General features: G+C 69.5%; 49 protein-coding genes and 3 tRNA genes (1 of these 52 running past the window's edge). 19 read left to right on the top strand and 33 right to left on the bottom strand.

Features of this window, described 5'->3' with window-relative positions:
- Positions 1 to 55 precede the first annotated feature (55 nt).
- Both leuS and pabB read right to left on the bottom strand, forming a co-directional pair.
- Positions 56 to 2,584 carry a leucine--tRNA ligase gene (gene leuS / locus ABD705_RS11905; protein WP_344783840.1) on the bottom strand — a complete coding sequence of 843 codons (2,529 nt, stop codon included), beginning with the start codon at positions 2,582 to 2,584 and terminating at the stop codon, positions 56 to 58.
- Between the two features lie 72 nt (positions 2,585 to 2,656).
- The gene (gene pabB, locus ABD705_RS11900; RefSeq protein ID WP_344783838.1) at positions 2,657 to 3,928 is read right to left on the bottom strand and encodes an aminodeoxychorismate synthase component I; all 1,272 of its coding nucleotides are present in this window, start codon (positions 3,926 to 3,928) and stop codon (positions 2,657 to 2,659) included.
- A gap of 41 nt (positions 3,929 to 3,969) precedes the next feature.
- On the opposite strand from pabB, the gene ABD705_RS11895 reads away from it, so the two are divergent.
- The 8 genes from ABD705_RS11895 to ABD705_RS11860 all read left to right on the top strand — a co-directional run bounded on the left by ABD705_RS11895 (position 3,970) and on the right by ABD705_RS11860 (position 11,823).
- Positions 3,970 to 4,665 (top strand): DedA family protein, encoded by a 696-nt coding sequence (locus ABD705_RS11895; RefSeq protein ID WP_344783836.1) that lies wholly within the window; start codon positions 3,970 to 3,972, stop codon positions 4,663 to 4,665.
- Positions 4,666 to 4,670: 5 nt separating this feature from the next.
- The gene (locus ABD705_RS11890; RefSeq protein ID WP_344783834.1) at positions 4,671 to 5,729 is read left to right on the top strand and encodes an App1 family protein phosphatidate phosphatase; all 1,059 of its coding nucleotides are present in this window, start codon (positions 4,671 to 4,673) and stop codon (positions 5,727 to 5,729) included.
- Positions 5,730 to 5,932: 203 nt separating this feature from the next.
- Positions 5,933 to 7,270 (top strand): ABC transporter substrate-binding protein, encoded by a 1,338-nt coding sequence (locus tag ABD705_RS11885; RefSeq protein ID WP_344783831.1) that lies wholly within the window; start codon positions 5,933 to 5,935, stop codon positions 7,268 to 7,270.
- A 21-nt stretch (positions 7,271 to 7,291) separates the two neighbouring features.
- The gene (locus ABD705_RS11880; RefSeq protein ID WP_344783829.1) at positions 7,292 to 8,437 is read left to right on the top strand and encodes a carbohydrate ABC transporter permease; all 1,146 of its coding nucleotides are present in this window, start codon (positions 7,292 to 7,294) and stop codon (positions 8,435 to 8,437) included.
- Positions 8,434 to 9,393, top strand: a complete 960-nt coding sequence (locus ABD705_RS11875; RefSeq protein WP_344783827.1) for a carbohydrate ABC transporter permease — start codon at positions 8,434 to 8,436, stop codon at positions 9,391 to 9,393. The genes ABD705_RS11880 and ABD705_RS11875 overlap by 4 nt, the downstream gene beginning before the upstream one ends.
- Positions 9,394 to 9,437: 44 nt before the next feature.
- A complete protein-coding gene (locus ABD705_RS11870) occupies positions 9,438 to 10,148 on the top strand; it encodes an SOS response-associated peptidase (RefSeq protein WP_344783825.1) in 711 nt (236 codons plus the stop codon).
- Positions 10,145 to 11,101, top strand: coding sequence for a 3-methyladenine DNA glycosylase (locus tag ABD705_RS11865; RefSeq protein WP_344783824.1), 957 nt, complete (start codon positions 10,145 to 10,147; stop codon positions 11,099 to 11,101). Before ABD705_RS11870 ends, ABD705_RS11865 begins: the two co-directional genes overlap by 4 nt.
- Positions 11,098 to 11,823 (top strand): DUF805 domain-containing protein, encoded by a 726-nt coding sequence (locus tag ABD705_RS11860; RefSeq protein WP_344783822.1) that lies wholly within the window; start codon positions 11,098 to 11,100, stop codon positions 11,821 to 11,823. The genes ABD705_RS11865 and ABD705_RS11860 overlap by 4 nt, the downstream gene beginning before the upstream one ends.
- Before the next feature lie 5 nt (positions 11,824 to 11,828).
- Here ABD705_RS11860 and ABD705_RS11855 read toward each other — a convergent pair whose 3' ends face one another.
- Entirely contained in the window at positions 11,829 to 13,502 is a 1,674-nt protein-coding gene (locus ABD705_RS11855; RefSeq protein WP_344783820.1) for an acyl-CoA dehydrogenase family protein, read from the bottom strand.
- Positions 13,503 to 13,670: 168 nt separating this feature from the next.
- Between ABD705_RS11855 and ABD705_RS11850 the strand changes: the two genes are divergently transcribed.
- Together ABD705_RS11850 and ABD705_RS11845 are read left to right on the top strand one after the other, a co-directional pair.
- Positions 13,671 to 15,128: a purine-cytosine permease family protein gene (locus tag ABD705_RS11850; RefSeq protein ID WP_344783819.1), complete on the top strand. Its 1,458-nt coding sequence runs from the start codon at positions 13,671 to 13,673 to the stop codon at positions 15,126 to 15,128.
- Positions 15,125 to 15,676: a cysteine hydrolase family protein gene (locus tag ABD705_RS11845; RefSeq protein ID WP_344783818.1), complete on the top strand. Its 552-nt coding sequence runs from the start codon at positions 15,125 to 15,127 to the stop codon at positions 15,674 to 15,676. The genes ABD705_RS11850 and ABD705_RS11845 overlap by 4 nt, the downstream gene beginning before the upstream one ends.
- 5 nt (positions 15,677 to 15,681) lie before the next feature.
- On the opposite strand, the gene araA is transcribed toward ABD705_RS11845, so the two are convergent.
- From araA to rplU, 13 genes are all read right to left on the bottom strand, one after another.
- Positions 15,682 to 17,196: an L-arabinose isomerase gene (gene araA, locus ABD705_RS11840; RefSeq protein WP_344783816.1), complete on the bottom strand. Its 1,515-nt coding sequence runs from the start codon at positions 17,194 to 17,196 to the stop codon at positions 15,682 to 15,684.
- Complete coding sequence (locus tag ABD705_RS11835) at positions 17,193 to 17,921, bottom strand: L-ribulose-5-phosphate 4-epimerase (protein WP_344783814.1); 729 nt, start codon at positions 17,919 to 17,921, stop codon at positions 17,193 to 17,195. The genes araA and ABD705_RS11835 overlap by 4 nt, the downstream gene beginning before the upstream one ends.
- Positions 17,921 to 19,645, bottom strand: a complete 1,725-nt coding sequence (gene araB, locus ABD705_RS11830; protein WP_344783812.1) for a ribulokinase — start codon at positions 19,643 to 19,645, stop codon at positions 17,921 to 17,923. Before araB ends, ABD705_RS11835 begins: the two co-directional genes overlap by 1 nt.
- A gap of 528 nt (positions 19,646 to 20,173) precedes the next feature.
- A tRNA-Ala gene (locus tag ABD705_RS11825) sits at positions 20,174 to 20,246 on the bottom strand.
- A 41-nt stretch (positions 20,247 to 20,287) separates the two neighbouring features.
- On the bottom strand, positions 20,288 to 20,683 hold the full coding sequence (gene rsfS / locus ABD705_RS11820) for a ribosome silencing factor (RefSeq protein ID WP_344783810.1): 396 nt from the start codon (positions 20,681 to 20,683) through the stop codon (positions 20,288 to 20,290).
- Positions 20,684 to 20,706: 23 nt separating this feature from the next.
- A complete protein-coding gene (locus ABD705_RS11815; protein ID WP_344783808.1) occupies positions 20,707 to 22,044 on the bottom strand; it encodes a hypothetical protein in 1,338 nt (445 codons plus the stop codon).
- Positions 22,041 to 22,637 (bottom strand): nicotinate-nucleotide adenylyltransferase, encoded by a 597-nt coding sequence (gene nadD, locus ABD705_RS11810; protein ID WP_344783806.1) that lies wholly within the window; start codon positions 22,635 to 22,637, stop codon positions 22,041 to 22,043. Before nadD ends, ABD705_RS11815 begins: the two co-directional genes overlap by 4 nt.
- 9 nt (positions 22,638 to 22,646) lie before the next feature.
- Complete coding sequence (locus ABD705_RS11805) at positions 22,647 to 22,871, bottom strand: hypothetical protein (RefSeq protein WP_344783804.1); 225 nt, start codon at positions 22,869 to 22,871, stop codon at positions 22,647 to 22,649.
- Positions 22,872 to 22,934: 63 nt separating this feature from the next.
- Positions 22,935 to 24,197: a glutamate-5-semialdehyde dehydrogenase gene (locus ABD705_RS11800; protein ID WP_344783803.1), complete on the bottom strand. Its 1,263-nt coding sequence runs from the start codon at positions 24,195 to 24,197 to the stop codon at positions 22,935 to 22,937.
- Between the two features lie 9 nt (positions 24,198 to 24,206).
- The gene (gene proB / locus ABD705_RS11795; RefSeq protein ID WP_344783801.1) at positions 24,207 to 25,073 is read right to left on the bottom strand and encodes a glutamate 5-kinase; all 867 of its coding nucleotides are present in this window, start codon (positions 25,071 to 25,073) and stop codon (positions 24,207 to 24,209) included.
- Positions 25,070 to 26,578, bottom strand: coding sequence for a GTPase ObgE (gene obgE, locus ABD705_RS11790; protein WP_344783799.1), 1,509 nt, complete (start codon positions 26,576 to 26,578; stop codon positions 25,070 to 25,072). Before obgE ends, proB begins: the two co-directional genes overlap by 4 nt.
- Positions 26,579 to 26,659: 81 nt before the next feature.
- Positions 26,660 to 26,917, bottom strand: coding sequence for a 50S ribosomal protein L27 (rpmA, locus tag ABD705_RS11785; RefSeq protein ID WP_344783797.1), 258 nt, complete (start codon positions 26,915 to 26,917; stop codon positions 26,660 to 26,662).
- 18 nt (positions 26,918 to 26,935) lie between these two features.
- Entirely contained in the window at positions 26,936 to 27,244 is a 309-nt protein-coding gene (gene rplU / locus ABD705_RS11780) for a 50S ribosomal protein L21 (RefSeq protein ID WP_344783794.1), read from the bottom strand.
- A 230-nt stretch (positions 27,245 to 27,474) separates the two neighbouring features.
- On the opposite strand from rplU, the gene ABD705_RS11775 reads away from it, so the two are divergent.
- The gene (locus tag ABD705_RS11775) at positions 27,475 to 27,741 is read left to right on the top strand and encodes a DUF4031 domain-containing protein (protein ID WP_344783792.1); all 267 of its coding nucleotides are present in this window, start codon (positions 27,475 to 27,477) and stop codon (positions 27,739 to 27,741) included.
- 3 nt (positions 27,742 to 27,744) lie between these two features.
- On the opposite strand, the gene ABD705_RS11770 is transcribed toward ABD705_RS11775, so the two are convergent.
- A complete protein-coding gene (locus ABD705_RS11770; RefSeq protein WP_425562084.1) occupies positions 27,745 to 30,153 on the bottom strand; it encodes an Rne/Rng family ribonuclease in 2,409 nt (802 codons plus the stop codon).
- A 361-nt stretch (positions 30,154 to 30,514) separates the two neighbouring features.
- Between ABD705_RS11770 and ABD705_RS11765 the strand changes: the two genes are divergently transcribed.
- The gene (locus ABD705_RS11765; RefSeq protein WP_344783790.1) at positions 30,515 to 31,147 is read left to right on the top strand and encodes a vitamin K epoxide reductase family protein; all 633 of its coding nucleotides are present in this window, start codon (positions 30,515 to 30,517) and stop codon (positions 31,145 to 31,147) included.
- A 24-nt stretch (positions 31,148 to 31,171) separates the two neighbouring features.
- Here ABD705_RS11765 and ndk read toward each other — a convergent pair whose 3' ends face one another.
- The 5 genes from ndk to ABD705_RS11740 all read right to left on the bottom strand — a co-directional run bounded on the left by ndk (position 31,172) and on the right by ABD705_RS11740 (position 38,138).
- The gene (ndk, locus tag ABD705_RS11760) at positions 31,172 to 31,588 is read right to left on the bottom strand and encodes a nucleoside-diphosphate kinase (RefSeq protein WP_344784271.1); all 417 of its coding nucleotides are present in this window, start codon (positions 31,586 to 31,588) and stop codon (positions 31,172 to 31,174) included.
- Position 31,589: 1 nt separating this feature from the next.
- Positions 31,590 to 32,030 carry a DUF4233 domain-containing protein gene (locus tag ABD705_RS11755; protein ID WP_344783788.1) on the bottom strand — a complete coding sequence of 147 codons (441 nt, stop codon included), beginning with the start codon at positions 32,028 to 32,030 and terminating at the stop codon, positions 31,590 to 31,592.
- Complete coding sequence (locus ABD705_RS11750; protein ID WP_344783786.1) at positions 32,018 to 33,370, bottom strand: bifunctional folylpolyglutamate synthase/dihydrofolate synthase; 1,353 nt, start codon at positions 33,368 to 33,370, stop codon at positions 32,018 to 32,020. The genes ABD705_RS11755 and ABD705_RS11750 overlap by 13 nt, the downstream gene beginning before the upstream one ends.
- On the bottom strand, positions 33,367 to 36,777 hold the full coding sequence (gene ileS, locus ABD705_RS11745; RefSeq protein WP_344783784.1) for an isoleucine--tRNA ligase: 3,411 nt from the start codon (positions 36,775 to 36,777) through the stop codon (positions 33,367 to 33,369). Before ileS ends, ABD705_RS11750 begins: the two co-directional genes overlap by 4 nt.
- A 506-nt stretch (positions 36,778 to 37,283) precedes the next feature.
- Positions 37,284 to 38,138, bottom strand: a complete 855-nt coding sequence (locus tag ABD705_RS11740; protein WP_344783782.1) for an endonuclease domain-containing protein — start codon at positions 38,136 to 38,138, stop codon at positions 37,284 to 37,286.
- Positions 38,139 to 38,456: 318 nt separating this feature from the next.
- On the opposite strand from ABD705_RS11740, the gene valS reads away from it, so the two are divergent.
- Together valS and ABD705_RS11730 are read left to right on the top strand one after the other, a co-directional pair.
- Positions 38,457 to 41,036 carry a valine--tRNA ligase gene (gene valS, locus ABD705_RS11735; RefSeq protein WP_344783780.1) on the top strand — a complete coding sequence of 860 codons (2,580 nt, stop codon included), beginning with the start codon at positions 38,457 to 38,459 and terminating at the stop codon, positions 41,034 to 41,036.
- A gap of 1 nt (position 41,037) precedes the next feature.
- Entirely contained in the window at positions 41,038 to 41,280 is a 243-nt protein-coding gene (locus ABD705_RS11730) for a hypothetical protein (RefSeq protein ID WP_344783778.1), read from the top strand.
- A gap of 10 nt (positions 41,281 to 41,290) precedes the next feature.
- Here the strand turns inward: ABD705_RS11730 and ABD705_RS11725 are convergent, their stop codons facing one another.
- Both ABD705_RS11725 and ABD705_RS11720 read right to left on the bottom strand, forming a co-directional pair.
- Positions 41,291 to 41,518, bottom strand: a complete 228-nt coding sequence (locus ABD705_RS11725; protein WP_344783776.1) for a hypothetical protein — start codon at positions 41,516 to 41,518, stop codon at positions 41,291 to 41,293.
- A gap of 1 nt (position 41,519) precedes the next feature.
- Positions 41,520 to 42,122: a helix-turn-helix domain-containing protein gene (locus ABD705_RS11720; protein ID WP_344783774.1), complete on the bottom strand. Its 603-nt coding sequence runs from the start codon at positions 42,120 to 42,122 to the stop codon at positions 41,520 to 41,522.
- Positions 42,123 to 42,206: 84 nt separating this feature from the next.
- Here ABD705_RS11720 and ABD705_RS11715 point away from each other — a divergent pair, with 84 nt between their 5' ends.
- A complete protein-coding gene (locus ABD705_RS11715; RefSeq protein ID WP_344783772.1) occupies positions 42,207 to 44,252 on the top strand; it encodes a M3 family metallopeptidase in 2,046 nt (681 codons plus the stop codon).
- On the opposite strand, the gene clpX is transcribed toward ABD705_RS11715, so the two are convergent.
- From clpX to ABD705_RS11690, 5 genes are all read right to left on the bottom strand, one after another.
- Complete coding sequence (clpX, locus tag ABD705_RS11710) at positions 44,249 to 45,517, bottom strand: ATP-dependent Clp protease ATP-binding subunit ClpX (protein ID WP_344783770.1); 1,269 nt, start codon at positions 45,515 to 45,517, stop codon at positions 44,249 to 44,251. The two genes, ABD705_RS11715 and clpX, sit on opposite strands and share 4 nt — an antisense overlap.
- 149 nt (positions 45,518 to 45,666) lie before the next feature.
- Positions 45,667 to 46,344 carry an ATP-dependent Clp protease proteolytic subunit gene (locus tag ABD705_RS11705; protein ID WP_344783768.1) on the bottom strand — a complete coding sequence of 226 codons (678 nt, stop codon included), beginning with the start codon at positions 46,342 to 46,344 and terminating at the stop codon, positions 45,667 to 45,669.
- Positions 46,341 to 46,949, bottom strand: a complete 609-nt coding sequence (locus ABD705_RS11700; RefSeq protein WP_344783766.1) for an ATP-dependent Clp protease proteolytic subunit — start codon at positions 46,947 to 46,949, stop codon at positions 46,341 to 46,343. Before ABD705_RS11700 ends, ABD705_RS11705 begins: the two co-directional genes overlap by 4 nt.
- Positions 46,950 to 47,079: 130 nt before the next feature.
- Entirely contained in the window at positions 47,080 to 48,588 is a 1,509-nt protein-coding gene (gene tig / locus ABD705_RS11695; RefSeq protein ID WP_344783764.1) for a trigger factor, read from the bottom strand.
- 73 nt (positions 48,589 to 48,661) lie between these two features.
- Positions 48,662 to 48,735, bottom strand: a tRNA-Pro gene (locus ABD705_RS11690).
- Positions 48,736 to 48,846: 111 nt separating this feature from the next.
- Here ABD705_RS11690 and ABD705_RS11685 point away from each other — a divergent pair.
- A tRNA-Gly gene (locus ABD705_RS11685) sits at positions 48,847 to 48,920 on the top strand.
- A gap of 6 nt (positions 48,921 to 48,926) precedes the next feature.
- On the opposite strand, the gene ABD705_RS11680 is transcribed toward ABD705_RS11685, so the two are convergent.
- Both ABD705_RS11680 and ABD705_RS11675 read right to left on the bottom strand, forming a co-directional pair.
- Positions 48,927 to 49,457, bottom strand: coding sequence for a gamma carbonic anhydrase family protein (locus ABD705_RS11680; protein ID WP_344783762.1), 531 nt, complete (start codon positions 49,455 to 49,457; stop codon positions 48,927 to 48,929).
- 76 nt (positions 49,458 to 49,533) lie between these two features.
- Entirely contained in the window at positions 49,534 to 51,672 is a 2,139-nt protein-coding gene (locus tag ABD705_RS11675) for an acyltransferase family protein (RefSeq protein WP_344783760.1), read from the bottom strand.
- Positions 51,673 to 51,825: 153 nt separating this feature from the next.
- Between ABD705_RS11675 and ABD705_RS11670 the strand changes: the two genes are divergently transcribed.
- Complete coding sequence (locus ABD705_RS11670; protein WP_344783758.1) at positions 51,826 to 52,314, top strand: Dps family protein; 489 nt, start codon at positions 51,826 to 51,828, stop codon at positions 52,312 to 52,314.
- Positions 52,315 to 52,406: 92 nt separating this feature from the next.
- Here the strand turns inward: ABD705_RS11670 and ABD705_RS11665 are convergent, their stop codons facing one another.
- Both ABD705_RS11665 and ABD705_RS11660 read right to left on the bottom strand, forming a co-directional pair.
- Positions 52,407 to 53,408, bottom strand: a complete 1,002-nt coding sequence (locus ABD705_RS11665; protein WP_344783756.1) for an Fpg/Nei family DNA glycosylase — start codon at positions 53,406 to 53,408, stop codon at positions 52,407 to 52,409.
- Positions 53,408 to 53,905: a ribose-5-phosphate isomerase gene (locus ABD705_RS11660; protein ID WP_344783754.1), complete on the bottom strand. Its 498-nt coding sequence runs from the start codon at positions 53,903 to 53,905 to the stop codon at positions 53,408 to 53,410. Before ABD705_RS11660 ends, ABD705_RS11665 begins: the two co-directional genes overlap by 1 nt.
- Positions 53,906 to 54,044: 139 nt before the next feature.
- Here ABD705_RS11660 and pepN point away from each other — a divergent pair, with 139 nt between their 5' ends.
- Entirely contained in the window at positions 54,045 to 56,591 is a 2,547-nt protein-coding gene (gene pepN / locus ABD705_RS11655; RefSeq protein WP_344783752.1) for an aminopeptidase N, read from the top strand.
- 69 nt (positions 56,592 to 56,660) lie between these two features.
- Positions 56,661 to 56,856, top strand: the start of a protein-coding gene (locus tag ABD705_RS11650; protein ID WP_344783750.1) for a mechanosensitive ion channel family protein. 920 nt of this gene lie beyond the right edge of the window; the window shows 196 of its 1,116 coding nt (coding positions 1-196); its start codon is at positions 56,661 to 56,663; the stop codon falls past the right edge of the window.

The following is a 56,856-nucleotide window of genomic DNA, read 5'->3' as shown; positions in this document are numbered from 1 at the left end:
TCCATGATCCCATTGTCGCGCCGTCCCGCGCCCGACGGCCGCGGGTAGGGACCGGCTACTTCGTGCTGAAGCTGACCACCTTCGGTGCGCGCACCACGGCGCGCCGGATGTCACGGCCGGCCAGCGACCGCTGCACCCGCTCGTCGTCCCGGGCCAGCGCCTCGAGCTCGTCGGCGTCGATCGCCGTGGGCACCTCGAGCGTCGCACGCACCTTGCCGTCGATCTGCACGATCGCCGTCACGGTCTCCTCGACCAGCAGCGCCTCGTCGGCGGCGGGCCAGACGGCCAGGCCCACGAACGGCTCGTGCCCGAGGATCGACCACATCTCCTCCGCGGTGTGCGGCGCCACCATGTCGAGCACCAGGGCGGTGACCTCGGCCGCCTCGCGCACGGCCGGGTCGGCCGGACCCACACCGCTGTCGATGGCCTTGCGCGTGGCGTTGACCAGCTCCATGAGCCGCGCCACGACGACATTGAACTTCGTGTGCTCGACCAGTGCGGGCACGTCGGCCAGCACGCGGTGGGCGATCCGCCGCAGCCCGGCATCGCCGGTTGCGGCATCCGCCCCTGCAGGCGTGGCCACGTCCTGGGCGACCCGCAGCGCACGCGCCAGGAACTTCGTGGCGCCGGTGGCCGACACATCCGCCCAGTCCTTGTCGTCTTCCACGGGGCCGGCGAAGGCCAGCGCCGTGCGCAGCGCGTCGGCGCCGTGGGCATCGAGCTCGTCCTGGAAGACGACCAGGTTGCCCTTCGACTTCGACATCTTCGCGCCGTCCAGGATCACCATGCCCTGGTTGATCAGGCTCGAGAAGGGCTCGTCGAAGTCGACCAGACCCATGTCGTGCAGCACCTTCGTGATGAACCGCGCGTACAGCAGGTGCAGGATCGCGTGCTCGACACCGCCGATGTAGAAGTCCACCGGCGCCCAGCGTGCGGCCTCGTCCGACGGGAACGCATGCGCGTCCGAGGCCGGCGACATGAAGCGCAGGAAGTACCACGAGCTGTCGACGAAAGTGTCCATCGTATCGGGGTCGCGGCGAGCCGGTGCGCCCGTGGCCGGGTCGGTCGTGGTGACCCACTCGGTGGCCGCGCCCAGCGGCGACTGGCCCTTGGGCTTGAGGTCGAGGTCCTTCGCCTGCGGCAGCAGCACCGGCAGCTGATCGGCCGGCACGGGCACGATCCGACCGTCGTCGGTGTGGATCATCGGGATCGGCGTGCCCCAGAACCGCTGTCGCGAGATCAGCCAGTCGCGCAGGCGGAACGTCGTAGCGGCGCGACCGGACCCGCGCTGCTCGAGCTCGGCGATCATTCCGGCGATGGCGTCCTTCTTGCCCCGTCCGTCCAGCGCCCCGGAGTTGACCATGCGGCCCTCGCCGACCAGCGCCTGACCCGTGACGGTCGGGTCGAGTTCGGCCAGGGATGCCTCACCCTCGGCGCCCGTCGTCGTGTCGACGACGACCTTCACCGGCAGGTCGAAGGCGCGGGCGAAGTCGAGGTCGCGCTGATCGTGTGCGGGCACGGCCATGACGGCGCCGTGACCGTAGTCGGCCAGCACGTAGTCGGCGGCCCAGATCGGCAGCCGCTGCCCGTTGACCGGATTGATCGCATAACGGCCCAGGAAGACACCCGTCTTCGGCCGCTCGGTGCTCTGTCGCTCGATGTCGGTCTGCTTCTGCACGCGTCCGAGGTATTCCTGGAACTGCAGACGAACGTGTGCGGGCGCGTCGCCGACCAGCTCGGCAGCCAGATCGGAGTCCGGTGCCACGACGAAGAACGTCGCACCGTAGAGCGTGTCGGGGCGCGTCGAGAACACCGTGACCTTGTCGGCGCGCCCTTCGATCTCGAAATCGATGTCGGCACCGACCGATCGGCCGATCCAATTGCGCTGCATCTGCACGACCTTCGACGGCCAGTGGCCTTCGAGTGCGTCCAGGTCGTCCAGGAGCCGGTCCGCATAGTCGGTGATGCGGAAATACCATTGCGTCAGCTTCTTCTTGACGACCTCGGCGCCGCAGCGCTCGCAGTGCCCGTCGACGACCTGCTCATTGGCCAGCACCGTCTGATCGTTCGGGCACCAGTTGACCGGGCTGGACTTGCGATACGCCAGCCCCCGCTCGAACAGGCGCTGGAACAGCCACTGGTTCCACCGGTAGTACTCCGGGTCGCTCGTGTGCAGCTCGCGGCTCCAGTCGAACGAGACGCCGTACTGGTGAAAGCTCTCCTTCTGCTGGGCGATGTTCGCGTAGGTCCACTCGCGCGGATCAGCACCCCGCAGGATCGCGGCGTTCTCGGCGGGCAGACCGAACGAGTCCCAGCCGATCGGGTTGAGCACGTTGTAGCCGCGATGCCGCCAGTAGCGAGCGACGACGTCGGAGTACAGATAGTTCTCGGCGTGCCCCATGTGCAGGTCGCCCGACGGGTACGGGAACATCGCCAGGATGTACTTGCGCGGGCGGTCGTCATCGGCTCCCCCGGCGCGGAACGGATCCTGCTGGGCCCACCGCTGCTGCCACTTCGCCTGGATCGCATGCGGGTCGAAGACGCCGTCGGCGGCGGCGATGCCAGAAGCAGTGGTCTGAGACACGGAGGAAAGCCAATCGCAGGGTAGAGATGAGGCGCGAAATGCGTACCCTTCAGGATACCCGACCGGCCGTTTTCACCATCCGTCGGGCACGGCGGCGCCCAGCGCCGCCAGCGGGGCGCGTGCCTTCAGCCCCACCTCGGCGACCTCTGCGGCGGCATCCGACCGCCAGGTGATGCCGCCGCCGGCGCCGACATACGCGCCACCGGAGTGCACGACGATCGAGCGGATCACCATCGCGAGGTCGAGCCCGCCGGCGGCGCCGATCCAGCCGAAGCAGCCGGCGTACACGCCGCGCGGTCCGGTCTCGATCCCGTGCAGCAGCGTCATCGCCGACAGCTTCGGCGCGCCGGTCATGCTGCCGGCGGGGAACACGCCGTCCAGCACCTGCCCGACGGTCGCGTCCTGCGGCAGCCGGCCCGACACGGTGCTGACCAGCTGGTGCACCGCCGGGTAGCTCTCCACCTCGAGCAGCCGCTCGACGCGCACTGTGCCCGGCTCGCACACGCGGGCGAGGTCGTTGCGCATCAGGTCGACGATCATGATGTTCTCGGCGCGCTCCTTCACGCTGGCCAGCAGCTCGGCGGCCTGCGCGGCGTCGGCGGCGGCATCGCCCCCGCGAGGCCGGGTGCCCTTGATCGGCCGGGTGCGCAGCGTGCGGCCTTCCACCTGCACGAACCGCTCGGGGCTGGCGCTGAGCAGCGCGACGCCGCCGCTGCGGATCACACCGCCGTGGTGGGCGGGACTGTCGGCGCGCAGGCGCAGGTAGGCGTCGATCGGGTCGACGTCGCCGGTGACGGCGAATCGAGTCGTCAGACACAGCTGATAGGCGTCGCCGGCCCGGATGGCATCTCGGCAGCGGGCGATCATCTCGGCGTAGGCGGCGGGCTCGTCGCGGGAGCGGGCGATGAGTGCGCGCGCGGGTGCCTCGCCCCGCGCGGGCGCGGCGCAGTCGACGTCGATATCACCGCCGCGCCAGGCGCGTCCGGCCTCATGGTCGAAGGCGACCAGGCCGTGCACGCGCAGCCACCGCTCGGCGAGAGCATCTGCGTCACCGGCGGCCACCGGGGCCCCGGCGCGCGCCGCGCCCGGCTCGTAGCCGATCCAGCCCACCCAGCCGCCGGTGAACCGGTCCACACCGCGGGCCTGATCATCGCCTGGGCAGCGCGCGGCGTGCACGACCTGGGGCGCCGCCACCTCGCCCCAGCCGACCCAGCTGCAGCCCGAGTCGGCGTCAGGTCCGGCATCCAGCCAGAACACATCGGCGTGCTCGGCGGCGACAGCGCAGAAGAGCTCAGCGGGGTCTGGCCACGTCGGCAGGGGCCGCAGTGCGAAGGGAGGTGTCACCCTCTCAGGCTAGAGGGAGCAAACCCTTCTATGCTCAGCAGATGAACGAGGTGCTCACCGTGCTCCTCGACGCGGTGCAGGGCGTCGAGCCGGCACTGCGCGTTCTGATCGCGGCGGTCGCGATGCTGCTCGAGACCAGCGTGCTGATCGGGCTGCTCGTGCCCGGCGACACCATGGTCATCGTGGCCGGCACCGCGGTGGTCACCCCGTGGGAGGGCGTCTGGCTGGTCGGGGCCATCGTCGCCGGGTCGCTGACCGGCGAGAGCATCGGTTTCTGGCTGGGCCGGATGCTGGGACCGAGCATCCGCGCGTCTGGATTGGGGCGCCGGCTGGGCGAGGCGAACTGGCAGCGCGCCGAGAACTATCTCGCGCGGCGCGGTGGCCTGGCCATCTTCGTCTCTCGATTTCTGCCGATTCTGCATTCGCTGGTGCCGCTGACGGTGGGCATGAGCACGTACAGCTACCGGCGCTTCCTGGCCTGGACCGCCCCGGCATGCCTGCTCTGGGCGAGCGCCTACGTGTCGGTGGCCAGCGTCGCCGCCGGCACCTATCGCGACATGGCCGCACGGCTGCACTTCGCCGGCTACATCTTCGTCGGCGTGATCGTGGGGTTCCTGATCCTGGTGCTGGTCGTGAAGAAGGTCATCGAGCGCGTCGAGCGCCGCCACCTGGCCGCCACCCCGGGTGCCGACCACGCCGAGTCGGCTGACACGATCTCGCCCGGCGTGGGAGACTGAAGTGGATGCCCAAGAACAGCGCCGCGGCGCGCCGCGCCAAAGTGCTGTGGCTGGCCCGCCTCGAATACCGCTTCCACGCCTGGCGTGAGCGGCGTGCGCGGCGCAGCGGTCTGACGCCGACCGTCGCCGCGTTCCCCGGCTACGGCGGCGAGGATTGGGTGCGCGTGCTGGGCCGGGTGCTGATCACCCCTCCTGCCCGCGATCGCGGCGACGGTGAATACGCGCGGCTGCGCGGCTGGCGCAGCTTCGTCGCGGTACCCATCGGCTTCGCGCAGGTCACCGTGCGCATCGACGGGCAGGCGCACGACGTGGTGGCCGACCGCGGCGGCGTCGTCGACACGGTGCTGCCGGCCCGGCTCGTGCCGGGATGGCACCGCGTCACGATGTCGGTAGAAGACGGCGAACCCGTCGAGACGCGCGTGTTCATCGTCGGAGCCGACGTCGCCTTCGGGGTCGTCTGCGACGTCGACGACACGGTCATGGTCACCGCGCTGCCGCGCCCGCTGCTGGCAGCGTGGAACTCGTTCGTCGCCGACGAGCGCGCCCGGCAGCCGGTGCCGGGGATGTCGGTGCTGCTGGAGCGACTGGTGCGCGAGAACACCGGCGCGCCGGTCGTCTACCTGTCCACCGGCGCATGGAACGTGGGGCCGACCCTGCTGCGTTTTCTGGGGCGCCACCTCTTTCCGGCCGGAGCGCTGCTGCTGACCGACTGGGGCCCGACCCACGACCGCTGGTTCCGCAGCGGCATCGATCACAAGCAGTCGAACCTGACGCGCCTGGCCGCCGAGTTCCCGCATGTGCGCTGGCTGCTGGTCGGTGACGACGGTCAGCACGACGACGCGATCTACACGGCGTTCACCGGCGCGCACCCGCAGAACGTGGCCGCAGTCGCGATCCGACGGCTCTCGTCGACCGAGGCGATGCTGGCCGGCGGCCGCACCGCCGTCAACGACCATTCCGCGGCACAGGTGCCCTGGGTCGCCGGTGACGACGGCGCCGAGCTGCTCGACCGACTGGAAGAAGTCGGCGTGCTGCGCGCCGACGACGCGACCGACCGCAGCTGAGCGCCGCCGCGTCCGACGGCCGACCCGCCGAGCGGCGGCTGTGACCTTCCGATGCGTTCGGCAATCGTTCACTGTGCGCAACGGTCGTCACTGTGGCCCGGTTCTAGCGTGGACACCGTGTTTCGCGAAGCGCATCTGGCCGGCGAACTGCACGTGTGAGGTCGCGACCGGTGCGACGCGGACACCTGGGCAAGGAGGCAATGATGCGCAGAGCACTGCGTCGCACGGCAATCATCCCGCTTTCCCTCGCAGCAGTGGCCGGCATGGCGCTGGCCGGCTGCTCGGCGGGGGCCGGCAGCAATCCGAAATCGACCACGGTGAAGGGGTCGACGGTGACGATCTACACCCCCGACACCGGCACCGAGGCCACCGAGCTCGAGGCGTCCTGGTCGACGTGGGCGACACAGCAGGGCATCACGATCCAGTACACCGGCGACAAGGACTTCACCGCGAACATCGCGACCAAGATCCAGGCGAACGACCTGCCCGACATCGCGATGTTCCCGCAGCCCGGGCTGCTGGCCAGCGCCATCCAGACCGGCAAGGTCAAGCAGGTCGACGCCGCGACGGCCGCCAGCGTCAGGCAGAACTTCTCAGCCGACTGGGTCGGCTACGTCAGCAGCAAGGGCAAGATCTACGCGACCCCGATGGATGCCTCGGTCAAGGGATACATCTGGTACTCGCCGGCGCAGTTCCGGAAGTGGGGGGTGTCGGTGCCGAAGACCTATGCCGACCTGCTCAGCCTGACCCAGACCATCCAGCAGAAGACCGGCAAAGCACCATGGTGCGCAGGGTTCAACTCGGGCACGTCGTCCGGCTGGCCCGGCGCCGACCAGCTCGCCGAGATGGTGCTCGCCGACTCGGGTCCCAGCGCCTATGACAAGTGGGTGGCCGGCACCACGAAGTTCACCGACCCCGCGATCGACGATGCCTTCACGCAGCTGGGCAAGATCCTGCTGAACCCGAAGTATGTCAACGCCGGTTTCGGCAACGTGCCGTCGATCAACTCCACCGCCTTCGGTGACGTCGCCACGCCGCTGGCCAACGGCACCTGCGCCCTGACGAACCAGGCCACGTTCCTCGAGGCCAGCTTCGCCACCGCCAAGACGGCGGCCGGCAAGACGCCGACAGTCGGACCGAACGGCGACATCTGGGCGTTCCCGCTGCCGGGCCCCACCGCCGGGCAGACGTCGGTGATCGGCGGCGGCGACTTCGCGGCGGCGTTCGATTCCAACGCGGCGACGCAGAAGGTGATGCAGTACCTCTCCAGCGCCGATTGGGCCAACAGCCTGATCACCGTTCCGAACGCGTCGTTCCTCAGCGCCAACAAGGGCCTGCAGGCGTCCGGCGAGAAGGACCCGCTGCTGCAGAGCGCCATCAAGATCCTGCAGGACCCGAACACGACGTTCCGCTTCGGCGCCGATGACGCGATGCCCAATGTCGTCGAGACGGAGTTCTGGACCGGCATGGTCGACTGGATCAACGGCAAGTCCCAGGCCGACGTCGAGAAGGAGATCCAGGCGTCCTGGCCGACGAGCTGACGCCGATCGAGAGGCGCGGGGATGTCTGCGTTCTTCACTGCGCTGGCGGGGCTGCCCCCGCTGGCGCAGATCCCGATCGTGATCGCGGTGTTCCTGGTCGTGATCGGCCTGATCCTGTTCTTCGTCGAGATCGCGCCCCGGTCGGGCCGCGGGTACTCGATCCTGCGGCTGATCGTGGCCGTCGGCGTGCCGGTGGCGGCCCTGCTGATCCTGGGCATCGAGCGCGGCGCCTTCTGGGTGCTGATCCTCGGCGCGGTCCTGGGCGGCGGGCTGTTCTGGCTGGATTACCGGGCCCGCAGCGGCAGAGGATATCTGCTGCAGCTGATCGCGTTCCTCTCCCCCGCCGTGCTGCTGCTGGTGATCGGACTGGTCTATCCGGCGATCCAGACGTTCGTCAATTCGTTCCTGAGCAATGACGGCAGCAAGTTCGTCGGGCTGCAGAACTTCATCTGGGTCTTCACCGGCGGCAGCACCGGCCTGTTCGCCTTCATCAACACGATCGTCTGGGTGCTCATCGCCCCGGCCGTGGCCACCGCGATCGGTCTGGCCTATGCCGTGTTCGTCGACCGCAGCCGCGGCGAGAAGGTGCTGAAGGTGTTCATCTTCATGCCCGTGGCGATCTCACTGGTGGGGGCATCCATCATCTTCAAGTTCTTCTTCGACTACACCCAGGGCAAGCAGATCGGGCTGCTCAATCAGATCGTGGTGTGGTTCGGCGGCGAGCCGGTGTCTTGGCTGCAGCACTACCCGGCGAACATGTTCTTCCTGATCATCATCCTGATCTGGACCCAGACCGGGTTCGCGATGGTGCTGATCTCGTCGGCCATCAAGGGGGTTTCCTCCGACCAGATCGAGGCCGCCGAACTGGACGGCGCGAACGGCTGGCAGCGGTTCTGGAACGTCACCGTGCCCGGCATCCGGCCCACCATCATCGTGGTCTGGATCACGATCTCGATCATCTCGCTGAAGGTGTATGACATCATCGCCACCACCACCGGCGGGCAGAACGACACCACCGTGCTCGGCTACGAGATGGTCAAGCAGATCCGCATCCTGCCGCCGCAGTCCGGGCACTCGGCCGCGCTGGCGCTGCTGATCTTCGTGCTGGTCACGCCGTTCATCGTCTACAACGCGCGCAACCTCCGCAAGCAGAGGGAGATCGGATGACCGTCACCGCTGCACAGACCCGCACCCGCCGCCGCGGCCGGCAGACCGTCGACGGGTCGCCGCTGCACCACACCCACCGGCGCCTGACCAGCGTGTGGGCGACCGTCGCCGCGCTGGTGATCGCGGTGGTGTGGACGATCCCCACCTTCGGCCTGTTCGTCTCGTCGTTCCGCCCGCCCGCCGACATCACGACGAGCGGCTGGTGGACGGCGTTCACGAACCCGCAGTTCACGCTCGAGAACTACATCAACACGCTGAACTTCAACGACACCATCACCGTCGGCGAGTCGTTCATCAACTCGCTGACCATCTCGATCCCGGCGACGGTGTTTCCGATCACGATCGCGCTGATGGCCGCCTATGCGTTCGCGTGGGTCGACTTCAGAGGCAAGGACGCGCTGTTCATCGCCGTGTTCGCGCTGCAGGTGGTGCCGCTGCAGATGGCACTGGTGCCGCTGTTGAGCATGTACTCCAACGGCCTGACGATCTTCGGACTGCAGATCTTCCCGGGGCTGCAGCTGAACGGGCTGGCCTCGAGCTTCGCGCAGGTGTGGATGTCGCACACCATGTTCGCGCTGCCGCTGGCCATCTTCATTCTGCACAACTCGGTCGCCGCCATCCCGTCCGACGTGATCGAGGCGGCGAAGATGGACGGCGCCGGGCACGGCCAGATGTTCTTCCGCATCGTGCTGCCGCTGTCGATGCCGGCCGTGGCGGCCTTCGCGATCTTCCAGTTCCTCTGGGTGTGGAACGACCTGCTGGTCGCGACGATCTTCGCCCCCGGTGCGAATGCGCCGATCACGAAGCTGCTGACCGACCTGTCGGGCACGTTCGGCCAGCAGTGGTATCTGCTGTCGGCGGGCACGTTCCTGGGCATCATCGTGCCGCTGATCGTGTTCTTCACCCTGCAGCGGTTCTTCGTGCGCGGACTGCTCGCCGGTGCCACCAAGGGCTGATGTCCGGGGCCGGGTGTGTCGGACCCGCCGCGTAGGCTGGCGGCATGTGCGGGCGGTTCGTGGTGGCCAATGTCGGGTCGGAGCTGGTGGGGGTGCTGCGCGTGGACGTGACCGGAGCGGATCTACCCGCGCCCTCGTACAACGTCGCGCCCACCGACCAGGCCGCCATCGTGCTGGATTCGAGCAAGACCGAGCCGCCCACCCGCCGCCTGGAGTCGGCTCGCTGGGGGCTGGTGCCGAGCTGGGCGAAGGACCTCTCGACCGGCGCCCGGGCGATAAACGCACGCGCCGAAGAGGTCGAAGACAAGCCCATGTTCCGCCAGGCCCTGATCAGACGGCGGGCGGTGGTCCCGGCGTCCGGCTACTACGAGTGGAAGCGCGTCGGCGACGCGAAGGTGCCGCACTACATCCACCCGGCAGACGACGCGCCGCTGTTCTTGGCCGGCCTGTACGAGTGGTGGAAGAACCCGGCCCTGCCCGACGACGATCCCGCGCGCTGGGTGCTCAGCTTCACGATCCTCACCCGGGACTCCATCGGGCAGCTCGGCTCGGTCCACGACCGGATGCCGCTGTTCCTGGACCCGGACTTCGCCGACGCCTGGCTGGATCCGTCCGCCGACAACGTCGGCGACATCCTCGACGCCGCCATCGACGCCGCCCCCGACGTCGCCGCCGGTCTCGACGACCACGTCGTCTCGAAAGCCGTCGGCAATGTGCGCAACAACACGCCCGAGCTGATCGAGCCGCTTCCGTGAGCACGACCGTTTTCGCGCGTGCCACGGTGCTGACGCGCGAGCAGTGGCAGGCGCAGGAGGCCGTGCACGTCGCCCGTGCCGAAGCGCTCACGGCCGGCCATCGGGCGCGTGCGGCGCGGAGCGTGCAGCACCCGGTCGAGGACTTCCTGTTCACCTACTACTCGTACAAGCCGAAGGTGCTGCGCCGCTGGCACCCCGGCGTCGGCGTCGAACTGGCCGATGCCCACGCCCGTGCCTGCTGGCGCTGGTACACCTCCGGCGATGCGCCCGGTACGGCGCGGGTGGATGCCGCGGCCTACCGCGCCGAGAAAGCCACGCTGATCGATGCCGTGCACCGCATCCTGCACTCGACCGCCGGCCGTACGGGGCGGTTCGGCTGCTTCGGCCTGCACGAATGGGCGATGGTGTACCGGGATGGTGCGCACCGGCATCCGCTGCCCCTGCGGCTCGGGCAGCAGGCCACGGACGCCGTGGTCGAGTCGCACGAGCTGCGCTGCACGCATTTCGACGCGTTCCGTTTCTTCACGCCCGCGGCGGTGCCCCGCAACGCACAGCCGCTGCGCCGCGACACGGCACCGGACGCCGAGCAGCCCGGGTGCCTGCACGCCAATATGGACCTCTACAAGTGGGCAATCAAACTCGGTCCGCTCGTGCCGGGCGCGCTGCTGCTGGATGCCTTCGAGCTGGCCCGCGACATCCGCACCCTCGACATGGCCGCCTCGCCGTACGACCTGACCGAGTGGGGTCTGGCTCCGGTGCCGATCGAGACGGCCGCGGGCAAGGCCGAGTACGTGCACCGGCAGCGCGGCTTCGCCCAGCGCGCCGACCTGCTGCGGCGCCGCCTGCTGGACGTGCTGGATGACGGCCCGCTCTGGTGCCGGCCGTCGCGGCCCGATGCGGCCTGCGGGTACGGTGGGATGACCGCAGCAGCAGAAGGAGTCGATGACCCGTGAGCACGAGCAGCCCGCAGCCGCCCGCCGGCTGGTACCCCGACCCGCAGGGCGACGGGAATCAGCGCTGGTGGAACGGGGTCGCCTGGGCCGATCAGACCAGGCCCGCACCGGTGCCGCCGCCCCCCGCGAGCCCGTTCGCAGCACCCGGCGCCCACCCCGGCGCGCCATACTCGGGCGCGCAGTACCCCGGCGCGCCGTACTCGGGCGCCCGGTACCCGGCCTCGCAGCCGCCTTATGCGGGTGCCGCACGACCCGGCTACGACGTGCCGAGCGGCTACCAGGCCCAGTCGGGGTACGGATATGCGCCCGTCCCTCCGATCGGCGCGTGGCGCTCCGCGATCGACGACCGGCCGACGGTGACCGGCATGGGCGGCGCGATCCGCACGGTGTTCGCCAAGTACGCAGTGTTCGAGGGTCGGGCCTCCCGCGCCGAGTACTGGTGGTGGATCCTGTTCTACTCGATCATCGTCGCCGGCGGCTATCTGCTGGCCGCCATTGCGGGCGTCGGGCTCGGCTACGGCCGCGGACCCGGCACCCTGTTCGGGCTGATCTATCTGCTGTTCGTGGTCTGGATGCTCGTGACGGTGGTGCCGTATCTCGCACTCAGCGTGCGGAGGCTGCGCGATGCCGGCTACCACTGGGGATTCCTCTTCCTGTCACTGATCCCGTTCGGCGGCATCGCCGTGCTCGTGATGAGCGCCCAGCCCAGCCGCCACCCCTGACGCGCTCAGTGCCGCGCGATGATGGCCGCCGCATCCGTCCCCGGCGGCAGCACGCCGTACTGCCAGCCGCGGCTTTGTCCCAGCCGTGCCCCGATGAACGCCTCGGCGTCGATCCGGGGCGCGTAGCGCACCATCGTCGACGCCTGCAGCGCCAGTGCGAGCGCCTCGGTGAGGCGACGCGCCTGGGCCTGCGCGCCGTCGGGCTCGGCCAGCGACATCTCGCGCAGCAGCGTGAGCGTGCCGGCGGTGTGCGCATCCAGCAGCGGGTGCGCGCCCCGGGTGGTCTGCAGCTCGGCGCGCACGGCGTCCGCTGAATCCGGGTCGCGCGCCAGCGCCCGCAGCACGTCGAGGGCGATCACATTGCCCGACCCCTCCCAGATCGCCATCACCGGCTGCTCGCGGTAGCGGCGGCCGAGCGGGAACGATTCGATGTAGCCGTTGCCGCCCAGGCACTCCATCGCTTCGTAGGCGTGCTGGGGGCCGCGCTTGCACACCCAGTACTTCGAGACGGGGGTCGCCAGCCGCCGCAGGGCGACATCCTGATCCGAGGCATCCGCCTCGAACGCCTGCGCCAGTCGCATGCCGGTCAGCATCGCCGCCTCGGCCTCCAGCGCCAGATCGGCCAGCACCGCGGTCATCGCGGGCTGCTCCACCAGCATCCGCCCGAACGCGCGGCGCCCGCGCGCATGCCAGAGCGCCTCGGCGACGCTCTGGCGCATGCCCGCCGCGGTGCCCAGCACGCAGTCCAACCGGGTGCGCTGGACCATCTCGATGATCGTGCGCACGCCACGGCCGGGCTCGCCGACCAGCACGCCGACGGTGCCGTCGAACTCGATCTCGGCGGATGCGTTCGACCGATTGCCGACCTTGTCTTTCAGCCGCTGCACGCGGAAGACGTTGCGGTCGCCGTGCGGCAGCACCCGCGGCACGAACAGGCACGACAGGCCTTCCTGGGTGCTCGCGCGATGCGACTGCGCGAGCACCAGAAAACCGTCCGACATCGGCGCCGAGCAGAACCACTTGTGCCCGGTGAGCTGATAGCTGTGCCCGCTGACGTGCACCGCGGTGGTCGTGTTCGCGCGCACATCCGAGCCGCCCTGCTTCTCGGTCATCGCCATGCCGACCAGGGCACTGGGCTTCTGATCGGCCGGCAGCAGATGCCGGTCGTAGCTGCGTGAGTACAGTCGCGGCAGCCAGTCGTCGGCGATCCATGGCGAGTCGCGCAGGGACGCGACGGCGGAGTGCGTCATCGAGATCGGACAGGCGTGCCCGGGTTCGACCTGCGCGAAGAGCATGAAGGTCGCCGCCCGTGCCACGGCCGCGCCGGGCTTCGGGTCGGCCCAGGCGGCGGTGTGCGCTCCGTGCGCCACGGCGGCGGCGATGATCCGGTGGTACGACTCGTCGTATTCGACCTCGTCGAGCCGGAACCCCCACCGGTCGAAGGTGTGCGCGACGGGCGGATGCTGGTGCGCCAGCTGCGCATCGCGCTGGAACGACCGCTCGCCGACCAGAGTGCCGACCTCGTGCAGCTGCGCATCCGCCCACCCGGCGCCGAACGCCGCGACCGCGTCGCGCAGCGGATGGTTCAGGTCGTATTCGTCGATGTCGACGCGCCAGTCCGGCTGGTTCTCGACGATGTGGGTGCCGCCGGGCTGGCGGCCTCGACCGAGAGTGCTCATGTGCTCACGCTACTGGCTGACCCGCCGCCGCGGGCAGTGCGCGGTCACGGCGCGCGGGTTGCGGGGTGCGAGCGCTGCGACGCGCGCGTCGTCACTTCTGGCCCCGGATGCCGGCGCAGTGCCAGGATGAGACCTGAACGTCGCCCGACGAACTGCCAGGAGGCCCGAGTGTCTGCACCCACCGACGATTCCCCCCGCACATCGACCCTGATCGAGCGGACCGGCATCGAGATCATCCCCGAGTCCGAGCGCACCGCGAAACCCCGTGACCTGTTCTGGCCGTGGTTCGCGGCGAACGTGTCGGTGTTCGGCATGTCCTACGGTTCGTTCGTGCTGGGCTTCGGCATCTCGTTCTGGCAGGCCACCATCGTCGCGATCATCGGCATCGTGGTGTCGTTCTTCCTGTGCGGACTGATCGCGATCGCCGGCAAGCGCGGTTCGGCGCCGACCATGGTCCTCTCGCGGTCGGCGTTCGGGGTGCACGGGCAGAAGGTGCCCGGCATCGTGTCGTGGCTGACCTCGATCGGCTGGGAGACGTTCCTGGCGATCACGGCGGTGCTGGCCACGGCGACGATCATCACGCAGCTCGGCGGCGACGGCGGCACGGCCGTGAAGATCATCGCCATCGTGGTGGTCGCGGCCCTGATCGTGACGGCATCGGTGCTCGGCTACCACACGATCATGAAGCTGCAGTCGGTGCTCACCTGGATCACCGGCGTCGTCACGATCCTCTACATCATCCTGGCCATCCCGCACATCGACCTGACCGCGGTGCTGGCGATACCCGACGGCAACATCGGGCACCTGGTCGGCGCCCTGGTGATGGTGATGACCGGATTCGGCCTGGGATGGATCAACATCGCCGCCGACTGGTCGCGGTATCAGAAGCGCACCGCCTCGGACGGCGCGATCATCGGCTGGAACACGTTCGGCGGCGCGGTGGCCCCGGTGATCCTGGTGATCTTCGGCCTGCTGCTGGCGGGCTCGGACAAGAAGCTGTTCACCGCCGTGCAGAACGACCCGGTGGGCGCGCTCGCGCAGATCCTCCCGGTGTGGGTGCTCGTGCCGTTCCTGGTCACGGCGATCCTCGCGCTGATCTCGGGTGCCGTCCTGGGCATCTACTCCTCCGGACTGACGCTGCTGAGCCTGGGCATCCGCATCCCCCGCCCCTCGGCCGCCGCCGTCGACGGCGTGATCCTCACGCTCGGGACCATCTGGGTGGTGTTCTTCGCGCAGAACTTCCTCGGCCCGTTCCAGAGCTTTCTGATCACCCTCGGCGTCCCGCTGGCGTCGTGGGCCGGCATCCTGATCGCCGACATCCTGCTGCGCCACAAGGACTACGACGAAGACGCCCTGTTCGATTCGAAGGGCCGTTACGGCTCGTGGAACTGGGCGGCGATCCTCACCATGGTCGTGACCTCGGTGATCGGCTGGGGCTTCGTGATCAACAACTTCGCCGAAGACGCCGCCTGGAACAACTGGCAGGGCTACTTCCTGTTCCTGATCGGCGGCAAGGGCGGCGACTGGGCGTACGCGAACCTGGGCGTGTTCTTCGCCCTGGTGCTCTCGTTCCTGTTCACCTGGTTCGCCTCGACCCGGCGCATCCGCGCGCAAGAGGCGGCATGACCGACGACTCCTGGCTCGTCGTCATCGACCCGCAGACCATCTTCGCCTCACCACACTCGCCATGGGGATCGCCGTCCTTCCCCGCTGCGATGGCGAACATCCGCCGGCTCGCCGAGGCGTTCGGCGACCGGGTGGTCGTGACACGGTGGCTGCCCACCGCCGACCGGTCGACGTCGTGGGGCGACTACTTCGCCGCGTGGCCGTTCGCGGACGTGCCGGCCGACGATGCGCTGTACGCGCTGGTTCCGGATGCCGCGGCCCTGTCGCCGCGGCCCACCCTGGATCTGCCGACCTTCGGCAAGTGGGGACCGCAGCTGCAGGCGATCGTCGGCGCGGCGCCGCGCGTCGTGCTGTGCGGCGTGTCGACGGACTGCTGTGTGGTCTCCACGGCGCTGCCGGCCGCCGACGCCGGCGCGCGGCTGACGATCGCGGCCGACGCGTGCGCCGGATCCACGGCCGAGAACCAGGCGGCGGCGCTGCACGTGATGGGGCTCTACCCGCCGCAGCTGACGATCAGCGACACCGCGACGGTGCTCGCCGGGCGCTGACCGGGTCAGAATCCCTGCGCCAGGCGGTACCACGCCTGGTTCCAGCGCACTTGGTCGGCGAAGCCCCGCAGCGTGGTGTGCTCGTCGATCGTGAGCAGCTCGGTGCGGGCGATGTCGGCGAAGTCCTGGAACACCTCGATGCCCACCTGCGTGCTCATCACGGTGTGGTGGGCGCCGCCGGCGGTCAGCCAGCAGGCGGCCGAGGTCTTGAAGTCCGGCGCCGGCCGCCATACCGCACGCCCCACCGGCAGCTTCGGCAGCGGCTGAGGGGGCGCGATCACCTCGACGACGTTCGCGACCAGTCGGAAGCGCTCGCGCATGTCGCCGAGTGAGACGACCACGCCGGCTGAGGCATCCGCGCTGAAGACCAGGCGCACCGGGTCTTCGCGCCCGCCGATGCCCAGCGGGTGGATCTGCAGCTGCGGTGTCGCGGTGGTCAGGCTCGGGCAGACCTCGAGCATGTGCGCGCCGAGGATCAGCTCGCGGCCGGGGGTGAGGTCGTAGGTGTAGTCCTCCATCAGCGATGCCCCGCCGGGCAGCCCGGCGCCCATCACCTTGGCGGCACGCACCAGGAGGGCCGTCTTCCAGTCGCCCTCGGCGCCGAACCCATAGCCGTCTGCCATCAGCCGCTGCACGGCCAGGCCCGGCAGCTGGCGCAGTCCGCCGAGGTCTTCGAAGCTCGTCGTGAACGCGCCGAAGTCGCCGGCCTCGAGGAACGACCGCAGGCCCAGCTCGATGGCGGCTCCGTCGCGCAGTGACGCATGCCGCTCTCCCCCGCGGCGCAGCTCGGGCGCGACGTCGTAGCTCTGCTCGTAGTCGGCCACGAGCGCATCGATGTCGGCGGTGGATGCCTGTGCCACGGCATCGACCAGATCGTTGACACCCCAGGTGTTCACCTGCACCCCGAACCGCAGCTCGGCTTCGGTCTTGTCGCCCTCGGTCACCGCGACGTAGCGCATGTTGTCGCCGAATCGGGCGAGCTTCAGCGCGTGCATGGCCGCCCAGCCGGCGGCGGCGCGCTGCCAGGCGGCGATCTGCGCCTGCACCTGAGGATCGGTGGCATGGCCCACGACGGTCTTGCGGGCCACGCCCAGGCGCGACTGGATGTAGCCGAACTCGCGGTCGCCGTGCGCGGCCTGGTTCAGATTCATGAAGTCGAAGTCGATGTCGGCCCACGGCAGCTCGACGTTCGCCTGGGTGTGCAGGTGCAGCAGCGGGGTGCGCAGGGCGTCCAGACCTGCGATCCACATCTTGGCGGGACTGAAGGTGTGCATCCATGCGATCACCCCGATCACATCGTCACGCGCGTTGGCCTCCAGTGCGACGCGGCGGATGGCATCGGGCTCGGTCAGCACCGGCTGGAACACGACCCGCACGGGCAGACCGCACTCGTCGAGCGTGCGCGCGATCTCGCGCGCCTGCGCCTGCACTTGGCGCAGCGTCTCTTCACCGTAGAGCGACTGGCTGCCGGTGAGGAACCAGACCTGGTAGCCCTCGAGCGAGGTGGTGAGTGCGGTCATTCGGGCGTCTCCCCTGATCCGAGGGCGCCTGCCGGCGCCTGTCCGTACACGTTCTGATACCGGTCGTACAGCGCGTCGATGGCCGCCGGCTCCAGCGGAATGAGCTGTCCGCCCTGGCGGGCCAGGTGCACGGTGCGGGCGACGTCTTCGACCATCACGGCGGCCTTGACCGCGTCGCGGGCGTCCTTGCCGATCGTGAACGGCCCGTGGCCGCGCATCAGCACGGCTCGGCTGCGGTGGCCGCGCAGGGTGTCGACGATGCCCCGGCCGATCGAGTCGTCGCCGATGATGGCGAACGGGCCGATCGGCACCGGGCCGCCGAACTCGTCGGCCATCGCTGTCAGCACGCACGGGATCGACTCGCCACGGGCGGCCCAGGCGGTGGCGTACGGCGAGTGGGTGTGCACCACACCGCCGACCTCGCTCATCGTGCGGTACACATAGGCGTGTGCGGCCGTGTCACTCGAGGGCGAGCGGTCCGAACCCGGGGTGCCCGGGACGACCGCGCCGTCCAGCGTGCACAGGATCATGTTCTCGGGCGCGAGGTCGGCGTAGTCGACGCCACTGGGTTTGATCACGAACAGGTCGGTGCCGGGCACCCGGCCCGACACGTTGCCGCCGGTCCACACCACCAGGCCGTAGCGCACCAGCTCGGCGTGCAGCCGTGCGACATCGGCGCGCACCCGGGCGATCGCTGCTTCGATATCGGGCTCGAACGTGGTCATCATGCCTCCGTCATCGTGCCGGCCGCGTCGGCGGCGGCATCCCTGGTCAGCGCCTCGCGCCGGATGGCGCGCAGCCGGTGCATGACGTCGTTGCCGCCACGGCCGAAGTGGTCGTGCAACAGCAGGTATTCGGCGTACAGCCGGTCGTAGGCGGCCGCGTCGGCGGGGTCGGGCGTGTAGACGGCACGGTCGACGCGCCCCATCGCCGCGGCTGCCGCGCGCACGTCGGCATAGGCGCCGGCGGCGACGGCGGCGTGGATGGCCGAGCCCAGCGCCGGACCCTGTTCGCTGCCGATCGTCGAGATCGGCATGTTCAGCACATCCGAATACACCTGCATCAGGAAGCGGTTCTTGATCAGTCCCCCGGCGGCGATGAACTCGGTCACCGGCACGCCCGAAGCGGTGAACGCCTCGACGATGCGCCGCGTGCCGAACGCGGTGGCCTCGACCAGGGCGCGATAGACGTCTTCGGCGCGGGTGCCCAGGGTGAGGCCGACGACAAGGCCCGACAGCTCGTGGTCGACCAGCACCGAACGGTTGCCGGAGTGCCAGTCCAGGGCGAGCAGTCCGTGCGCACCGACCGGGCGCGCGGCAACGAGGTCGGTCAGGTATTGATGCACGCTGGTGCCGGCCGCCTGGGCGGCCTGCAGGTAGCGGGCGGGCACCTGGTTGTCGACGTACCAGGCGAAGATGTCGCCCACCCCGGACTGGCCCGCCTCGTAGCCGTACAGGCCGTCGACGATGCCGCCGTCGACGACGCCGCACATGCCGGGCACGTCGGCACGCACCTCGCTCGGCATGATGTGACACGTCGAGGTGCCCATGATCGCGACCATCTGGCCCGGGTGCACCGCGCCCGCCGCCGGTGCCGTGACGTGCGCATCGACGTTGCCGGCCGAGACCGCGATGCCCTCCGGCAGCCCGGTCCACGCGGATGCCTGAGCCGACAGGGTGCCCGCCGACGCGCCGAGCGGGATGATCTGCCCGGCGAGCTTGGTCTGCGCGAAGTCGGTGAAGCCGGGGTTCAGCGCCGCGAGGAACTCACTGCTCGGATACTGCCCGTCCTGGTAGATGCCCTTGTAACCGGCGGTGCAGGCGTTGCGGGTGTACCGGCCGGTCAGCTGCCAGACGATCCAGTCGGCCGCTTCGACCCAGCGATCCATGCGGGCGTAGATCTCGGGGTCCTCCTCGAGCAGCTGCAGACCCTTGGCGAATTCCCACTCGCTCGAGATCAGTCCGCCATAGCGCGGCAGCCACGTCTCGCCGCGCTCGGCGGCAAGGGCGTTGATGCGGTCGGCATGCGGCTGGGCGGCATGATGTCGCCACAGCTTGACGTATGCGTGCGGCCGGTCGGCGAACTCGGGCAGCTCGTGCAGCGGAGTGCCGTCGGAAAGCACCGGCACCATGGTGCACGCCGTGAAGTCGGTGCCGATGCCGATCACCGCGGTCGGATCGATCCCGGCGGCGGCCACGGCCTGCGGCACGGCCGTCTTCAGCACGTCGACGTAGTCGGCGGCGACCTGCAGCGCCCAGTCGGGCGGCAGCGCGGCACCGGTGGCGGCCAGCGTGACATCCATCACCGCGTGCGGGTACTGGTGCACGGCCGTGCCGAGCTCGGCGCCATCGCTGACCCGCACCACGACGGCACGACCTGACAGGGTGCCGAAATCGATTCCCACCGTGTAGGCCGCTTCGCCCGGCGATCCGCTTGGCTGCGCGCTCACTTCGGACTCCTTCGTCTGTCGTCGTCACCCAGAATGTTACCGTTCACATTATGTCCATGGTACCTGACGCCCGGCGTGGCGTGTCAACCGATGACCGGTTCGGGCGGTGTCCGGGTCTCCGCTTCGCATCGCCGGCCGCGGTCGCGATGGCGGCACACCACGCGGGACCCACCGGCGGTATGTTCGTCGGGGGAACACGATGTCGAGCACCGGATGCCAGCTGCTGCGGGGCTGCGGCCTGGAGTCGTGGTGGAACAACGCGCGATGATCCGATTCGGCCGCTCTGCCCGCCCAGGAGCCGTCGAGAAGGCGCAAACTGCGCGCTACCAGCCGCGTTCGCGCAGTTTGCGCGTTCTCGACCACGAACGGGACAAGGATGCCGCACCCGAGCACACTTTCCGCACGCTGCAGCCGCGCACCGGCGGCGAGGAAGTCGCGGCGCCGATCCCGCTCAGCAGAGAGCCGACGCTCCCACGCTCCCCGACCCGCGCGGCTCAACCTACGCTTCCCGTCGTATCAGCGATTCGGTGGACCTGAGGGGACTCGAACCCCTGACCCCCTGCATGCCATGCAGGTGCGCTACCAGCTGCGCCACAGGCCCAAAACTCTGCCCCAGCAAGCCGGGGCAACCCGTTCAGATTACTACATCCTCGCCGCGATCTTGAAATCGGCGCGGCTCAGATCAGTCGACCGCCACCCCACCGGCTCGGCCGCTTCGATCGGGACGGCCGGGCAATCCTTCCAAAGCCGCTCCAGCCCGTAGTACGTCCGCTCCTCATCGTGGAACACGTGCACGACCAGGTCACCGAAGTCCAGCAGCACCCAACGCGCCTGCTGGCGGCCTTCGCGGCGCAGCCGCTTGTGCCCGGCGGCGAGCAGCTGCTCTTCGATCTCGTCTGCGATCGCGGCGACGTTGCGCTCGCTGCGCGCTGAGACCAGCAAAAAGATATCCACCAGCGGCAACGGCTCTGAGACATCCAGCGCGACCAGATCGTCGCCGCCCTTGGACCCAGCCGCACGTGCCGCCACCTGCAGCATCTGCACCGCCTGCGCGGTCGCCGTCACGAAATCACTCCCGATACCAATGCGTACACAAGGACTCCTACCAGTGCCAGCGCCAGGACGCCGGCGGTGATCGCGAGCGACAACATCAGTCGGCCGCCCTTTTCGGGTGTCGGCGGCTGAATGATGTCTTCGCTCGATTTGATGGTGCTGACTGCGGCGCTGGCCGCGATCGGGGTCGGCGACGAGTGCGCGGGCAGCTCGCCGTCGATGAGCACGGCATCCACTTCACGGCCATCGGCGGTGCCCCGGGCATGCCCGGTCGAGCCGAGCCCCTCGGGCAGCACGAACGTGCCGGTGACCAGGATCTCGCCGGTGCCGCCGATCGGCCCCACCAGTGGAGCCGCCGACACATGCGACATGATCAGGGTGCTGGATGCCGTGGCCGTGCCGGCGGTCGAGCTGTCGCGTTCGAGCAGCTGCTCGAAGGACGCCGCCGGTTCGGCGGCGACCGGGTCGCCGCCGAGCAGCTTGGACCCGAACATCGGGTTGACGACGGGGCGGGGAGCACCCGTCGACTCGGGCTGCGGTGCCTCATCGACCTGGGCGGACGAGATCAGCTCAGACAGTTCGTCATCGGAGCGCTCATCGGGCTCGTCGATGGCCGCGAAATCTGCCGCCGGTGCCGTGTATTCGGCGGGCGCCGGCTCGTCAGCGGGCGCCGCGTCCTCGACGGGTACGGGCTCCGCAACGGCTACGGGCTCCGCAACGGCTACGGGCTCTTCGAATGCCGCCGTGGCCAGATCCGGCTCTGGGGCGGTCGGTTCGGCGACGGGCTGCGGCTGCTCGGCCTCGGCGGGCGGGGCCCACGGGGACGGGTCGATCACCGCGGTCGTCACCGCCGGCGCGCTCGGCGAGGTGGTCGCCGCGACAGCCGGCTGCCCGGCGGCGGGCCGAGAGATCTCGAAGTCGGGGCCGATCACCGGCACCGACGCGGTGCGGATGCGCTCCTGCTGGCGTGCCTGCCGACGGGTCAGCGGAGTCGCGCCCAGGTCGACACTCGAGTCCGCGACGGGCACCGGATGCACCTCAGGGGCGGCAGTCGCGCGCGGCAGCGGCGCGACCGGAGGTGCCGGCTCAGGGTCGGTCGCGGCCGGCTCGGACTCCGCAGCTTCCGCGGGCTCGCCCTCGGCAACCGGCGCAGCGACACCGCCGGTCTCGACAGCGGATTCGGTGTCGCTGCCGTCCGCGGGCGCCGCCGACGCGTCACCGACGGCTGCCTCGGGGCGCGTCACGTCGGTGGCCGCGGTGATCACGGGTATCGCGCCCGTGCTGCGCAGCTCACGCAGCTGCTTGCGGGTCAGCGGCGGAGTCTCTGGGTGATCAGACGTGCTCATGCCTTGCTCCGGTAAAGATGATGCTTCGCGATGTATTGGACGACCCCGTCGGGCACGAGGTACCACACCGGGTGGCCTGCACGCACGCGCTGGCGGCAGTCGGTCGATGAGATCGACAATGCGGGGATCTCAAGCTGACTAACATACTCGCTCGGGAGGCCGGCCGTGCTCAGGACATGCCCGGGCCGGGAGACCGCGACGAAGTGCGCAAGACTCCACAGTTCATCATGGTCCCTCCAGCTGAGAATTTGCGCCACGGCATCCGCACCGGTGATGAAGAAGAACTCCGCATCGGGGCGCTCGCGCTTCAGGTCACGCAGCGTGTCGATCGTGTACGTCGGTCCGCTGCGGTCCAGGTCCACTCGACTGGTGGTGAACTGCGGGTTGGATGCCGTGGCGATGACGGTCATCAGGTAGCGGTGCTCGCTCAGACTGACGTTGCTCTTCTGCCACGGTTCGCCGGTGGGCACGAAGACCACCTCGTCCAGGCCGAACGACTCGGCGACCTCGGATGCCGCCACGAGGTGCCCGTGGTGGATGGGGTCGAATGTTCCACCCATCACCCCGATCCGTGCCGGTCGCACCGCCGTCATCTGCTGGGCCTAGTGGCCGTGTCCCGCCTGCGGAGCCTCGTCGGGGTGCGCTTTGGCGTAGGCGGCCGCCTTGTGCACGTGCCGGTTGGACACGCCCTTGTAGCTCAGCGCGACGCACGCCAGCGCCCCGAACACGATCAGAGAGACGATGGGGTACCAGATCGTCTCGAGCATCACGTTGCCGGAATGCTCAGCCTGCTGTGCGGCAAGCGCGATCAACGGGGCGAAGGACATCGGGACTCCGTTCACGAGGGTGGCGACGCAACTGCAGCGCACGCCTCATTGCATTCTAGGCGTTCACGGTCGCACTTGCCCGGCACCCCGCGCCAGCCATTTCGTGCTGGTCAGCTCGGCCAGGCCCATCGGGCCGCGCGCGTGCAGCTTCTGCGTCGAAATGCCCACCTCGGCGCCGAAGCCGAACTCGCCGCCGTCGGTGAACCGGGTGGAGGCATTGGCCATCACGACGGCCGAATCGACCTCGGCGAGAAAGCGGTTCGCGTTCGCGTCGTCAGTGGTGATGATCGACTCGGTGTGGTGCGTGGAATACCTGCGGATGTGCGCCAGCGCGGCATCCAGATCGTCCACCACGTGCATCGACAGATCCAGGCTCAGGTGCTCGATGCTCCAGTCCGCCTCGGTGGCCGGCACGACATCCGGCGCCAGCGCCGCCACCTCGGCGTCACCATGCACGGTCACCCCCGAACGCTGCAGCGCCTCGACCACGGGACCGACCAGCCGGGGCGCGGCGGCGCGATGCACGAGCACCGTCTCGACCGCGTTGCACACGCTCGGCCGCTGCACCTTCGCATTCACGACGATGTCGCGCGCCCACTCCAGCGGCGCAGACTCGTCCAGCACGATGTGCACGACGCCGGCGCCGGTCTCGATCACCGGCACGGATGACTCGGTCACGACCGTTTCGATCAGCGCGGCGCTGCCGCGCGGCACCAGCACGTCGACGATGCCACGGGCGCGCATCAGCTCGCGGGCACCCTCGCGGCCGAAGTCATCGACGGTCTGCACCGCCTCAGGATCGAGCCCGGCGGCGGCCAGGGCCGCCCGGATGATGCGCACCAGCGTCGCGTTGCTGTGCAGAGCGGCCGTGCCGCCGCGCAGCACAACGGCATTGCCCGAACGCAGCGCCAGCGCCGTGATGTCGACGGTGACGTTCGGCCGGGCCTCATAGATCGCACCGACGACGCCGAACGGCACCGACACCTTCTGCAGCGTCACGCCGCCGGGTATCGTGCGCTGATCGAGCACGCGCCCGACGGGGTCGGGCAGAGCCGCGACCGCGCGCACCGCCTCGGCGAGGGAATCCACCCGCTTCCCGTCCAGGCGCAGCCGATCGGCCATCGCCTCGGACAAGCCGTCTGCACGCCCCTGCGCGAGATCCTGCGCGTTGGCGGTGACGATCTCGTCGACCGACGCGGCGATCGCCTCGGCGACGGCCAGCAGCGCATCGCGCTTGAGGGCGTCTGAGGCCAGGCCCACCGAGCGCGCCGCGTCCTTGGCCAGCAGTATGCGGTCGCGGGCGGTCGTGGGGGCGATGGTGGTCATCGCTCCAGTCTAGCCAGCGGGCTGTGCCGCCTCGCCCGCGGCGGTGCGCTGAGTGGCCAGATGCACCGCGCCGGTGATGGTCGCCTCGACCGGCGCCGGGTTCGGGGCGAACCAGGTGCCGACCTGCTGCCCGGTCAGCGCCTGCGAGACGAGATCGATGCTGGTCACCAGTGCCGCGATGCCGTAGGACGCGGCAAGCCGCGCGGCCGAGACCTTGGTCGCCGCTCCCCCGGTGCCGACGCTGTTGACCACGACCGACCCGAACTCGAATTCGGCCAGGTCGGCCCCGTAGGCGACCTCTTCGATCGGCCGGGCGTCGGGCAGCTGCGGCGGCCGGGTGTACATCGCGTCGATGTCGCTGAGCAGCAGCAGCGCGTCGGCGCGGATCAGCTTGGCCACCAGGGCCGCCAGCCGGTCGTTGTCGCCGAAGCGGATCTCATGCGTGGCGACGGTGTCGTTCTCGTTGACGATCGGCATGATGCGCAGGCCCAGCAGGCGCTCCATGGCGCGGCGCGCGTTCAGCCGGTGCGCGCGGTTCTCGAGGTCGCCGGCGGTCAGCAGCACCTGACCGGCCACGATGCCGTGCTCACGCAGTGCCGCCTGGTACCGGTAGATCAGTACGTTCTGCCCGACCGCCGCGGCGGCCTGCTGGGTGGCCAGATCGGTGGGTCGGGAGGTGAGCTGCAGATACGGCATGCCGGTGGCGATCGCACCGGAAGAGACCAGGATGACTTCGGTGCCGCGCGCGTAGGCCGCGCCCAGCGCATCCACCAGGGGCTGGATGTTGACCGCGTTCGCCCCGCTGATCGACGACGAGCCCACCTTGACGACCACGCGCCGGGCGCCGGGCAGGTCCCTCCGCTGCGATGCCGTCATCGCTGGTCCTCTCCCCCGTCCTGCACACGGCCCAGCCGTTCGGCCTCGAGTTCGGCGCGGGCGGCTGCCTTGGCATCCATGAGCTCGTGATAGTACTTCCGACGCTCGACATTCGTGCGCCGGCCGGACCCGTCGATGCGGGGATCCGTCCCGCGCGGGGCGACCATCACTTCGGCCGCCGAGCTCACTGCCGGCTCCCAGTCGAACACGACGCCCTCGCCGGGGCCGATCACGACCGTCGCACCGGGGACGGCGCCCGCCTTGTAGAGCGCGTTGTCGACGCCGATCTTGTCGAGCCGGTCCGCGAGGAAGCCGACCGCCTCGTCGTTGCGGAAGTCGGTCTGCTCGACCCAGCGCTCGGGCTTGGCCCCGAGGATGCGATACAGCGGGCCGTAGCTGCCGCCCTCGACGCGCACCTCGAACTCACGCTGCGCGCCCTGCGGGCGGATCACGACGCGGGGCGCGACCGGCTGAGCCGCCAGCTGCGCCCGATGCCGCGCGACGATATCGCCCAGCGCGAACGTGAGACCGCGCAGGCCCTCGTGGCTGGCCGTGGAGATCTCGAAGACGCGGTAGCCCTGCGCTTCCAGGTCGGGACGGACCATCGCGGCCAGGTCCTTCGCCTCGGGCACGTCGGTCTTGTTCAGCGCGACCAGCTGGGGGCGCTCCAGCAGGGGAACCTGCCCCTCGGGCACCGGGTAGGCGGCGAGCTCGGCACGGATGACCTCGAGGTCGCTGATCGGGTCGCGGCCGGCCTCGAGCGTCGCGCAGTCGAGCACGTGCACCAGGGCCGTGCAGCGCTCGACGTGCCGCAGGAACTCCAGGCCCAGGCCCTTGCCCTCGCTGGCTCCCTCGATCAGCCCCGGCACGTCGGCCACGGTGAAGCGGGTCTCGCCCGCCTGGACGACGCCGAGGTTGGGGTGCAGCGTCGTGAACGGATAGTCCGCGATCTTCGGCCGCGCCGCCGAGATCGCCGCGATCAGACTCGACTTGCCGGCCGACGGAAAGCCCACCAGCGCCACGTCGGCGACAGTCTTCAGCTCGAGGACGACATCCCCGTTCCAGCCGGCGGTGCCCAGCAGCGCGAACCCGGGGGCCTTGCGCTTGGTGGTGGCCAGTGCCGCGTTGCCCAGTCCGCCGCGGCCGCCCGGGGCCACGACGAAGCGCATGCCCGGCTCGATCATGTCGACCAGCACCTCGCCGTCGGCGTCGCGCACGACGGTGCCGACCGGCACCGGCAGCGCGAGCGACTCGCCGAGCACACCGGAGCGGTTGTCGCCCATCCCGAAGCCGCCGTTGCCGCCGCTGCGGTGCGGCGAGTGGTGGTACGAGAGCAACGTGGTCACCTGCGGGTCGGCGACCAGCTCGATGTCACCGCCGTTGCCGCCGTTGCCGCCGTCGGGCCCGGCCAGCGGCTTGAACTTCTCGCGGCGCACCGAGACGCAGCCGTTGCCGCCTCTTCCGGCGCTCAGGTGCAGCGTCACCTGATCGACAAACGTGACCATGACGCTCCTTGTGTCCGCGGTGGATATGCGACGGGGGCGGGCCGAAGCCCACCCCCGTCAGAGTACGTGTGCGAGCTGTCGCTACTGCGCAGCCTCGACGATGTTGACGACCTTGCGGCCGCCCTTGGCGCCGAACTCGACCGCGCCCGCCGACAGCGCGAACAGCGTGTCGTCGCCGCCACGGCCGACGTTCACGCCCGGGTGGAAGTGGGTTCCGCGCTGGCGGACGATGATCTCGCCGGCGCTCACGGTCTGACCGCCGAAGCGCTTCACGCCCAGTCGCTGGGCATTGGAGTCGCGGCCGTTACGGGTGGAGCTTGCGCCCTTTTTGTGTGCCATGTCTGCGTCTTCCTCGGGCTATTTGATGCCGGTGATCTTGACGCGCGTGAGGTCCTGACGGTGCCCCTGGCGCTTCTTGTAGCCGGTCTTGTTCTTGAACTTCTGGATCACGATCTTCGGGCCGCGCTCCTCACCGAGCACCTCGGCGGTCACGGTCACCTTGGCGAGCGAGTCAGCGTCGCTGGTGACGGCCGCGCCGTCCACCAGCAGCAATGCCGGCAGCTCGAGCTTGTCACCGATCTTGGCCTGCTGGCGATCCAGGACGACGATCGTGCCGACCTCGACCTTTTCCTGCCGGCCGCCGGCGCGCACAACTGCGTAGACCACTTCACACCTGTTTCGTTGGGGAGCGCACGGCTCCGATTGTCTTTGCGAGACTCTGCTCTTGGGAAAGATGAAGTCCGTGGTGCCCGGGGCGGACCCGACAACACACTGCCGGGGCGGCCTGCGCGCGCCGTTTCAGACGACGAAACGCGACGCACCAGGGGTCTACTTTACCGGATGGAGGCGGTGCAGGCAAAAGGAGCCGACTGCGTGTCGCATCTAAGATCGATCCCGTGGCCGTTCTGATCGATGATCCGCGCTGGCCGGCGCATGGCCGGCTGTGGGCGCACCTGGTCTCGGACACCTCGCTGGATGAGCTGCACGCGTTCGCGCAGGCGAGCGGCATCCCCCCTCGCGCCTTCGATCTGGACCATTACGACGTGCCCGAAGAGTCCCACGCCGCACTGGTCGCGGCCGGGGCGCAGCACGTGGACGGGCATGAGCTCGTCCGACGGCTGATCGCCTCGGGCCTGCGCATTCCGGCGCGCGACCGGCGGTGAACCTCAGTCCTGAGCGGGTGTCGTGGGTACCGGCGTGCCGCTGAGTGCGGCGGTGGTGACCCGGCGCCGCGACCGGCCCTGACCCGGAGCCTTCGGCTCGGGCAGCGCACTGAGTACGGAGTCCAGCAGCAGGTCGGTCTCGGTCTTGGGCTCGGCAGAGGCCTTGTCGCGACGCTTCTTGCGCTTCTTCGGCCGGTCCGACGGCGCGCGGTCTGCGCGCGTGTGATCGGTCTCGGCGGGCAGCTCGACAGCCTGTTCGGCCGCTGCCTCCCCCTCGGGCTGATGGATCGTGGATGCCGCGATCTGGGCGAGCGCGGACTTGGCACCGGCCGTGATCACGTGCGTGCTGCCCGCGGGCGCGGTCGCCGGTGCGCTCGGCCGCGACCTGCGCGAGGCGGAACCACCGGCCGGTGCGCGGTGACGGATCACCGGGTCGTGATGGATGATGATGCCGCGGCCTGCGCAGACCTCGCACGGCTCGCTGAAGGTCTCGACCAGGCCCAACCCGATCTTCTTGCGGGTCATCTGGATCAGACCCAGCGACGTGACCTCGGCGACCTGGTGCTTGGTGCGGTCGCGGCTCAGGCACTCCACCAGGCGACGCAGCACGAGGTCGCGGTTGGACTCGAGGACCATGTCGATGAAGTCCACGACGATGATGCCGCCGATGTCGCGCAGGCGCAGCTGGCGGACGATCTCCTCCGCGGCCTCGAGGTTGTTCTTGGTGACGGTCTCTTCGAGGTTGCCGCCCGAGCCGACGAACTTGCCGGTGTTGACATCCACGACCGTCATCGCTTCGGTGCGGTCGATCACGAGCGAGCCGCCCGAGGGCAGCCAGACCTTGCGGTCCAGGGCCTTCTCGATCTGCTCGGTGATTCGGAAGTCGTCGAACGGGTCGCCGTCGCCCTCGTACCGTTCGACGCGCTCGAGCAGGTCGGGCGCGACCGCCTGCAGATACGCCTCGATCGTGCGCTGCGCGTCTTCGCCCTGGATGAGCATCTTCGAGAAGTCCTCGTTGAAGACATCGCGCACGATCTTCACCAGCAGGTCGGGCTCGCTGTGCAGCAGGATCGGTGCCTGCGCGGTCTCGATGGTGCGGCTGATGTGCTCCCACTGGGCCGTCAGCCGCTGCACGTCACGGGTCAGCTGCTCTTCGGTGGCACCCTCGGCGGCGGTGCGCACGATCACGCCGGAGGACTCCGGCAGCACCTCCTTGAGGATGCGCTTCAGGCGCGCGCGCTCAGTGTCGGGCAGCTTGCGGCTGATGCCGTTCATCGCCCCACCCGGCACGTACACGAGGTACCGGCCCGGCAGCGAGATCTGGCTGGTCAGTCGGGCGCCCTTGTGGCCGACCGGGTCCTTCGTGACCTGGACGAGCACGCGGTCGCCGGTCTTCAGCGCCAGCTCGATGCGGCGGGGCTGGTTGCCGGTCTCGACACCGTCCCAGTCGACCTCGCCGGAGTAGAGCACGGCGTTGCGGCCGCGGCCGATGTCGACGAAGGCCGCCTCCATGCTGGGCAGCACGTTCTGCACCCGGCCGAGGTACACGTTGCCGATCAGCGACGCGTCCTGGCTGCGGGCGACGTAGTGCTCGCCGAGCACCTTGTCCTCGAGCACCCCGATCTGCACCCGGCCGTTCTTGGAGCGGACGATCATCTCGCGATCCACCGACTCGCGGCGGGCGAGGAACTCGGCCTCAGTGACCACGGGGCGACGCCGGCCGGCCTCACGACCGTCACGCCGGCGCTGCTTCTTGGCCTCGAGCCGGGTCGAACCCTTGATGCGCTGCGGCTCGGTGATGACCTCGACCAGGCGCTCGCGGGGGGCACGCGGCTCGCGCTGGCCGCCGTCGTCGCGGGACTCGCCGCGGCGGCGGTTGCGCCGCCGTCCGGTGCCCTCGCCCTCGTCGGCCGGCGGTGCATCCGGCAGAGGCGGCAGCAGTTCGATCGCGGGCGCGTAGAACCGCAGGTCGGTCGAGACGATCGAGACGAACTTCTCGGGCAACAGGCCGAGGCTCACCGCGGTGACCGGCTCGGGCGCCTGCTCAGTGGATGCCTCCGGCTCGGTGGGCTCCGGCCGAGTGGATGCCTCGGCCTCGGTGGACTCCGGCCGAGTGGACGCCTCCGGCTCGGCGGACTCCGGCCGAGTGGATGCCTCGGCCTCGGCGGGAGCCGCCTGCTCGGCGAATGCGCCCACCGGGGGCGCTGCCTCCGCCTGCTCGTCGGATGCCTCCGGCCTGGCATCAGCCGCACGCGCGGTCGGCGCTGCCGACACGTCGGCGGCCGGCTCGGGCTCGGCAGGCGCCTGCGGCGCTGGGGCGGATTCGGGCTGGGCCGGGGCATCCTGCTCCGACTCGGCCTCGGGTGCGTCGGCCTGCTGGATCGCTTCAGCGTCGGGTCCGGGCGTCGTCACAGACGCCGCATCCGGTTCCTGCTGGTTGTCCAGGGCCTCGTTGTTCTCATCGACCGTCACCGGTGTACTCCTTGCGGGTGACACCGCGCGTCACCCGACGAAATCTCGTGCTGCGCCGCTCCGTGCCCTTCCGGTACGGTGCGGGGCCGCGATCTCACTTGGTCTGCAGCAGGCTCACGGCACTGACTGCGAGGGCGTTCATCGCCCGAAGTCTTCGTCGATGCTTGCTCACGGCGCGGCCGCGAGGGCATCTTGGTTCATTATCGCACTACGCGCGCGGAATGCGCGAAGCGAGCCCCGCGCGGCGGGGCGACGGCCGGTCGCAAAGCCGACGCATAGCGTGAGATGGAATAATCCAGACATGCCGCAGACGCAGACGCACACCCGGCCCATCGGCCTGGCCATCTGGCTCATCATCGCCGGGGTGATCGGCTGGTGGGCGGCGTTCCAGCTCACCGTGGAGAAGATCGCCGGGCTGGTCCACCCCGGCACCAAGGCGGGCTGCGACTTCAGCATCCTGGTGCAGTGCACCGAGAACCTGGACTCTTGGCAGGGCAGCGTGTTCGGGTTCTCGAACCCGATCATCGGGCTGGCGTGCTGGGTCGCCCCAATCGTGGTCGGCGCCGCCATCCTGGCGCACGCCCGCTTCGCGAAGTGGTTCTGGGTGCTGTTCTGGTTCGGGTTCCTGTTCGCGATCGTCTTCGTCGGCTGGCTGATCTACCAGAGCATCTTCGTCATTAACACGCTGTGCCCGTGGTGCATGGTGACCTGGTCGGTGACGATTCCGTCGTTCTTCGCGGTGACCGTGCACCTGCTGCGCTCCGGCGCCGTGCCGATCGGGGCCGCCGTGCGGCGGGTGGCGGACCGGCTGATGGCGTGGGTGCCGCTGATGACGATCGTGGCGTACGCCTTCGTCATTCTGCTCGCGCAGCTGCGTCTGGACGCCATTCCGAACGTGTGGCACACGATCGAGATCGCCCTGGGCTGGGTCTGAGCCGGCCCAACGCCGGGCGCGAGACTAGCCGAACCAGATCGACAGCTCGCGGGCGGCCGACTCGGGGCTGTCCGAGCCGTGCACGAGGTTCTGCTGCACGGCCAGGCCCCAGTCGCGGCCGTAGTCGCCGCGGATCGTGCCCGGTGCGGCCAGGGTCGGCTCGGTCGCGCCGGCGAGTGATCGGAACCCCTCGATGACGCGGTTGCCGGCGACGCGGATCGCGACCGACGGTCCCGACATCATGAACTCCAGCAGCGGCTCGTAGAACGGCTTGCCGGCGTGCTCGGCATAGTGCTTCTCGAGGCGCTCGCGGTCTGGCTCGACCAGACGCAGGTCGACCAGAGAATACCCCTTGGCCTCGACCCGGGCCAGAACCGCCCCGGTCAGTCCACGTGCCACGCCGTCCGGCTTGACGAGGATGAGAGTCTCTTCGGTGGCCATGTCATTCTCCATTCGCGGAATCCGCATCTCGCATGAGTCGGGCGTTGCGCCGATCCAGCGACGCACCCTTGATGGTGGCATACGCCCACATGCCACCGAAAATCACCGCCACCAGCGCGATCGCCGGCACCAGGAAGGTGCCCAGCGTGAGCACGACCTGCAGCAGCCAGCCCAGCACGACGCCCCAGCGGTGGCGCAGCAGCGTGCTGACGGCCAGCATCAGCACCGCCAGCACGGCGCCGCCGACGATGCCCCACCAGTCCGGCATTCCGGCCGGCAGCGACGTGAGCCCGAAGATCACCAGGCCGGCCAAGAAGACGACGACCGATTCGAACACCAGGACGATCTGGCCCAGCGACTCCTCGGCGCCGCGATGCCGGCGCACCCGGGCCGGCGGACCGGCGGGTTCGGGCGCAGGATGCTGGTCGGTCACGACTGCCATCCCGATTTCCAGTCCTCGGCGCGGGCCAGCAGCAGCGCCTGACCGGCCAGCACGATCGATCCGGCGATCACGACGGCGCGGCGGTCGGATGCCGCGGCCCATTCGCGTGCGGCCTCGGCGGCCTCGTCCAGGTTCGGGTGCACCGTCACCGGCAGACCGGCCGCCTCGACGTAGTCGGCGACCGCATCGACATCCCGGGCGCGCTCGGATTCCGGCGCCGTGGCGAACACCCGCGTGACGACGGGAGCCATCTCCGACACGATGCCGGCGGCGTCCTTGTCACTGAGCACGCCGAACACGAAGCCCCATTCGTCGAAGTCGAAGTACTCGCGCAGCGCGACCGCCAGCGAATGCGCGCCGTGCGGATTGTGCGCGGCATCCACCAGCACCGTCGGTGCGGCACCGATCAGCTGCAGCCGGCCCGGCGAGGTCGACTCGGCGAGGCCCTGAGCGACGATGTCGGCGGAGATCGGGTGGCTGGGGTCGCCGATCAGCGACTCGACGGCGGCGATGGCCAACGCCGCGTTCAAGCCCTGGTGCGCGCCGTACAGCGGCAGGTACTCGGCCTCGTACTGCCCGCCCAGCCCGCGCACCGTGATCTGCTGGCCGCCCACCGCCAGCCGCTGCTCCACGAGCGCGAACTCGTCGCCCTCGAACGCGATGGTCGCGCCCTGCGCGGCGGCCGCTTCGCGCAGCACCCGCTCGGCCTCGGGCCGCTGCCGGGACGAGACCACGGAGGCGCCCGGCTTGATGATGCCGGACTTGACGGTGGCGATCTTCTCGATCGTGTCGCCGAGCCGGTCGGCGTGGTCCATGTCGATCGGCGCGAACACCGCGACCTCGCCGTCGGCGGTGTTCGTCGAATCCCACGATCCGCCCATGCCCACCTCGAGCACCAGCACGTCCACGGGGGCGTCGGCGGCCACCACGAACGCCAGCACCGTGAGGATCTCGAAGAAGGTCAGCGCGGCGTCGCCGGCGGCCTCCAGCTCAGCGTCCACGATGTGGATGAACGGCTCGATCTCATCCCACGCGTCGGCCACGGCGCCATCGTCGGCCGGCTCGCCGTCGATCATGATGCGCTCGGTGAACCGCTCCAGGTGGGGGCTCGTGAACAGTCCGGTGCGCAGCCCGTGCGCGCGCACCAGCGACTCGATCATCCGCGCCGTGGAGGTCTTGCCGTTGGTGCCGGTGATGTGCACGACCCGGTAGGTGCGCTGCGGGTGATCCAGCAGCTCGAGCACCCGCCGTGTGCGCTCCACGCGCGGCTGCACCCACCGCTCGCCCTGGCGCTCCAGCAGCTGTGCGTAGACCGCGTCCGCGCGTTCGCGATCATTCATGCGGATGCCTCGACCTTCGTGACGGCGACCCAGAACGGGCCGGTATTGGCGTATGCGTGTGCGGGGAAGGACGCGACATGCTGCGGGGTCTGCTCGAAGGCGAACCCCGACAGCGTCTCGGCCGACCAGTTGTCGGGCTGCTCGGCCAGTTCGTCCGCGAACCCGGCATCCCGTCCGACGACCTTCAGCTCATGTGCCACGGCGAGGGTCTCGCCGGCGACATCGGCCGCCTCGAACGCGCTGCCGACCGCGTCGCCATCGGCGGCATCGGCGAACAGCAGCTCCAGGCGGATCCGGTCGCTCACGTTCAGCCCGGCGGCCTTGCGGGTGTCCTGCACGGCGCGGATGATGTCGCGTGCGAAGCCCTCGGCCTCGAGCTCAGGCGTGGTCGCCGTCTGCAGCAGCACGAACCCGCCGCCGGGCACGAGCGCGAGCGCTTCGCCGCCGTCCCGGCCGGTGGTCGCCAGCGCCAGCTCGTACTCGCCGGGCTGCAGCGCGATGCCGCCGGCGGTGACCGCGCCGTCCTGCTCGGTCCAGTCCCCCGACTTGGCGGCCTTGATGAGCTGCTGCACCGTCTTGCCCAGGCGCGGCCCCACGGCACGGGCGTTGACCGACAGCCGGTGCGTAATGCCGTATTCGGCCGCGGCGGTGTCGGTGAGCTCGACCAGGTCGACCGTCTTGACGTTGAGCTCCTCCCGGATGATCCCGTCATACGGCTCGAGCGCGGCGGCGTCGGGGACCACGACGGTCAGCCGCGCCAGCGGCAGCCGCACGCGCTTGCCCTCGCGCTTGCGCAGCGCGTTGGCCACGCTCGAGACGCCGCGGACGGCATCCATCGCGGCGCGGATGGCGACCGCCGGCGGGAACGCGCTCGCGTCGGGCCAGTCGGTCAGGTGCACGCTGCGCCCACCGGTCAGTCCCTGCCAGATGCGCTCGGTGACCAGCGGCAGCAGCGGCGCGGCGACGCGGCATACCGTCTCCAGCACCGTGTAGAGCGTGTCGAAAGCTTCGGTGCTGGCCGGGTCCGCCGCATCCGCCCCCTCCCAGAACCGGTCGCGGGAGCGCCGGATGTACCAGTTCGTCAGCGCCTCCCCGAAATCGCGCAGCCGCTCGGTGGCGGTCGTCGAGTCCAGCCCGTCCAAGTCAGCGGCGACATCCGCCACCAGCTGTCCGGTCAGCGACAGGATGTACCGGTCCAGGACATCGATCGAGTCGGTGCGCCAGGTGGCGGTGTAGCCGCCGGAGGCGTTCGCGTACGTCGCGAAGAAGTACCAGGCGTTCCACAGCGGCAGCATGAACTCGCGCACCCCGGCGCGGATGCCGTCTTCGGTCACGCTCAGGTTGCCGCCGCGCAGCACGGCCGAGCTCATCAGGAACCACCGCATCGCGTCGGAGCCGTCCCGGTCGAACACCTCGGACACGTCCGGGTAGTTGCGCAGCGACTTCGACATCTTCTGCCCGTCGCTGCCCAGCACGATGCCGTGGCAGCTGACGCCGGTGAACGCCGGGCGGTCGAACAGGGCCGTGGACAGCACGTGCATGACGTAGAACCACCCGCGGGTCTGACCGATGTACTCGACGATGAAGTCCGCCGGCGAGTGCGTGTCGAACCACTCCTGGTTCTCGAACGGGTAGTGCACCTGCGCGTAGGGCATCGACCCGGAGTCGAACCACACGTCGAAGACATCCTCGATCCGGCGCATCGTGCTCTTGCCGGTCTCATCGTCGGGGTTCGGGCGGGTGAGCTCGTCGATGTAGGGCCGGTGCAGATCCACTTGGCCGTCGGGGCCTGTCGGCAGCGTGCCGAAGTCGCGCTCGAGCTCGGCCAGCGAACCGTAGACGTCGATGCGCGGGTGCTCCGGGTCGTCACTGCGCCACACCGGGATCGGCGACCCCCAGTACCGGTTGCGGCTGATCGACCAGTCCCGCGCGCCCTCGAGCCACTTGCCGAACTGGCCCTCCTTGACGTTCTCGGGCACCCAGGTGATCTGCTGGTTGCCCGCCAGCATCCGGTCCTTGAAGTCCGTGACGCGCACGAACCAGCTCGAGACGGCACGGTAGATCAGGGGGTTGCGGCACCGCCAGCAGTGCGGGTAGGAGTGCTCGTAGCTCTGCTCGCGCAGCAGCCGGCCGCCCGCCTGCAGCAGCCGGATCAGCGGACGGTTCGCATCCATCCACAGCTGCCCCGCCACGTCGTGCACCTGCGGCAGGAACCGGCCGCCGTCGTCCAGGCTCATGATCAGCGGGATGCCGGCGGCCTGGCAGGTGCGCTGGTCGTCCTCGCCGAAGGCGGGCGCCTGGTGCACGATGCCGGTGCCGTCAGTGGTCGTCACGTAGTCGTCGACCAGGATGCGCCATGCCGGCGCCGTGCCCCACACCTCGTCGTCGGCGTAGTAGTCGAAGAGTCGGTCGTAGCGCACGTCGGCCAGCTCGGCACCGCGCACCGTGCGCGTGATGGCCGCGTGCGCGGCATCCGCGCTCTCGTAGCCGAGGTCCTTGGCATAGCCGGCGACGAGGTCGGTCGCGATCAGGTAGCCCGCGGCCGGGGTGCCTGCCGCCGTCTCGCCCTTGCCCCGGACGTCGGCCGCGCCGGCCGGTCCGGCCGGCACCACGGCGTATTGGATGTCGGGCCCGACGGCCAGGGCCAGATTGGTCGGCAGCGTCCACGGCGTGGTCGTCCATGCGAGGGCGCGCACGCCGGTCAGCCCGACGCGCGCGGCCTTGTCGCCGGTCAACGGGAAGGTCACCGTCACCGACGGGTCCTGGCGCATCTTGTAGACGTCGTCGTCCATCCGCAGCTCGTGGTTGGACAGCGGGGTCTCGTCCCGCCAGCAATATGGCAGCACGCGGTAGCCCTCGTAGGCGAGTCCCTTGTCGTACAGGGTCTTGAACGCCCACAGCACCGACTCCATGTAGGTCGTGTCGAGGGTCTTGTAGCCGCGGTCGAAGTCGACCCATCGGGCCTGCCGGGTGACATAGTCCTGCCACTCGTGGGTGTACTCGAGCACCGACTCGCGCGCCTTCGCGTTGAAGGTCGCGATGCCCATCCGCTCGATCTCCTCCTTCTCGGTGATGCCGAGCTGCTTCATCGCCTCGAGCTCCGCGGGCAGCCCGTGCGTGTCCCAGCCGAAGACGCGGTCGACCTTCTTGCCGCGCATGGTCTGGAAGCGCGGGAAGAGGTCCTTCGCATATCCGGTGAGCAGATGCCCGTAGTGCGGCAGGCCGTTGGCGAACGGCGGGCCGTCGTAGAACACCCACTCCGGCGCGCCGTCGCGCTGTGCGATGGACGCCCGAAAGGTGTCATCCTGCTCCCAGAAGTCGAGCGTGTCGCGCTCGATCGCGGGGAATCGCGGGGACGGCACAAGGTCTGCGGCAGGGCCGAAGGATGATTCACGGGGGTAGGTCATGAGGCGTCTCGCAGGGTCGTGTTCTTCGCGCTGGGACGACCTTGCGGCCGCGGTACCACCCCGCGTGAGCACACGCCCGCGGCGTGCGCTCCCCTCTCACTGCGGCTGTGACGGGCCTGCCCCGCTCGGTTCTACTGAGCTTGCGCTGTTCTTCCGAGAGCTCCCCGGTGATGGCCGGATCGGCGCTGTGCTCTCATTCTAAGGGCTTCGCCCGCGGCATCCCAGCCCGCGTACCCTCACGACGCCGCCCGCCGCCCCGCCGCCCCGCATGCCCCACAGGACACCCTGCCCGCCGCCCCGCATGCCCCACAGGACCCTGCCCGGGATCCCGTGACGCACATTCCGGTCACGCGGCAACCATGGGCGGCGCGCCCTCGGCCGGGCCGAGGAGATCTGCCGACGGGAGGACCCAAGCCGGCGCATCCATCCTCGGCTCGGCATTTCTCCTCGGCAGAGCCGAGGGATCCTGCGGAGGTGAGATACAGCCCCCGCAGCCCCGGCGCCTCTCAGGCAGCCAGATGCAGTCCCTGGGCGATGGCGGTGAGGATGCGGTCCTGGACGTCTTCCCAGTGGTTGACGACCTGGTCGTACCCGACGCGGATGACCGAGTAGCCATGAAGGATCAGCTCCGCGTCGTGCGCGATGTCGGCCGAGCGCTGCGCATCGACATGATGCCCGCCGTCGATCTGCAGCACGAGCCGATCACCGATGAGGAAGTCCGTGCGGTGCCCGTACAGCCAGACCTGGGCCCGGATGCGCAGACCGAGCCAGCTCAGCCGCTGGAACACGAAGGTCTCCAAGCCCGAATCGTGGAACGGCACAGCAGCGTCGACGATGTCGCGGGCCTGCCCACGGAACGGGAAGCGCAGCAGCATCTTCTTATCGATGAGCCGCCTGTTCAGCGCGCTCTCCCAGACGGCGAGCGCCGTCTCGTACGGCTGGCAGAGCGCGACCGCCTGCAACACATTCACCAGCGAGTCGGTCAGGACCGTCGGGTCGCGGGGCACGATCGGAGCAAACCTGTGCAGCACGGCGCCCGAAATCGCCACCATCCCCGCGTGCGGCGCGCAGGCGACGTGCGTGGTCGAGGCATCCAGAACCCACAGCCCCAGCCGTTTCGCCCCCGTTACGCACGACAGCACGACGCCCGCGCGCGCTGCCGTGCGAAGGTCACGGTCTGCGTCAGGCGTCGCAACCCACACACGTCGCTCTCGCACGAGGGCGCCGCTTCGCACAGCGGCTTCGATGTCGTGCTTGCTGGTGCCCGCGCGCACGAGCACCTGACTGCGGACAACCCCGCCCCGAGTGCGCACATCCCGCACGACGGCGTTGATCCTCTTCTGGATGTGCCCACTGTGCATGTGCCCACGATGCCGCGCACGCAGTGCGTGCGGATGCGCGTCACGCGATCTGTGGATAGGTGTCGTGCCATCCGTGGATAGACCGCACCCTGGGGAGGAACCGATCACGGCGTCCTCGCCCTCGGCCGGGCCGAGGAGATATGCCCAAGAGAGGACGGAATCCGCCAAAAGGTTCCTCGCCTCAGCCATTCTCCTTGGCTCGGCCGAGGACCCGGCGCCACCCACCGCGGCGGGCCTGCAGGGGCGGGCGGGTAGACTGGGCGGTCCACACTCAGGCACGCTCACACAGTGCCGCCTATATCGCTCAAGGAGACCCCCATGGCCGACGCATCCATCCCCGACAAGCCCGCGCTGGAGGGTCTCGAAGCGAAGTGGGATGCCGTATGGCGCGAGCAGGGCACGTACCTGTTCGACCGCGATGCGGCCAAGGCCGCCGGCCGGCAGGGCGTCTACTCGATCGACACGCCGCCGCCGACCGCATCGGGCCACCTGCACATCGGCCACGCCTTCTCCTTCACGCACACCGATGTGAAGGCCCGCTTCGAGCGGATGCGCGGCAAGACGGTCTTCTACCCGATGGGCTGGGACGACAACGGGCTGCCCACCGAGCGGCGGGTGCAGAACTACTACGGCGTGCGCTGCGACCCGAGCCTGCCGTACGACCCCGACTTCACTCCCCCGTTCGAGGGCGGTGCGGGCAAGAGCGCCAAGGCGGCCGACCAGCTGCCCATCAGCCGGCGCAACTTCATCGAGCTGTGCGAAGCGCTCACCGAAGAGGACGAGAAGCACTTCGAGGACCTGTTCCGCCAGCTCGGGCTGAGCGTGGACTGGACGCAGACCTACCGCACCATCTCGGACGCCACCATGCGCACCAGCCAGCTCGCGTTCCTGCGCAACCTGGAGCGCGGCGAGGCGTATCAGGACCTCGCGCCCACCCTGTGGGACATCGACTTCCGCTCGGCCATCGCCCAGGCCGAGCTCGAGGACCGCGAGCAGCAGGCATCCTTCCACCGCGTCGCCTTCGGCCGCTCCGACGGCGCGGGCGAGGTCCTCATCGAGACCACTCGCCCCGAGCTGCTGCCGGCCTGCGTGGCGCTGGTGGCCCACCCCGACGACGAACGCTATCAGCCGCTGTTCGGCCAGACCGTGCGCACGCCGCTGTTCGGCGTCGAGGTGCCGGTGCTGGCCCACCCTCTCGCCCAGCCCGACAAGGGAACGGGCATCGCGATGGTCTGCACGTTCGGCGACGTGACCGACATCGTCTGGTGGCGCGAGCTGCGGCTGCCCAACCGCACGATCCTCGGCAAGGACGGGCGCGTCATCGCCGAGGCACCCGACGCGGTGACGACGGATGCCGCGAAGGCGGCGTATGCGGAGCTGGCCGGCAAGACCGTGTTCAGCGCCCGCAAGCGCATCGTCGAGCTGCTCGACGAATCCGGCGATCTGAAGAACGTGTCCGCGCCGTTCAACCACGCGGTGAAGTTCTTCGAGAAGGGCGACCGGCCGCTGGAGATCGTCTCGACCCGGCAGTGGTACCTGCGCAACGGGGCCCGCGACGAGGCCGTGCGCGAGAAGCTCATCGCGCTCGGCCGGGGCATGGACTGGCATCCGGACTTCATGCGCGTGCGCTACGAGAACTGGGTGGGCGGCCTGACCGGCGACTGGCTCGTGTCACGGCAGCGGTTCTTCGGCGTGCCGATTCCGCTGTGGTACGCGCTCGACGCCGACGGCCAGCGTGACTACGGCCGTGTGCTCACTCCGGATGTCGCGGACCTGCCGATCGACCCGACGACCGACGTGCCGGCCGGCTACACCGCCGACCAGCGCGGCGTGCCCGGCGGCTTCGACGCCGAGCAGGACATCTTCGACACCTGGGCGACCTCGTCGCTGACCCCGCAGCTCGCCGGCGGCTGGCAGCGCGACGACGAGCTGTGGCACCTCGTCGCCCCGTTCGATCTGCGCCCGCAGGGGCAGGACATCATCCGCACCTGGCTGTTCTCGACGATGCTGCGCAGCGCGCTCGAGGATGACCGCGCTCCCTGGAGCGATGCCGCCATCAGTGGCTTCATCGTCGACCCCGACCGCAAGAAGATGTCGAAGTCGAAGGGCAACGTCGTCACCCCCGCCGACATCCTCGACAAGCACGGCACCGACGCGGTGCGGTACTGGGCGGCCTCGAGCCGGCTCGGCGCCGATGCCGCGTTCGACCCGCAGAACCCGACGCAGGTCAAGATCGGGCGGCGCCTGGCGATCAAGGTGCTCAACGCCGCCAAGTTCGTGCTCTCGTTCCCGGTGCCCGAGGGCGCCGAGGTGACGCATGCGCTGGATGCCTCGATGCTGACCACGCTCGACACCGTCGTGCGCGAGGCGACCGCGGCGTTCGAGGCGTACGACCACGCCCGGGCGATGGAGGTGACCGAGGCGTTCTTCTGGACCTTCTGCGACGACTACCTGGAACTGGTCAAGGAGCGCGCCTACGACCGCACCGACGTGGGCCAGGCATCCGCCGCGCTCGCGCTGCATCTCGCGCTGTCGACGCTGCTGCGGCTGCTCGCACCCGTGCTGGCCTTCGCGACGGAGGAGGCGTGGTCCTGGTTCGAGGAGGGCTCCATCCACCGCGCCGCGTGGCCGGAGCCGCTCGGCATCGAGGGCGACCCTGCGGTGCTCTCGCGCGTCGGGCAGGCGCTGATCGGCATCCGCCGGGCCAAGACCGAGGCGAAAGCGTCCCAGAAGACGCCGGTGGCGCACGTGCGCATCGCCGCCCCGGCCGATGCCCTCGCCGCGATCCGGCTCGCCGAGGGCGACCTCAAGGCCGTGGGGCGGATCGACGAGATCGCCTACGCCGAGGCCGCGGAGATCTCGGTGACCGACATCGAGCTCGCCGCCCAGGAGGCCTGACATGCAGCTGGGCACCCGCTGGGCCGCCGGCGCTGAGCCGCCCGCGCGGCTGAGCCCCGAGTTCGTCGCGCAGATCCGCGCGGTCGAGGCCGACCTCCCCCCGGATGAGGAGGGCATCGCACGGTGGACGCTGACCTGGCTGGAGGGTCGGCCCGTCGCCGAGCTCGACACCGGCGTGATCGTCGAAGTCGATCATGCCGGCCGGGTCACCGTGCGCCACGACGACGAGGACGAATTCGGCTGATCCGCAGCGCTCAGCGCAGATGCAGGCGCCGGTAGGCGTCGATCGCGTAGCGGCCGCGCTGCTGCACCGGGTCGAGGCCGCCGGCGGCCACACGCTCCACGAGCGCGCGCCGGCGCAGCATGCGCCGTCGGGCGGATGCCTCGAGGGCGCCGGCGGCGGCCAGCAGCATCCGCTCGGTGAAGGTGGGTGGTGCGAACCACTGGCGCGTCGGTACGGCGCGCGTGGTCATGGCGGTCATGTCAGTGCCCTTCCTGCGGCAGTGTGAAGACGTCGGCGCGGATGCTCACCGTGCGCACGTCGTCGCCGACCTGGTCCCGGTATTTGCCGACCACCTCGTCGATGACGGCCGTCAGCCGCGACGTCAGGTCTGCCATCTGCTCCGGAGTGAGCCGAGCGGTGGCGGTGGTGACCATGCCGTTCTGTTCGGCATCGTCGGGGTTGCGCAGACCCTCCTCGAGGTAGCGCATCAGCTGCGCGTGCCGACGGTTGAAGAACTCGGTGAGCACGAACTGCGTCGCCGCGAGGCCGGAGGGCGTCTTCAGCCCCTCGGCGCTGCCGAACGAGATCGGGCCTTTCGGCCGCTCCCACCAGCGCTCGCGCCCCGTACCGCACCCTTCCGCTTCGCGGATCAGGTCGTGCTTGGCGAGGGCCCGCAGATGATAGCTGGTCGATCCCGTCGACTCCCCGGTCAGCTCGGCGAGGCTGCTCGCCGTCTGCGGCCCGTACTGCGAGAGGATGTCGTAGATCCGCACCCGCAGCGGATGCGCCAGCGCGCGCAGCGCCCCGCCATCGATGGATCGCGGGGTGCTCTGGCCATCAGCCGGGTTCTCGTTCTCGCTCATAACTGCAAAGATATCTTTGCCACGCGATGTTTGCAAGCATTGATTTGCAATAAATCCTTTGGAGCGCCCAGTACACTGAGGATCATGACGGATGCCTCGAATCCCCTGCTCTCCCCCAGCCCGCTGCCGTACCTGCTGCCGCAGTACGCGAAGATCCGCCCGGAGCATTACCTGCCCGCGTTCGAGGAGGCGTTCGAGGAGCACCTCGCCGAGGTCGCCGCAGTCACCCGGGTGCGCTCTGCGCCGACCTTCGAGAACACGATGGCACCGCTGGAGGCCAGCGGCCGGCTGCTGGGCGATGTCGCCCGCGCGTTCTACACGGTCGCATCGGCCGATGCGACCGACGAGATCCAGGCGGTCGAAGAGACACTGGCCCCGCTGATGGCCGCGCACCAGGATGCGATTGCGCTGGACGGCGCACTGTACGCGCGGATCACGGCACTGCACGAGCAGCTCGACCGGCTCGGACTCGATGCCGAGCAGCGCTATCTGGTGCAGCGCTGGCACCGCGAGATGACGCACGCCGGCGCCGGGCTGGACGATGAGGCCAAGGCCACGCTCACCGAGCTGAACACGACGCTGTCGACCTTGACGACGACGTTCGAGAAGAACCTGCTCGCCGACACGAATGACCTGGCGGTCGTCTTCGACGATGTCGCCGAGCTCGACGGGCTGAGCGAAGCCGAACTGTCGGCGACGGCGCAGGCGGCGGCAGAGCGCGGGCTGGACGGCAAGTACCTGGTGACCCTGGTGCTGCCCACCGGGCATCCCCATCTGTCGGCGCTGACCCGCCGCGATGCGCGGGAACGGATCATGGCGGCCTCCCGCGCGCGCGGCTCGCGCGGCAATGCGCACGACAACCGCGCCGTGCTGACCCGGATCGCCCGGCTGCGCGCACAGCGCGCCGAACTGCTCGGCTACCCGTCGCACACCGCCTATGTGACCGCCGACGAGACCGCCGGAAACCCCGAGGCGGTGCGCGACCTGCTGCACCGCCTCGCGGTCCCCGCCGCCCGCAACGCGCAGCGCGAACAGGCCGCTCTGCAGGCCGCCATCGACGCCGGTGACGCCCCGTTCGCACTGGCCGCGCATGACTGGGCGTTCTACACCGAGAAGGTGCGCCAGGCCGAGTACGCGATCGACACCGCCGCGCTGCGGCCGTGGTTCGAAGCCGAACGGGTGCTGCAGGACGGCGTGTTCTACGCCGCGAACCAGCTCTACGGCGTCACCTTCACGGAACGGCCCGACCTGCACGCCTACCACCCCGACGCCCGGGTGTTCGAGGTGCACAACGCCGACGGATCCGAGCAGGGCCTGTACGTGCTCGACCTGTACACCCGCGACACCAAGCGCGGCGGCGCGTGGATGAACTCGATCGTCGACCAATCCGGCCTGCTGAACACCAAGGCCGTCGTGGTCAACAACCTCAACGTGTCCAAGCCCGCGGCCGGGCAGCGGACGCTGCTGACGCTGGACGAGGTGAACACGCTGTTCCACGAGTTCGGGCATGCCCTGCACGGACTGTTCGCCACCGTCACCTATCCGCATTTCGCAGGCACCGAGGTGTTCCGCGACTTCGTCGAGTTCCCCAGCCAGGTCAACGAGATGTGGGTCTTCTGGCCCGAGGTCGTCGACCACTACGCGCGTCACGTCGACACCGGCGAGCCGCTGCCGGCCGAGATCGTGCAGAAGCTGCAGTCCTCCGAGACGTTCAACCAGGGCTTCGCGACCAGCGAGTACCTGGCTGCCGCCTGGCTCGACCAGGCGTGGCACCTGCAGGGCGCTTCGGCGGCAGACGTCGACGTGGCGCAGTTCGAGGCGGCGGCGCTCGCCGAGATCGGGCTGGACAACCCGGTCGTGCCCACCCGGTATTCGTCGACGTACTTCGCGCACATCTTCTCAGGCGGTTACAGCGCCGGCTACTACTCGTACATCTGGAGCGAGGTGCTCGATGCCGACAGCGTGCAGTGGTTCAAGGACAACGGCGGCCTGACCCGCGCCAACGGCGACCGGTTCCGGCAGCGGCTCCTGGGCGTGGGCGGGTCCAAGGACCCGCTCGAGGCGTACCGCGACTTCCGGGGTCGGGATGCCGAGATCCAGCCGCTGCTGGATCGGCGCGGGCTGGCTTAAGCGCTCTTCTTGCGCTTCTCGCGCAGCACCAGCGTCGGGGCCGCACCCTCGACGGCGGCGCGCGTGATGACGACCTTGTCGACGTCCTGCGTGGACGGGATCTCGAACATGATCGGACCGAGCACCTCTTCGAGGATCGCGCGCAGCCCGCGCGCGCCGGTCTTGCGCTGCACGGCGAGATCGGCGATGGCCTCGAGGGCATCCTTCTCGAACTCCAGGTCGACGTCGTCGAGCTGGAACATCCGCTGATACTGCTTGACCAGGGCGTTCTTCGGGGTGGTGAGGATCTGCATCAGCGCGTCGCGGTCCAGCGGCGTGACCGACGCGACGACCGGCAGCCGGCCGATGAACTCGGGGATCAGGCCGAACTTGTGCAGGTCTTCGGGCTGCACATCGCTGAACAAGCTGAGGTCTTCGCCCTTGTCGTGCAGCGGGGCGCCGAAGCCGACGCCGTGCTTGCCCACGCGCGCCGAGATGATGTCTTCCAGGCCCGCGAACGCGCCTGCTACGATGAACAGCACGTTCGTGGTGTCGATCTGGATGAATTCCTGATGCGGATGCTTGCGCCCGCCCTGCGGCGGCACCGAGGCCACGGTGCCCTCGAGGATCTTCAGCAGCGCCTGCTGCACGCCCTCGCCGGAGACATCCCGCGTGATCGACGGGTTCTCGGCCTTGCGTGCGATCTTGTCGACCTCGTCGATGTAGATGATGCCGGTCTCGGCCCGCTTGGTGTCGAAGTCGGCCGCCTGCAGGAGCTTGAGCAGGATGTTCTCGACGTCTTCGCCGACATAGCCGGCCTCGGTCAGGGCGGTCGCATCGGCGACGGCGAACGGCACGTTCAGCCGCTTGGCCAGGGTCTGCGCCAGGTAGGTCTTGCCGCAGCCGGTGGGGCCGAGCAGCAGGATGTTGCTCTTGGCGAGCTCGATCTCTTCGGCGCGCTCTTCGGCCGACTGGATCGTGGAGTGCGCACGCACCCGCTTGTAGTGGTTGTAGACGGCCACGGCCAGGGCGCGCTTGGCGTCATCCTGCCCGACGACGTACTCCTCGAGGAATGCGAAGATCTCGCGCGGCTTCGGCAGATCGAACTCCGAGACGGTGCCGTCGGTGGACTCCGCCATTCGCTCTTCGATGATCTCGTTGCACAGCTCGACGCACTCGTCGCAGATGTACACGCCCGGGCCCGCGATCAGCTGCTGGACCTGCTTCTGGCTCTTCCCGCAGAAGGAGCACTTGAACAGGTCAGCACTTTCGCCGATACGCGCCATGGGCCGCTCCTCCGATTCTCGCGGGTCTCCGCGTCATTCGAGCCTAATCGCACCCGGGGACATCCGATCGTATTGCGACGCGCACCGCCGCGAATCCGCCGACAGCAGAACGCCCCGCCCCGGTCGGGGCGGGGCGTTCTGAGCTGCGGCTACGAGGTGATCGCGTTCTGGCCGCCGCGCTTGCGCGTGGTCAGCACCTGGTCGACCAGTCCGTACTCGACGGCCTCGGTCGCCGAGAGGATGTTGTCGCGGTCGATGTCGCCGTGGACCTGTTCGACGCTGCGCTGGGAGTGCTTGGCGAGGGTCTCCTCCAGCCACGTGCGCATCCGCAGGATCTCACGCGCCTGGATCTCGATGTCGGATGCCTGCCCCTGGCCGGCCTCGCCCACGGCGGGCTGGTGGATCAGGATCCGGGCGTTGGGCAGCGCCAGTCGCTTGCCGGGGGCGCCGGCCGACAGCAGCACGGCGGCGGCCGAAGCGGCCTGGCCGAGCACGACGGTCTGGATCTGCGGCGAGACGTACTGCATCGTGTCGTAGATCGCGGTCATGGCCGTGAACGACCCGCCCGGCGAGTTGATGTACATCACGATGTCACGGTCGGGGTCCTGGCTCTCCAGCACCAGCAGCTGCGCCATCACGTCGTCGGCGGACGCGTCGTCGACCTGCACACCGAGGAAGATCACGCGGTCTTCGAACAGCTTGTTGTACGGGTCCTGGCGCTTGTAGCCGTACGCGGTGCGCTCCTCGAACTGGGGCAGCACGTAGCGGCTGCCCGGCATCTGCAGCGCCCGAGGGACGGCGGGCAGGCCGAAGGCGGGAGTGTTCATGCGTTGTTCTCCTCAGTGTCGGCGCCGCCGGTTCCGCCGCCGCCGGCGACGTCGGTCGCGTGCTCGCGGATGTGATCGACGAAGCCGTACTCCAGCGCCTGCTCGGCGTTGAACCAGCGGTCCCGATCGCCGTCGGCATTGATCTGCTCGACGCTCTTGCCGGTCTGGCCGGCGGTGATCTCGGCGAGGCGCTTCTTCATGTCCAGGATCAGCGCGGCCTGGGTCTGGATGTCGCTGGACGTGCCGCCGAAGCCGCCGTGCGGCTGGTGCAGCAGCACCCGGGCGTTGGGCGTGATGTAGCGCTTGCCCTTCGTGCCGCTGGTCAGCAGCAGCTGGCCCATCGAGGCGGCCATCCCGATGCCGACGGTGACGATGTCGTTGGGCACGAACTGCATCGTGTCGTAGATCGCCATGCCGGCCGTGATCGAGCCACCGGGTGAATTGATGTAGAGGTAGATGTCCTGCTGGGAGTCTTCTGCGGCGAGAAGGAGGATCTTTGCGCAGATCTCGTTGGCATTGTCATCGCGCACCTCTGATCCCAGCCAGATGATGCGGTCTTTCAGTAGCCTGTCGAAGACACTCTGCGCGACAAGGGGTTCAGCCATTCCAGCTCCTGTTTCGGTTGCGTGACTTCGAATCTACCGGCGCACGCCCGCCGACCTGCCGGTGTTCGCCCTGGGCAGAGAACGAGGGCGGATGCCGCAGCATCCGCCCTCGTCCATCGGCACCGGTGACCTACTCGGCGTCGGCCTTCTTCTTGGCCGGGGCCTTCTTCGCGGCCGGCTTCTTCGCGGGCGCCTTCTTCTCGGCGGGCGCCTTCTTCTCGGCGGGCGCCTTCTTCTCGGCGGGCGCGTCGTCGGCGTCCTTCTTCGGAGCCGCCTTCTTCGCCGGGGCCTTCTTCGCGGGCTTCTCGTCGGCGGCGGCTTCCGGCGCAGCCTCGTCGGCGGCGGCATCCGCCTCGTCGTCCTCGATCGCGACGAAACCGGTCAGATCCACCGGCTTGCCGTTGCTGTCGACGACCTTGACCTTGCCCAGCACCACCGCGAGGGCCTTGTTGCGGGCGACCTCGCCGGCCAGCACCGGCAGCTGGCCGTTCTGCTGCAGCGCCTCGACGAACTCCTGCGGGGGCATGCCGTACTGCGCTGCGGACTGCACGATGTACTGGGTGAGCTCGTCCTGCGAGACCTGCACCTCATGCTTCTCGACGATCTTGTCCAGCAGCACCTGGGTGCGGAACTGCTTCTGACTGGACTCGGTGACCTCGGCGCGGTGCACGTCGTCCTCCAGCCGGCCCTCCTGCTCGAGGTGCTCGTGCACCTGGTCGAGCACCAGCTGCTCGGGCACGGGGATGTCGGCCCTGGCCAGCAGCTCTTCGACGAGCTTGTCGCGCGCAGCGGAGCCCTGACTGAACACGCCCTGCTGGCTCACGTTCTCGGCGAGCGAGGCGCGCAGCTCGGCGATGGTGTCGAACTCGCTGGCGATCTGGGCGAAGTCGTCGTCCGCCTCGGGCAGCTCGCGCTCCTTGACCGACTTGATGACCACCGAGACCTCCGCCTCTTCGCCGGCGTGGTCGCCGCCGATCAGCGTGGAGCGGAAGGTGGTCTCTTCGCCGGCGGTCAGCGACTCGATGGCCTCGTCGATGCCCTCCAGCAGCTCGCCCGAGCCGACCTCGTACGACACGCTGTCGGCGCGGTCGACCTCGTTGCCGTCGATGGTGGCCACCAGGTCGAGCTCGACGAAGTCGCCGGTCTTGGCCGGCCGGTCGACCGTGATCAGGGTGCCGAAGCGGCCGCGCAGGCGGTCCAGCTCGGCGTCGACGGCGGCCTCGTCGGTCTCGACGGGGTCGACCGTGATCGTGGTGCCCTCATAGTCGGGCAGATCGAACTCGGGACGGACGTCGACCTCGATCTCGACCTTCAGGTCGCCGGTGAAGTCCTTCTCACTCGGCCACTCGATGATCTCGGCATTGGGCCGGCCCACGATGCGCACCTCGTGGGCGGTGACGGCCTCACGGAAGAAGCCGTCCAGGCCCTCGTTGACGGCGTGCTCGATGACCGCACCACGACCCACGCGCTGGTCGATGATCGGCGCCGGAACCTTGCCCTTGCGGAAGCCGGGGATGTCGATGTCCTGCGCGATGTGCTCGTAGGCGTGCTTGACGCTCGGCTTCAGCTCATCGGGGGTGACGCTGATGTGCAGCTTCACGCGAGTCGGGCTGAGCTTCTCGACGGTGCTCGTGACCATGCCTGTTCGTTCTCCTCTGGTTTCCGCACGCATGCGCGACGGCTGAGTTCGGGGTCTGCGGGATGCCGTGACGTCGGGGCGACAGGATTTGAACCTGCGGCCTCCCGCTCCCAAAGCGGGCGCTCTACCAAGCTGAGCTACGCCCCGGGGCGCTGTGTGCCGAAACGGCCTGGGAAAGTCTAGCGGAACCGCACGTGAGCTGCCTGCGCGGGAGCGGGCGACGCGATCCGTTAGACTTGCCGACGCCGCACTGCGTGCGGGGATGTAGCTCAATGGTAGAGCCTCAGTCTTCCAAACTGATTACGCGGGTTCGATTCCCGTCATCCCCTCCACAACTCTCACCCGGCGTCGCGGTGCGCGGCGGAATGGGCGCGGTAGATCTGCGCGTTGTGCAGCAGGTCCGCCCGCTCCTTCTCGGTCAGCTCGCGGCGCACCTTGCCGGGGACGCCGGCGACCAGCGACCCGGCCGGGATCTCGGCGTGCTCGAGCACCACGGTTCCCCCCGCGATCAGGCATCCTGCGCCGATCCGGGCGCCGTTGAGCACGACCGCGCCCATGCCGACCAGCGACCCGTCGCCGATCGTGCAGCCGTGCACGACGGCGTTGTGGCCGACCGAGACATCCCGCCCCAGCACGACCGGGTAGGCGCTGTCGACGTGCACCGAGACATTGTCCTGCAGGTTGCTGCCGGCCCCGATCGTGATCGAGGAGCTGTCGCCGCGCAGCACGGCGTTGTACCAGACGCTCGCGCCTTCGGCCAGGGTGACCTTGCCGATCACCCGGGCACCGGCGGCGACGAACGCGGTGTCGTCGATCTGCGGCGTGGCGCCGCTCACGGACAGGACTGAGGCATCGCCGGAGATCGTCATGTCCCCGAGCCTAAAGCGTCGGCCGCGCCGCATCCACCCGCATTGCCGCCGCATCCACCCGCACCGCGGGAGGGGCTCAGCCGGCCGACTTCCCCGCCAGCGCATCCTTGATCGCCGCGGTGTACCACGGCTGCAGCGTGTTCAGCCACGTCACCGTGAGGTGGTCCTGGTCGCGATACATGTTCGCCCCGCCGCGCACCGGGAAGCACGTGGTCTCGTTGCAGTACGCCTTTGTGAAGTCCAGCAGCGTGACCCCGGCCACCCCGTCGGCGGCGTCGCGCACCGGGTCGCCCGCAACCAGCACCGCGGCGCGCGCCCCGGTGCAGTCGGCCTCGGGTCTGGTGCGCAGGCACTTGTTCGGGTCGGTCTCCCACACCGGGTTGTCGACCACCGTGATGATCTTCGCCCCGGCGGCCAGCTCCGGCTTCCAGGCGGCGCGGTAGCCCGCGACGGCCGCGTCGTGCGCGTCGGCGTACCCGGCCGAAGAATACGGCGTGGTCGCCAGCGCTGCGGTGAAGACCACGTCGGGATGCATCGTGGCGAGCTTGTGCTCGACGCCGGTACGCCACTGCGTGCACGCCTGGCCGAACGCGCCGGGGGTGGCCAGCGGCGTCTTGCTCCAGGGGCACGCGCCCTTGAAGAACGTGCTCAGGTGCCAGCCGCCTGCATCCGCCATCCGTTGGAACGTGGGCAGCAGCTGATAGGCGTGGCTGTCGCCGATCAGCACGATGCGCGGCGCGTCGGCGGCATCCGACCCGAAGCGGCACTCCACCGGGCGCGCGTCGTTGAGCTGCACGAAGCACTGATCGTCGTGCGGAGTGTCGGCGCCGGCGAACCCGGGGGCGGGCAGGATCTTGTCTCCGAACTCCGTGCCCGCGCAGGACGCGTCCAGCACGACGGCGGCGCCGAAGCACGCCGGCGGATTCTTCTGCACCTGCGCGATCGCCGCAACCCCGGCGTTGTAGGCGGGGGCGTTGGCCGCCCAGGCCCCGCCCGCGCTGGCCCCCACGACCACCATGGCCAGCAGCGATGTCCACAGCGTCACGCGCGCACGTCGCGTCGTGAGCACCTTCCAGTGCCGAGTCGGGTCCTCGATGAACTTCTTGGTCAGCCACGCGACCACGAAGCAGATCACCAGCAGCGCGACCCGGTGGTAGATCGTCAGGCCCCAGAACGGCACAGACGGCGCGATGATGATCAGCGGCCAGTGCCACAGGTACAGCGAGTACGAGATGTCACCGGTGAACTGCGCGGGCCGCCACGACAGCACCCGGGTCGGGTACCACCAGCGCTCGGTGTTGGATGCCGCGATCACGGCCAGTGCCCCGAACGCCGGCAGCGCCGCCGCATACCCCGGGAAGGCCGTCTGCGAGTTGAAGCTGAACCCGGTGTAGATCAGGGCGATGATGCCGGCCCAGCCCAGCACGAAGCTGGTCCATTTGCCGCGCACATGCCACGACGGCAGCAGCGCGAGCATGCCGCCGAGACCGAATTCCCACATCCGCCCGAATGTGACGAAGTAGGCCGGCGCCGGGTTGGTCAGGGTGAACACGACGCAGAAGATGAAGGATGCCACGGTGATGACCGCCAGCGTCACCAGGACCGCACCGCGGCGGCCGTGGCGCAGCCAGCGCATCGCGATCCAGGCGCCGAGCAGGATCAGCAGCGGCCACATCACATAGAACTGCTCCTCCAGCGACAGCGACCAGTAATGCTGCACAGTGGTGGCGCTGGAGTGGTTCAGGTAGTCGGCGGAGGTGAACGCCAGATACCAGTTCTCGACGTAGAACGTCGCGGCGATGATCTCCTTGACCTCGCGGGCCAGCGCCGAAGTGGGCATCAGATAGGGCGAGGCGACCGCGATCGCCGAGAACAGCGCCACGAGCAGGGATGCCGGCAGCAGGCGCCGCGCGCGGCGCGCCCAGAACTGACCCAGCCGGATGGTTCCGGTCATGCTCAGCTCGCGCCAGATGTGCGCCGTGATCAGGTAGCCCGAGATCACGAAGAACACGTCGACGCCGACATACCCGCCGGGCAGCCGGCCGGGCCAGAAGTGGTAGAGCACGACCAGCAGCACCGCGATGGCCCGCAGCCCCTGCACGTGCGGGATGAAGCGCGAGGGCTCGGCGTGCTCGGGCGACCGGTCGCGCCGCAGTCGTGGGGTGGCGGCGACCATCAGGTTCTGGGGTCCGAGGTCGTGATCGGCAGAAGGCACCCCTCGACGGTAGTCGCTTCGGGCCCACATTCCGGTATCGGGCGGCGCGTGCGGCGTGCCGGGCGCAGCCGAGCGAGGTCGGGTTGCGGAATGCCCGCACGGCTCTAGCGTTGAGGGGGTATGAGGCACCCACACCGAACCGGAGGCCATGACATGCCCAAGACCGATACCACCACCCCGACCGCCGCAGCCGACCCGACCGTCGCCGCCGGCTCCGCGCAGTTCCTGACCCCGCTCGTGCTGGGCCTGCAGGCCCTGGGCGTGAACGGCAAGCAGGCGCACTGGAATGTGCGCGGTGCGAACTTCATCGCCATCCATGAGCTGCTCGACCAGGTCGTCGCGCACGCGCAGGGCTGGGCCGATCTCGCCGCCGAGCGGGTCATCGCCCTGGGCCTGCCGATCGATGCACGCGCCAACACCGTCACCGACAAGGTGCCGGCCACGGCCGTCGGCGCCGGCTTCGCGCAGTGGGAAGACACCGTCCGCGCCATCATCGCCGACATGGATGTCGTCATCGCCGACCTGCAGGCGGCCATCGACGGCCTGGACGAGATCGACCTGACCAGTCAGGACATCGTGATCGGCATCAAGGCCGGCGTCGAGAAGGACCGCTGGTTCCTGGTGGCGCACCTGGCCGCCTGACCCGCATCCCGCCTCTCACGAACGCCCTCGGCCCCCGGCCCGGGGCGTCCGCTCGCCCCGCGGCCCTCATCCGGCGCTCACAGGGTTCGGGCTCACGCCTGGCAGTACGGGCACCAGTACAGCTTGCGGGCCGCGGCTTCTTCGACCACGATCGCCGTGCCGCACACCCGGCACGGCAGCCCGGCGCGGTGGTACACCCAGTGGCGGTCGTCCCGGCTGGCCATCGCCTTGCGGTAGGCCTCCGGGTCGAGGTCGTCCATCGTCATCATCTGGCCGGTCGCAACCCCGATCTGCAGCAGGCGCACCCAGTCCCGCCAGATCCCCCGCACCACCTCTTCGGGCACCTCGCGCCCAGGGGTGTGCGGGTTCTGGCGCGCCCGATACAGCAGTTCGGCCCGGTACACGTTGCCGATGCCGCTGACCACGCTCTGGTTCATCAGCAGCAGGCCGATCGGGGTGGGCTTGCGGCGCACGACGGCGGTGAACCGCTCCTCCCCCTCGGCCGGGTCGCCCACCAGCGGGTCGGGGCCGAGCCCTGCGAGGGTGGCCAGCATCTCGTCGGGGCTCTGCACCTCGCAGGCGGTCGGGCCGCGCAGGTCGGCGCAGGTGATATCGGTCAGCAGGCGCAGCCGCACCTGCCCGACCACCGGCGGCGGCCACTCGGTCCCCTCGTCGGCCAGGCCCTTGGTCTGCTCGCTCATGCGCACGTGCACGCGGGTGCGCCGGGGTGCGCCGATGGACGTCAGCGAGTTCTCGCCGGCGGCATCCATCACCCGCTCGTCGCCCAACTCGGTGCCGCGCTGATTGGTCTGCCCCATCCGGCCATTGGCCGATGCGATCGTCGGGTCGACGAGGATCTCGCCGGCGAAGTCCCACGCGCCGTACATGCCCAGGTGCACGCGCAACCACAGGTCGTCGTCGAACGCGAGGAACATCTGCTTGCCGACGGCCCTGACCTCGGTCGCGACCCGCCCGTTCAGCAGCGACGCGCCCTCGGCGAAACGGCCTTGCGGGCTGGATGCCGCGACCTGGCGGGCGACGAAGTTGCGGTCGAACTGCCGGGCTATGCGGTGGACGGAGTGGCCCTCGGGCATCAGTGCGACTCGGTCGCGCGCGGATCGGGCTGCAGCGAACCGTCGTCCTCGAAGAGGCGGATCTGCGAGATGCGGCGGGAGTGGCGCTCCTCGGCCGAGAACGGTGTCGCGATGAACCGGTCGATGAAGCCGGCGGCCTCTTCGAACGTGTGCTGCCGGGCGCCGATCGCGATCACGTTGGCGTCGTTGTGCTCGCGCGCGAGCTCGGCGGTGGACAGGTTCCACACCAGCGCGGCGCGGATGCCGGCGACCTTGTTCGCCGAGATCTGCTCGCCGTTGCCCGAGCCGCCGAACACGACGCCCAGCGCCGGGATCCCCGCGGACTGGTCGGCGACGACGGCTTGGGCGGCGCGGATGCAGAAGGCCGGATAGTCATCGAGCGCATCGTATTCGAGGGGTCCGTGGTCGATGACCTCGTGACCCTGGTCGCCCAGATGGTGCTGCAATCGGGTCGAGAACTCGAGGCCGGCATGATCGGTCGCGATGTGGATGCGCATGGCTCAATCCTAGGGAGGTCGCCGGCGGGGGCGCCCCCACGCGCAGCCGGGAACCCTGACGTAGGCTGAATGGGTTGTCGCCGGTGCCAGCAGCGCCGTGCGCGGCATCCATTCCGCCCACACCCCCGGGAGCATTGCAGTGCCAGGAGAGAACCTCACCCGCATCGAGGCGCAGCAGCGCCGCACCGTCGTCGACACCGCCGAGTATGACGTCGTCCTTGACCTGACCCGCGGCCCGGAGGTGTTCGGCTCGCGGTCCACGGTGCGCTTCACCGCCACCGAGGGCGCCTCGACGTTCATCGACCTGATCGCCGCACAGGTGCACGCGATCACCCTGAACGGCACGCCGATCGACACCGCCGCATTCGCCGACTCGCGGATCACGCTGACCGGCCTCGCCGCCAGCAACGAGCTGGTCGTGGATGCCGACTGCCGGTACACGAACAGCGGCGAGGGCCTGCACCGCTTCGTCGACCCGGTCGACGGCGAGGTCTACCTCTACTCGCAGTTCGAGGTGCCCGATTCGCGCCGCGTGTTCGCGGTGTTCGAGCAGCCCGATCTGAAGGCCGGCTTCCAGTTCACGGTCACCGCGCCGGCCGGGTGGAAGGTCGTCTCCAACTCCCCCACGCCCGACCCGGTCGCCGACGACCACGGCGCCGCGACCTGGACGTTCGCGCGCACCCCGCGCATCTCCTCCTACATCACGGCGCTGATCGCCGGCCCATACGAGGCGACGTTCTCCGAGCTGACCAGCTCGTCGGGCCGCGTCATCCCGCTCGGCGTGTATGCGCGCAAGAGCCTGTGGCAGCACATGGACGCGGACTACATCTTCGACAAGACGCGCCAGGGCTTCGCCTACTACGAGTCGAAGTTCGACTACCCGTACCCGTTCGAGAAGTACGACCAGCTGTTCGTGCCCGAGTTCAACGCGGGCGCCATGGAGAACGCCGGCGCGGTCACCTTCACCGAGACGTATGTGTTCCGCAGCAAGGTGACCGATGCCGTCAAGGAGCGCCGGGTCGTGACGATCCTGCACGAGCTGGCGCACATGTGGTTCGGTGACCTGGTCACCATGAAGTGGTGGAACGACCTGTGGCTGAACGAGTCGTTCGCCGAATGGGCCTCGACCATCTCGACCGCCGAGGCCACCGAGTGGACGCACGCGTGGACGACCTTCAACGCCATGGAGAAGAGCTGGGCCTACCGGCAGGATCAGCTGCCCTCGACCCACCCGGTCGTGGCCACCATCAACGACCTCGAAGACGTCCAGGTCAACTTCGACGGCATCACCTACGCCAAGGGCGGGTCGGTGCTCAAGCAGCTGACCGCCTGGGTCGGCATCGACGCGTTCTTCGCGGGTGTGGCCGCGTACTTCGCGAAGCACGAGTGGGGCAACACCGAACTGTCCGACCTGCTCGCCGAGCTCGAGACCACGAGCGGCCGTGACCTGTCCGCCTGGTCGAAGAAGTGGCTCGAGACGGCCGGCGTGAACACCCTGTCGCCGCTGATCGAAGACAACGCCGACGGCGTGATCACCCGGTTCGCGGTGGTCCAGACCGCCCCGGCCGACTACCCGACGATCCGTCCGCACCGGCTGGGCATCGGCTTCTACGACCTCGAGGGCGACCAGCTGGTGCGGGTGCACCACGTCGAGCTGGACGTGGACGGCGACCGCACCGACGTGCCCGAGCTGAAGGGCCTGAAGCGCCCCGACCTGGTGCTGCTCAACGACGACGACCTCGCGTACGCGAAGATCCGCCTCGACGACCGCTCGCTGGCCACCGCCGTCGCGCATCTGGGCAAGATCGCCGACCCGCTCGCGCGTGCACTCGTGTGGGGCGCCGCATGGGATCAGACACGGGATGCCGAAGCCTCGCCGAGCGACTACGTCGACCTGGTGCTGGGCAACATCGGCGCCGAGACCGAGTCGACCACGATCCGCACGACCCTGAGCCAGCTGCTGCTGACGGCCACCGCATACGTGGCGCCGGAGCACCGGGACCACACCCGGGTGCGCGTCGCCGATGGGCTGTGGGCCCTCGCGCAGAGCGCCGTGGCCGGCAGCGACGCCCAATTGCAGCTGGCGACGACGTTCGCCGCCGCCGCGTCGACGCCGTCGCACTGGGCGCAGGTGCAGCGGCTGCGCGACGGCGAGGTGACCCTGCCGGGCCTGCAGATCGACACCGACCTGTCATGGCAGCTGCTCATCTCCCTCGCCGCCGGCGGCCTGGTCACGGCATCCGACATCGACGCGGCGCTGGCCGCCGACAACACCGCCAAGGGCGGCGAGTTCGCCGCGCACGCGAAGGCGGCGCTGCCCACGCACGAGGCCAAGCAGGCCGCCTGGGACAGCCTCGTGAACAGCGACACGCTGCCGAACACGGTGGTGCGCTCGGCGGCGGCCGGCTTCGTGAACCCCGCCGGGGTGACGCTGCTCGAGTCGTTCGTGCAGCCGTACTTCGACATGCTGCTGCCGGTGTGGAACAGCCGCACCTACCAGATCGCGAGCTACTTGATCACGGGGCTGTACCCGGCGCCGCTGGCCGACAAGGCGCTGCGCGATGCGACCCGCGCATGGCTCGCCGAGCACGCCGACGCGCCCGCCGCGCTGCGGCGGATCATCGCCGAGAACCTCGCCGGCGTCGAGCGTGCGCTGTCGGTGCAGGCCCGCGACCGGCAGGACTGATCCGGCAGCCGGCACGGATGCCTCGCACGCAACAGCCGGGGCGGGGCATCCGTCATTAGGATCGAGTCGATGCCCCCTGTGCTGCTGACCCCGCTGATCCCGGCCGCGACGACGGCCGGCGAGCCGACCCTGCTGGAGCGGGTCCTCAACGGGCTGGCGGTGGCGGGATGGCGAACGCTGGGCGCGGTCGGCATCGTCGTCGGTGCGGTGATCATCGCCTGGCTGCTGCGCATCCTGATCCGCCGCATCGTGGCCCGCATCGTCA

It is taken from the genome of Microbacterium kribbense, assembly GCF_039537285.1.
GTDB classification, from domain to species: domain Bacteria; phylum Actinomycetota; class Actinomycetes; order Actinomycetales; family Microbacteriaceae; genus Microbacterium; species Microbacterium kribbense.
This window is presented reverse-complemented; position numbering and strand designations above follow the sequence as displayed.

Excerpts from the sequence above, each read along its gene's own strand:
- tig (WP_344783764.1), bottom strand. The coding sequence starts at position 48,588 with ATGGTCACGAGCACCGTCGAGAAGCTCAGCCCGACTCGCGTGAAGCTG.
- ABD705_RS11880 (WP_344783829.1), top strand. The coding sequence starts at position 7,292 with ATGTCTGCGTTCTTCACTGCGCTGGCGGGGCTGCCCCCGCTGGCGCAG.
- ndk (WP_344784271.1), bottom strand. The coding sequence starts at position 31,588 with ATGGCCACCGAAGAGACTCTCATCCTCGTCAAGCCGGACGGCGTGGCA.
- ABD705_RS11800 (WP_344783803.1), bottom strand. The coding sequence starts at position 24,197 with ATGACCACCATCGCCCCCACGACCGCCCGCGACCGCATACTGCTGGCC.
- ABD705_RS11715 (WP_344783772.1), top strand. The coding sequence starts at position 42,207 with ATGACGGATGCCTCGAATCCCCTGCTCTCCCCCAGCCCGCTGCCGTAC.
- ABD705_RS11700 (WP_344783766.1), bottom strand. The coding sequence starts at position 46,949 with ATGGCTGAACCCCTTGTCGCGCAGAGTGTCTTCGACAGGCTACTGAAA.
- ABD705_RS11855 (WP_344783820.1), bottom strand. The coding sequence starts at position 13,502 with ATGAGCACTCTCGGTCGAGGCCGCCAGCCCGGCGGCACCCACATCGTC.
- rsfS (WP_344783810.1), bottom strand. The coding sequence starts at position 20,683 with ATGCTGCAGGTGGCGGCACGTGCGGCTGGGTCCAAGGGCGGCGACGAT.
- ABD705_RS11730 (WP_344783778.1), top strand. The coding sequence starts at position 41,038 with ATGCAGCTGGGCACCCGCTGGGCCGCCGGCGCTGAGCCGCCCGCGCGG.
- ABD705_RS11815 (WP_344783808.1), bottom strand. The coding sequence starts at position 22,044 with ATGAGCACGTCTGATCACCCAGAGACTCCGCCGCTGACCCGCAAGCAG.
- ABD705_RS11890 (WP_344783834.1), top strand. The coding sequence starts at position 4,671 with ATGCCCAAGAACAGCGCCGCGGCGCGCCGCGCCAAAGTGCTGTGGCTG.
- valS (WP_344783780.1), top strand. The coding sequence starts at position 38,457 with ATGGCCGACGCATCCATCCCCGACAAGCCCGCGCTGGAGGGTCTCGAA.
- araA (WP_344783816.1), bottom strand. The coding sequence starts at position 17,196 with ATGACCGCACTCACCACCTCGCTCGAGGGCTACCAGGTCTGGTTCCTC.
- nadD (WP_344783806.1), bottom strand. The coding sequence starts at position 22,637 with ATGACGGCGGTGCGACCGGCACGGATCGGGGTGATGGGTGGAACATTC.
- ABD705_RS11875 (WP_344783827.1), top strand. The coding sequence starts at position 8,434 with ATGACCGTCACCGCTGCACAGACCCGCACCCGCCGCCGCGGCCGGCAG.
- ABD705_RS11660 (WP_344783754.1), bottom strand. The coding sequence starts at position 53,905 with ATGCGCATCCACATCGCGACCGATCATGCCGGCCTCGAGTTCTCGACC.
- ileS (WP_344783784.1), bottom strand. The coding sequence starts at position 36,777 with ATGACCTACCCCCGTGAATCATCCTTCGGCCCTGCCGCAGACCTTGTG.
- ABD705_RS11750 (WP_344783786.1), bottom strand. The coding sequence starts at position 33,370 with ATGAATGATCGCGAACGCGCGGACGCGGTCTACGCACAGCTGCTGGAG.
- ABD705_RS11870 (WP_344783825.1), top strand. The coding sequence starts at position 9,438 with ATGTGCGGGCGGTTCGTGGTGGCCAATGTCGGGTCGGAGCTGGTGGGG.
- ABD705_RS11680 (WP_344783762.1), bottom strand. The coding sequence starts at position 49,457 with ATGACGATCTCCGGCGATGCCTCAGTCCTGTCCGTGAGCGGCGCCACG.
- ABD705_RS11705 (WP_344783768.1), bottom strand. The coding sequence starts at position 46,344 with ATGAACACTCCCGCCTTCGGCCTGCCCGCCGTCCCTCGGGCGCTGCAG.
- ABD705_RS11845 (WP_344783818.1), top strand. The coding sequence starts at position 15,125 with ATGACCGACGACTCCTGGCTCGTCGTCATCGACCCGCAGACCATCTTC.
- ABD705_RS11805 (WP_344783804.1), bottom strand. The coding sequence starts at position 22,871 with ATGTCCTTCGCCCCGTTGATCGCGCTTGCCGCACAGCAGGCTGAGCAT.
- ABD705_RS11895 (WP_344783836.1), top strand. The coding sequence starts at position 3,970 with ATGAACGAGGTGCTCACCGTGCTCCTCGACGCGGTGCAGGGCGTCGAG.
- clpX (WP_344783770.1), bottom strand. The coding sequence starts at position 45,517 with ATGGCGCGTATCGGCGAAAGTGCTGACCTGTTCAAGTGCTCCTTCTGC.
- ABD705_RS11670 (WP_344783758.1), top strand. The coding sequence starts at position 51,826 with ATGCCCAAGACCGATACCACCACCCCGACCGCCGCAGCCGACCCGACC.
- ABD705_RS11755 (WP_344783788.1), bottom strand. The coding sequence starts at position 32,030 with ATGGCAGTCGTGACCGACCAGCATCCTGCGCCCGAACCCGCCGGTCCG.
- ABD705_RS11720 (WP_344783774.1), bottom strand. The coding sequence starts at position 42,122 with ATGAGCGAGAACGAGAACCCGGCTGATGGCCAGAGCACCCCGCGATCC.
- ABD705_RS11665 (WP_344783756.1), bottom strand. The coding sequence starts at position 53,408 with ATGCCCGAGGGCCACTCCGTCCACCGCATAGCCCGGCAGTTCGACCGC.
- ABD705_RS11885 (WP_344783831.1), top strand. The coding sequence starts at position 5,933 with ATGCGCAGAGCACTGCGTCGCACGGCAATCATCCCGCTTTCCCTCGCA.
- ABD705_RS11740 (WP_344783782.1), bottom strand. The coding sequence starts at position 38,138 with ATGCACAGTGGGCACATCCAGAAGAGGATCAACGCCGTCGTGCGGGAT.
- obgE (WP_344783799.1), bottom strand. The coding sequence starts at position 26,578 with ATGGTCACGTTTGTCGATCAGGTGACGCTGCACCTGAGCGCCGGAAGA.
- ABD705_RS11835 (WP_344783814.1), bottom strand. The coding sequence starts at position 17,921 with ATGACCACGTTCGAGCCCGATATCGAAGCAGCGATCGCCCGGGTGCGC.
- rpmA (WP_344783797.1), bottom strand. The coding sequence starts at position 26,917 with ATGGCACACAAAAAGGGCGCAAGCTCCACCCGTAACGGCCGCGACTCC.
- proB (WP_344783801.1), bottom strand. The coding sequence starts at position 25,073 with ATGACGGCATCGCAGCGGAGGGACCTGCCCGGCGCCCGGCGCGTGGTC.
- ABD705_RS11765 (WP_344783790.1), top strand. The coding sequence starts at position 30,515 with ATGCCGCAGACGCAGACGCACACCCGGCCCATCGGCCTGGCCATCTGG.
- ABD705_RS11725 (WP_344783776.1), bottom strand. The coding sequence starts at position 41,518 with ATGACCGCCATGACCACGCGCGCCGTACCGACGCGCCAGTGGTTCGCA.